The organism is Streptomyces sp. NPDC029526 (genome assembly GCF_040637405.1).
In the GTDB taxonomy this organism is placed as follows: domain Bacteria; phylum Actinomycetota; class Actinomycetes; order Streptomycetales; family Streptomycetaceae; genus Streptomyces.
Map to the genome: position 1 here is coordinate 342668 of NZ_JBEZWE010000003.1, position 57671 is coordinate 400338.

Genomic DNA, 57671 nt, shown 5'->3' on the forward strand with positions numbered 1-57671 from the left:
GAGAACTACCGGCTGCTGGTCAACCCCACCGGCCGCTTCGAGATCGGCGGCCCGATGGGCGACGCCGGCCTGACCGGCCGCAAGATCATCATCGACACCTACGGCGGCATGGCCCGCCACGGCGGCGGCGCCTTCTCCGGCAAGGACCCGTCCAAGGTGGACCGCTCCGCGGCGTACGCCATGCGCTGGGTCGCCAAGAACGTGGTCGCGGCCGGCCTGGCGGCGCGCTGCGAGGTCCAGGTGGCGTACGCCATCGGCAAGGCGGAGCCGGTCGGCCTGTTCGTGGAGACCTTCGGCACCGCCAAGGTCGACACCGACCGCATCGAGCGGGCCATCGACGAGGTCTTCGACCTGCGCCCGGCCGCGATCATCCGCGACCTGAACCTGCTCCGCCCGATCTACTCCCAGACCGCCGCCTACGGCCACTTCGGCCGTGAGCTGCCCGACTTCACCTGGGAGCGCACCGACCGCGTCGACGAGCTGCGCAAGGCCGCGGGGCTCTAGCCCTCGCCCGCCCGCCGCGTCCGCCGCGTCCGCCGGGGCCCGGCATCCCACCGCAGGGGTGCCGGGCCCCGGCGCGTCGGCCCGGGGCGCTCGGTCCGGCGCTCGGCCCGGCGCGTCGGCCCGGCGCTCGGCATGGCGGTGGCGCCCCGGCCGGGAGGGCGGGCCGGTGACGGGGCGGCCTCGGGGCCGCCGACTGTCAGTGCCGTTTGGTAAGAATGCAAGCGTGAGCAGCGAGAACGGCCGGCCGGACGGCGATGCGCGGGACGCACCGCCGGAACAGCTCGCGCTCATCCGGGAGACCGTGCGCACGGCCCGCGTGCCCCGCGCCAAGCCCCGGACCTGGCGGGGCGCCGCGCTCGCCGCGTCGCTGCCGGTCGCCCGGGTCCTCGTCGACAAGGGCGTCCTGCACCTCGACCGCTACTTCGACTACGCCGTGCCCGAGGAACTGGACGCCGACGCGCAGCCGGGCGTCCGCGTCCGCGTGCGCTTCGGCGCCGGACGGCACCGGGTCCGCGACGGGCGGCGCGAGGGCGGCGGACTGATCGACGGCTTCCTCGTCGAGCGGCGCGCCGACTCCGACTACTCCGGTCCCCTCGCGGCGCTCGCCCAGGTGGTCTCGCCCGAGCCCGTCCTCAGCGAGGAACTGCTCGGCCTCGCCCGCTCCGTCGCCGACCGCTACGCCGGCAGCGTCGCCGACGTCCTCCAGCTCGCGGTGCCCCCGCGCAACGCCCGCGCCGAGAAGCGCCCCTCGCCCGACCCGCTGCCGCCCCCCGAGGCGCCCGCGCCGGGCTCCTGGGCGCGCTACGAGCAGGGGCCCGGGTTCCTGCGGGCGCTGGCCGCCGGGGGCGCCCCACGGGCCGTGTGGAACGCGCTGCCCGGACCGGAGTGGAGCGAGGAACTCGCCCGGGCCGTCGCCGCGACCCTGTCCTCCGGACGCGGCGCCCTCGTCGTCCTGCCGGACGGCCGCGCCGTCGCCCGCCTCGACGCCGCGCTCACCGCCCTGCTCGGGGACGGCCGGCACGCGGTGCTCACCGCCGACGCCGGGCCCGAGAAGCGGTACGCGCGCTGGCTCGCCGTCCGCCGCGGCGCCGTGCGGGCGGTCATCGGGACCCGGGCCGCGATGTTCGCCCCCGTGGCCGACCTGGGGCTGGTCGCCCTGTGGGACGACGGCGACGACAGCCACAGCGAGTCGCACGCCCCGCAGCCGCACGCCCGCGAGGTCCTGCTGCTGCGCGCCGCCCAGGACGGTTGCGGCTTCCTGCTGGGCGGCTGGAGCTGCACGGTGGAGGCCGCCCAGCTGGTCGAGACGGGCTGGGCCGGACCCCTCGTCGCCGGGCGGGAGCGGGCCCGCGAGGCGGCCCCGCTGGTACGGACCGTCGGCGACGGCGACCTCGCGCGCGACGAGGCCGCCCGCGCCGCCCGGCTGCCGACGCTCGCCTGGCAGGCGGTGCGGGAGGGCCTGCGGCACGGGCCGGTGCTGGTGCAGGTGCCCCGGCGCGGCTACGTGCCGCGCATGGCCTGCGCCCGCTGCCGGGAACCGGCGCGCTGCCGCCACTGCGCGGGGCCGCTGGAGGCGCCCGGAGCAGGTGACCTGCGCTGCGGCTGGTGCGGGCGCGAGGAGGGCGGCTGGCACTGCCCGGAGTGCGGCGGCTTCCGCCTGCGGGCCCAGGTGGTCGGGGCGCGGCGCACCGCCGAGGAACTGGGCCGGGCCTTCCCGGCCGTCCCGGTGCGCACCTCGGGGCGCGAACACGTGCTGGACACGGTGCCGGGGACGCCCGCGCTGGTGGTGAGCACCCCGGGCGCCGAACCGGTCGCCGAGGGCGGCTACGCGGCGGCCCTGCTGCTCGACGGCTGGGCCATGCTGAGCCGTCCCGACCTGAGGGCCGGCGAGGACGCCCTGCGGCGCTGGATCGCCGCCGCCGCGCTGGTCCGGCCGCAGTCGGCGGGCGGCACGGTGGTCGTCGTCGCCGAGCCGACGCTGCGGCCGGTGCAGGCGCTGGTGCGCTGGGACCCGGTGGGGCACGCGCTGCGGGAGCTGGCCGAGCGCGCCGAGCTGGGCTTCCCCCCGGTCTCCCGGATGGCGGCGGTCGCCGGTCCCCCCGAGGCGGTGGCGGCCTTCCTGACCGCCGTCGAGCTCCCCGCCGAGGCCGAGGTCCTCGGCCCCGTCCCGCTCCCGGTCACCCCGCCCGGGCGCCCGCGCCGCCCCGGTGCGCCACCGCCCGGTGAGCACTGGGAACGGGCCCTTATCCGCGTCCCCCCGGGCCGCGGCGCCGCCCTGGCCCGCGCCCTGAAGACCGCCCAGGCCGCCCGCACGGCCCGCCCGGGCGGCGATCCGGTCTGGGTCCGCATCGACCCGCCGGACATCGGCTGAGGGCCACCGAGGCGGCCGCCTCGGTGGCCACCGCTCGTGGCCATCGGCCACCGGCCTACGAGCGGTGGCGGTGGAGCCGCGCGGTGGTGGTCCCCGGCGGTGGTCCGCGGTGGTGGTCCGCCCCGGGGCGGCCGGGAGCCGTCCTGGGCCGGGCTCCGTGATGACCTCCCCGGTGGCTTCCTGACCCCGGGAGCTACCGGGAGGCACCGGACAGGTCGACTTGTCGCCTTGTCGGTATCTCGTCTCGTCGTCACGACGTGTCGTCACGGGCCCGCCCTTTCCACGGACGCGCCGGGTGGGTCGGCGCCGGGGCGACCGGCCGTGACCGGCCGCTGACCACGACGTGGCGGACGGCGACGTGGCTGACGACGACGTGCAGGAGGGCGCGGACGAAGCCCCGAGGCCGACGTGCGGGAGCGGGGGCGACGGGGCGGGGGTGCAGAGGCGACGGGGCGCAGAGGCGCTCGGGTGGCCGAGCGGGTGCCGCGTGCGCCGGTGGCGCCACCCGCAGCCGGGACCGCGCCGGCTCGTCTGCCGGAGCGCGTGCTCCCCGCTCCGGCGCGCCCGCGCAACCGGACACGCCCGCGCCACGGTGCACTCCCGTGCCACGGTGCCCGCCCGGCGCCGGATGCGATGTGAGGCGTGTCCCCGTGCTCGCGGCCTCCCCGGCGGGCGGCGGCGGCCCCGGACACGCCGCCGCCCTCCCGGCGCTGGGGGCGGGGAGGGCGGTGTGTCGTCCGGAGGCGGCGTCAGCCGTTGCGGGGGCCGGGGAAGGCGGTCGGGCGGGGCTCCTCCCGCAGCGACGGGCTGCCCGCCGTGGGCTGGGTCGGCATGGAGCGGGCGGCGGGGACGGAGGGCACGGCGGTGCCCACGTTGACCGTCCGGGTGCCGGACGGCTCCGCGCCGCGCTCGGCCGGCTCGGCGGCCGGGGCCTGCGCCGGGGTCCTGCGGGCGCCGTAACGGCGGTGCACCGCCTGCTTGGTGACGCCGAGGGCGGAGCCGACCGCGTCCCACGAGAAGCCCAGGGAGCGGTCGAAGTCGACGGCCGCCGTCACCAGCGTCTCGACGCTGTCCCGCAGTTCCTGGGCGAGCCGGACGGTGGGCGCGGGCGCGCGTCCGTAGACGACGAAGCCCGTGGAGGGACCGGGGCGGCGCGGGCGGTAGACGTTGCCCAGCTGGGCGGTGAGGGTGCGCAGTGCGTCCACCTGCCGGCGGACCCGCTCGATGTCCCGCACCAGCAAGTGCAGGCTGGCCCGAGCCTGGGCGTCGTGGGTTGCGTGGTCGGCCATGAACAAGCCTCTCGAACCGGCGTTGAAAGGGAGGGGCCCGCTCCGGGCCCGGTGGGGTCAACTCTCTCTTGACCAACGCCGATCCGGTCCGCGGGTCACGGGGGCCCCGGTCTTCGGCCCAGGAAATTTTGCCCGCCCGTGTCCCGCCCGCCTCCCGCGCGCACCGCGGCCCGCGTCCCGTCCGCCCTGCCACGGGACCGCGGGGCGCGCCTTCTGCCGGGGTTTCTCCCGGTCCGGTTCACTCGTCTCGGTGAGGGACGCGGACCGGGCCCGCCATAGACTGGTGCGCTGCCCGCACCGTCCCCGCCCGAGAGGCCCGAACCACCCCATGAAGCTGGTCTTCGCCGGCACCCCCGAGGTCGCCGTTCCCGCCCTGGACGCCCTCCTCGCCTCCGGACGGCACGAGGTGGCCGCCGTCGTCACCCGGCCCGACGCCCCGGCGGGGCGGGGACGCAGGCTCGTCGCCTCGCCCGTCGCCGAACGGGCGGCCGACGCGGGGATCGAGGTGCTGAAGCCCGCCCGGCCGAAGGACCCGGAGTTCCTGGACCGGCTCGCCGCGATCGCCCCCGACTGCTGCCCCGTCGTCGCCTACGGCGCCCTGCTGCCCCGCGCCGCCCTCGACATCCCCGCCCGGGGCTGGGTCAACCTGCACTTCTCGCTGCTGCCCGCCTGGCGCGGCGCCGCGCCCGTGCAGCACGCCATCATGGCGGGCGACGAGATCACCGGCGCCTCGACCTTCCTCATCGAGGAGGGCCTCGACTCGGGGCCGGTGTACGGCACGGTCACCGAGGAGATCCGCCCCACCGACACCAGCGGGGACCTGCTCACCCGGCTGGCGTTCGCCGGGTCCGGACTGCTCGCCGCCACCATGGACGGCATCGAGGACGGCACCCTGCAGGCCGTGCCGCAGCCCGCCGACGGCGTCACCCACGCCCCCAAGGTGACCGTCGAGGACGCCCGCGTCGACTGGCGCGCTCCGGCGCTGCGCGTCGACCGGGTGGTGCGCGGCTGCACACCCGCCCCCGGCGCCTGGACCACCTTCCGCGGCGAGCGGCTCAAGCTGGTCCAGGTCGCACCCGTTCCCGGCCGCACCGGCCTGGCGCCGGGCGAGCTCTCCGCGGGCAAGAACGACGTGCACGTCGGCACGGGTTCGCACGCCGTGGAACTGCTCTGGGTGCAGGCCCAGGGCAAGAAGCCGATGCGGGCGGCGGACTGGGCGCGCGGCGTGCGCATCAGCCCGGGGGAGACCCTCGGCACCTGACCCGCCCGCACCGCCTCCGGACGGTGACGGCGAAGCCTGCCGGGGGAGGCCCCTTGCCGGATCCGCGCCGACGCCCCCGTACCGCGACGGCGAGGGCTGCCGGGGAACGCCTTGCCCGACCCGTGAGGACCGCCCCCGGACCCCGGCAGCGAAGCCTGCCGGGGGAGAGCCCTCGCCGGATCTGCTCGCACCGCCCTCGTACCGCCACGGCGTGCGCCTCCTGTGCACGCCCTCGCCGGACTCGTGCGGGACCGCCTCCTTCCCGCGACGGCGAAGGCGGCTGGGGGAGGCCCTAGCCGGATCCGCTCGCACCGCCCCGTACCGCGACGGCGCAGGCCCTCGCGAAGAAGCGGACGCAAGCGGACGCCCCTCGCCCCACCCGCGCGGACCGCCCGCCGACCGTGACGACGTACGCTGGAGCGCACGTCATCCCACACCCGGAGCACCTTTTCGTGAGCGACCAGCCCCGTCGGCCCCGCACGACCGGCAAGCCGTACCGTCGGCCCCAGAAGGATCCCGTCCGCGTCCTCGCCTTCGAGGCCCTGCGGGCCGTCGACGAGCGGGACGCCTACGCCAACCTGGTGCTGCCGCCGCTGCTGCGCGCGGCGCGCGAGAAGGGGGAACTGGACGCCCGGGACGCCGCCCTCGCCACCGAGCTGGTGTACGGCACCCTGCGCCGCCAGGGCACCTACGACGCGGTCGTCGCGGCCTGCGTCGACCGGCCGCTGCGCGAGGTCGACCCGCCGGTGCTGGACGTGCTGACGCTCGGCGCGCACCAGCTGCTCGGCACCCGGATCCCGGCGCACGCCGCCGTGTCCGCGTCCGTCGAGCTGGCCCGTGTGGTGCTCGGCGACGGACGGGCCAAGTTCGTCAACGCCGTGCTGCGCAAGGTCGCCCGGCAGGACCTCGACGCCTGGCTGGAGCAGGTCGCCCCGCCCTACGACGAGGACCCCGAGGACCACCTCGCCGTCGTCCACTCGCACCCGCGCTGGATCGTCTCGGCGCTGTGGGACTCCCTCGGCGGCGGACGCGACGGCATCGAGGACCTGCTGCGCGCCGACAACGAGCGTCCCGAGGTGACCCTGGTGGCCCGGCCCGGCCGTGCCACCCCCGCCGAGCTGCTCGACGAGCAGGCCGCCGTGCCGGGACGCTGGTCCCCGTACGCGGTGCGCCTGTCCGAGGGCGGCGAACCCGGTGCCGTGCCGGCCGTCGCGGAGGGCCGGGCCGGCGTGCAGGACGAGGGCAGCCAGCTGGTCGCCCTCGCGCTCGCCGCCGCCCCCCTGGACGGCCCCGACCGGCTCTGGCTGGACGGCTGCGCGGGCCCCGGCGGCAAGGCCGCGCTGCTGGGCGCGCTCGCCGCGCAACGCGGAGCCGTGCTGCTCGCCTCCGAGAAGCAGCCGCACCGGGCCGGGCTGGTCGCCCGGGCGCTGGCCGGGAACCCCGGGCCGTACCAGGTGATCGCCGCCGACGGCACCCGTCCGCCGTGGCGGCCGGGCAGCTTCGACCGGGTCCTGGTCGACGTGCCGTGCACCGGGCTCGGGGCCCTGCGCCGCCGCCCCGAGGCGCGCTGGCGGCGCCGCCCGGACGACCTGGACGGCTTCGCGCCCCTCCAGCGCGGGCTGCTGCGCAGCGCCCTGGAATCCGTGCGGGTCGGGGGAGTGGTCGGCTACGCGACCTGCTCGCCGCACCTGGCCGAGACCCGGGCCGTGGTCGCCGACCTGCTCAAGCAGTTCCCGGACACCGAGCTGATCGACGCCCGGCCACTGCTCCCGGACGTGCCGGACCTGGGCGAGGGCCCCGACATCCAGCTCTGGCCGCACCTGCACGGGACGGACGCCATGTACCTGGCGCTGATCCGCCGGACCGGCTGACACCGCCCGCGCTCCGCCCGTGGCGGCCCGCCGCGGGCGGCCGGAGGTCACGAAGCGGCGGCAGTGGTCTGGACCGGCGCGGGGCGGCGGCACCGGGCATGGCAGTCTTGGTGCATGGCCGCGCAGATCAACCCCAGCATCCTGTCCGCCGATTTCGCCCGTCTCGCGGACGAGGCGAGGGCGGTCGAGGGAGCCGACTGGCTCCACGTCGACGTCATGGACAACCACTTCGTCCCGAACCTCACGCTCGGCGTGCCGGTCGTGGAGTCGCTCGCCCGCGCGACGGACACCCCGCTGGACTGCCACCTGATGATCGAGGCCCCCGACCGGTGGGCGCCCCAGTACGTGGAGGCGGGTGCCGGGTCGGTCACCTTCCACGTCGAGGCCGCCGCCGCCCCGGTCCGCCTCGCCCGGGAGATCCGGGCCAAGGGCGCCCGCGCCTCGATGGCGCTCAAGCCGGCCACGCCGATCGAGCCGTACGAGGACCTGCTCCCCGAGCTCGACATGCTCCTGATCATGACGGTCGAGCCGGGCTTCGGCGGGCAGGCGTTCCTCGACATCATGCTGCCGAAGATCCGCCGGACGCGGGAGCTGATCCGCAAGCACGGTCTGGAGCTGTGGCTGCAGGTCGACGGCGGGGTCTCGGCGTCCACCGTCGAGCGGTGCGCGGACGCGGGCGCCGACGTCTTCGTGGCCGGCTCCGCCGTGTACGGGGCCGAGGACCCGGCCGAGGCGGTCCGTGCCCTGCGCGGCCAGGCGGAGGCCGCCACGGCCAAGGCGTCCTGGGCGTGCGACCACTGAGCGTCCGGGACGTGAACGGCGCCCGACAGGGCTGATCGACAGCGCCGCATCTGCAAGGATGAACGGCGAACCCAGAGTGTGAACAAGCAGTGAGGAGATCGCCGTGTCGGGTATGTCGGCGGGCCGGTCAGCCATGCGGATGGGACCCGCTGAGCTGGTGCAGGCGGCGGCCATGGCCCGCCGCTTCTACCTCGAGGGGAAGTCCAAGATCCAGATCGCGGAGGAGTTCGGCGTCAGCCGCTTCAAGGTGGCCCGGGTCCTGGAGACCGCCCTCGAACGGGATCTGGTGCGCATCGAGATCCGGGTGCCGGCCGAACTGGACGCGGACCGCTCGGACGCGCTGCGGGCCCGCTACGGCCTCAGGCACGCCGTGGTGGTCGAGTCCCCGGCCGACGCCGAGGAGACGCCCGACCCCGAGAACCTGGGAGAGGTGGCCGCCGACCTGCTCGGCGAGCTGGTCGACGAGGGGGACGTGCTGGGCCTGGCCTGGGGCCGTTCCACCATCCACATGGCCGCGGCCCTGGACCGGCTGCCCCCGTGCACCGTCGTGCAGCTGACGGGCGTCTACGACGCCGGGACCGCGGAGCGCGGGTCGGTGGAGGCCGTGCGCCGGGCCGCCCAGGTGTCGGGCGGCGACGCCCACCCCATCTACGCGCCGATGCTGCTCCCGGACGCGGCCACCGCCCAGGCGCTGCGGCACCAGACCGGCATCGCGCGGGCCTTCGAGTACTTCGACAAGGTCACCGTGGCGTGCGTGTCCATCGGCTCCTGGGAGCCGGGGATCTCCACGGTGCACGACATGCTCAGCGACGAGGAGCGGGCGCACTACGCCTCCCTCGGCGTCGCCGCCGAGATGTCCGCCCACCTCTTCGACTCCGCGGGGCGCCGGGTCGGGCGCGACCTGGGGGAGCGGTGCATCACCGTCAAGGCCGACCAGCTCCGCCGCATCCCCGAGGTGGTCGCCATCGCGGGCGGGCAGCGCAAGGGCCCGGCGATCGACGCGGTGCTCCGCTCCGGTCTCGTCACCAGCCTGGTGACCGACACCTCGGCCGCCGATCACCTGCTGGCGGCCGGTCCGGCACCGAAGCCGGCGCTCAACCGGACGGATCCGGACGGCATCTGACATCCCGTCACCCGGGCGCGGCGGGTCCCCACCGGACCCACCGCGCCCGGGTGTTCCCGTGACCGTCGGCGGTTCCTCCAAGGCGGTGCCGGGCGGGCTGGACGATGCGACCAGGTGGGCGCGGGCGCCGGGCGTGCGAGAATGAAGTACGTGCTCTTTCCCCCTGGCAGACCTGTCCGGGGGCCACCTCTGATCGACTGGGATGTGCAGCACGTGCGTTTCCTCAACGACATCCAGCCCCCGTACGACCTGACGTACGACGACGTCTTCATGGTGCCGAGCCGCTCCGCGGTCGGCTCGCGGCAGGGCGTGGACCTCAGTTCCCCGGACGGCACGGGCACCACCATCCCGCTCGTCGTCGCCAACATGACCGCCATCGCCGGGCGCCGCATGGCCGAGACCGTGGCCCGCCGCGGCGGGCTGGTGGTCATCCCGCAGGACATCCCGATCGAGGTCGTCACCGAGGTCGTGGCCTGGGTCAAGAGCCGTCACCTGGTGCTCGACACCCCCATCGTGCTCGCCCCGCACCAGACCGTGGCCGACGCCCTGTCCCTGCTGCCCAAGCGGGCGCACGACGCCGGTGTCGTGGTGGACGACGAGGGGCGCCCGGTCGGCGTCGTCACCGACCGGGACCTGTCCGGCGTGGACCGCTTCACCCAGCTCGCCGAGGTCATGTCCCGGGACCTGCTGCTCATCGACGCCGCCATGGACCCCCGTGAGGCCTTCAACACCCTCGACGGCGCCAACCGGCGCTACGCCCCGGCCGTCGACTCCGCCGGGCGCCTCGCGGGCATCCTGACCCGCAAGGGCGCCCTGCGCGCCACCCTGTACACGCCGGCCACCGACGCCCGCGGGCGGCTGCGCATCGCCGCCGCCGTCGGCATCAACGGCGACGTGGCGGGCAGGGCCCGGCAACTGCTGGAGGCGGGCGTCGACACCCTCGTCATCGACACCGCGCACGGCCACCAGGAGTCGATGATCAACGCGCTGAAGCTGGTGCGCGACCTCGACCCGCAGGTCCCGGTCGTCGCGGGCAACGTCGTCGCCGCGGCCGGTGTGCGCGACCTGATCGAGGCCGGCGCGGACATCGTCAAGGTCGGGGTCGGTCCCGGCGCCATGTGCACCACCCGCATGATGACCGGCGTCGGCCGGCCGCAGTTCTCCGCCGTGCTGGAGTGCGCCGCGGAGGCGGCGAGGCACGGCAAGCACGTCTGGGCCGACGGCGGCATCCGCCACCCGCGCGACGTGGCGATGGCCCTCGCGGCCGGCGCGTCCAACGTGATGGTCGGCTCCTGGTTCGCCGGGACCTACGAGTCCCCCGGCGACCTCCAGCACGACGCGAACGGCCGCCCCTACAAGGAGTCCTTCGGCATGGCCTCCGCGCGGGCCGTGCGCAACCGCACCTCGGAGGAGTCGGCCTACGACCGCGCCCGCAAGGCACTGTTCGAGGAGGGCATCTCCACCTCGCGGATGTTCCTGGACCCCGACCGCCCCGGCGTCGAGGACCTCATCGACTCGATCATCGCGGGCGTCCGCTCCTCCTGCACCTACGCCGGCGCCGGCTCGCTGGAGGAGTTCGCCGAGCGGGCCGTGATCGGCGTCCAGAGCGCCGCCGGCTACGCCGAGGGCAAGCCGCTGCACGCCAGCTGGACCTGACCGGCCCCCGCCCCCCTCTTCAGGCTCCTCCGTCCCGCCCCGTCCCACGGGCCGGAGGAGCCCCTTTCGCGCGCCCGGAACCGGCCGCGGGAGCGCTGTGGCGCGTGCCCGGGACTGGCTGCGGGAGCCCCGTAGCGGGTGCCCGGAGCCAGCCGTGGGAGCGCTGTGGTGCGCGCCCGGAACCGGCCGCGGGAGCGCTGTGGTGCGCGCCCGGAGTTGGCCGTAGGAGTTCCGTGGTGCGTGCCCGGAACTGGCCGCGGGAGCCCCGTAGCGCGTGCCCGGAGCCAGCCGTGGGATCTCCGTGGCGCGCGCCCCGAACCGGCCGCAGGAGTCCCGTCGCGCGCGCCCGGAACCGGCCGGTCGGCAGCGGCGCGCAACGAACATCCGTCCCGCACCGGCGAACGCAATGATCTTGCGGAGGTGCGCAAGGTTGCTGCATTTCAAAGGCAACGCGCGAACTCGTAGGGTTACGCGCTGTACGTGGTGCGGCGGGGACCCGCTCGACGGGTCCCCGGCTGCCGCCGGAGCCGTCGGTCCCTGGCGCGGCAGACCGGCAGTGACGAAGGAGTCAGCGCGTGCTCGACCAAGGCGCACCCCCGCTCAACCCGCCTTCCCCGACCCCGCCCGGCCGGGGCGTCGGCGCGCGCCTGATGCGCCGCAAGCCGGTGGAACGCCTGGTCGCGGAGGGCGGTCAGGGGGAGGGCGGGTCGCTGCGCCGCTCCCTGGGGCTGTGGCAGCTCACCATGATCAGCATCGGTGCCACCCTGGGCACCGGCATCTTCGTGGTGCTCGGCGAGGCCGTCCCCAAGGCCGGTCCGGCCGTCACCCTGTCCTTCGTGATCGCGGGATTCACCGCCCTGTTCTCCGCCCTCTCCTACGCGGAACTGGCGGGCACCATCCCCGTCTCCGGCTCCTCCTACTCGTACGCGTACGCAACGATGGGCGAACTCGTCGCCTGGGTGTGCGGCTGGTGCCTGATGCTGGAGTACGGCGTCTCGGTCGCCGCCGTCGCCGTCGGCTGGGGCGAGTACCTCAACGAACTGCTCGACGGCACCATCGGCGTCACCCTGCCCGCCGCGCTGTCGGCGCCCCCCGGCGACGGCGGCATCTTCAACCTGCCGGCGCTGATCGTCGTCCTGCTCGCCATGGCCTTCCTGATGGGCGGCGCCCGCGAGTCCGCCCGGGCCAACACCATCATGGTCGTGGTGAAGGTCGGCGCCCTCGTCCTGTTCTGCGCCATCGGCGTCCAGGGCTTCCGGTCCGGCAACTACGACAACTTCATGCCGCTCGGCATGGCCGGCGTCAGCGCCGCCGGAGCGACCCTGTTCTTCTCCTACATCGGCTTCGACGCCGCCTCCACGGCCGGTGAGGAGGCCAGGAACGCCCAGCGCGACCTGCCCCGCGCCATCCTGCTGTCGCTCGCCATCATCACCGCGCTGTACGTGATGGTCGCCGCCGTCGCGGTGGGCGCCAAGCCCTGGCAGAAGTTCACCGACTCGGAGGCCGACCTCGCCCAGATCATGAGCGAGGTCACCGGCCAGACCTTCTGGGGCACCCTGCTGGCGTTCTGCGCCGTCATCGCCATCGCCAGCGTCGTCCTCACCGTGCTCTACGGCCAGACCCGCATCCTGTTCGCGATGTCCCGCGACGGGCTCGTGCCGAAGGTGTTCGGCAAGGTCAGCCGGAAGACCGGCACGCCCCGCCGCAACACCCTGATCGTCTCCCTGTTCTGCGGAGTGCTCGCCGCGGCCGTCCCGCTCGGCCAGCTCGCCGACGCCACCAGCATCGGTACCCTGTTCGCGTTCGCCCTGGTCAACGTGGCCGTCGTGGTGCTGCGCCGGACCCGCCCCGACATGCCGCGCACCTTCCGGGTGCCGCTGTCGCCGGTGCTGCCCGCCGTCGGCCTCGGCTTCTGCCTGTGGATGATGGGCAGCCTGTCCACCGTCACCTGGGTGGTCTTCGGCGTCTGGATGGCCGCCGGGCTCGTGTTCTACTTCGGGTACGGCTACCGCCGCTCCCGGCTCGCCGCATCGGACCCCTCGGAAGCAAAGTGAACCACCCGCAGTGCTGAACGATCTCGACGAACGCATCGTGCACGCCCTCGCCGAGGACGCCCGCCGGTCCTACGCGGACATCGGCCAGCTCGTCGGCCTGTCCGCACCCGCCGTCAAGCGGCGCGTGGACCGGCTGCGCGCCACCGGGGCCATCACCGGATTCACCGTCCGGGTCGACCCGGCCGCCCTCGGCTGGGAGACCGAGGGGTTCGTCGAGATCTACTGCCGCGGCAACACCTCCCCGGAGACCATCCAGCGCGGACTGGAGCGCTACCAGGAGGTCGTGTCCGCCTCCACCGTCACCGGGGAGGCGGACGCGGTCGCCCAGGTCTTCGCCTCCGACATGCGCCACTTCGAACGGGTGCTGGAACGCATCGCCGGGGAGCCCTTCGTCGAGCGGACCAAGTCCGTGCTGGTGCTGTCCCCGCTGCTGCGCCGCTTCTCCTCCGGCTCGCCCACCTGAACCCGAGGAGCGCCGGACGCCGGGGTGCTCCATCGCCCTCCGGGAGAACGCCCGGACGGCAGCGGGCCCGGCCGACTACCATCGGTCCCATGACCTGGCGACATTGATCCACCCGCCGCGCCTCCCGAGGGCCGCCGCGGGCGCCTGACGTCCTCCACGTCCGGTGTCCGCATCGCCCCCTCGGGAAGGCCCCATGACCTCCACGTCCACGCGTGCGCCCCGCGGCCCCGTCCGCCGGCTGACCCGCACGCTGTACGGCTACGCGTTCCTCGAGGAATGCGTCCTGCTCTACCCGGTGTACGCCCTGCTGTTCAGCGACACCGGCCTCTCCGTCGCCCAGATCTCGTCCCTGTTCGCCCTCTGGTCGATCACCGGCATCCTGCTGGAGATCCCCTCCGGCGCCTGGGCCGACACTGTCTCCCGCCGCCTGCTGCTGTGGGCCGGACCGCTGTGCACCGCCGCCGGGTTCGCCCTCTGGATCCTCCTGCCCTCCTACGGGGCGTTCGCGGCCGGCTTCGTGCTGTGGGGCGTCGGCGGGGCGCTGGTCTCCGGCGCCCTGGAGGCGCTGGTCCACGACGAGCTGGACCGCCTCGGCGCCGCCGGGAGCTACGCCCGCGTCATGGGCCGGGCCCGTGCGGCCGGGCTGGCCGCCGTGATGACGGCGATGCTGCTCGCCGGCCCGGTCCTCACCCGGGGCGGCCACGGCGCCGTCGGCGCGGCCAGCGTCCTGGCGTGCCTGCTGGCGGCGGCCACGGCCACCCGGTTCCCCGAACACCGCACCCCGGCCCACGACCGCACCGGCTGGACCGCCGCCCTGCGCACCGGGCTCGCCGAGGCGCGGGCCGACCGGTCCGTGCGGGGTGCCCTGCTGCTGGTCCCGGCGGTCGGCGCGGTCTGGGGCGCCCTGGACGAGTACACCCCCCTGCTGGTCCGCGACACCGGCGTGGCGGACGGCACCGTGCCCCTCCTGCTGACGCTGATCTGGGCCGGAGCCACCGCCGGGAGCCTGCTGGCCGGGGAGGGCGAACGCCTCGGCACCCCCGGTCTCGCCCTCCTGCTGGCGGGCGGCGGACTCGCCCTGGCCGTCGGGTCCGCCGCCGGGACCCCGGCCGCCCTGCTCCTCGTGGCCGTCGCCTTCGGCTGTTTCCAGGCGGCCACCGTCCTCGTCGACGCCCGGCTCCAGCACCGCATCGGCAGCACCGGACGGGCCACCCTGACCTCGGTGGCGGGACTGGGCACCGAACTGGCCACGGTCGCCGTCTTCGGCTGCTACGCCCTGCTCGCCGCCCACGCCCCGCACGGCACCGTCTTCGCGGTCCTCGCCGTGCCGTACCTGGCGACGGCGGTGCTCCTGGTCCTGCCGAGGCCCCGACGCCGGCGCCCCGGCCCGCCCGCACGGAGGCCGCCCGCACCGGCCGTCACGGATGCCGACGGCTGACGGCCCACACCCGGGCCGGGTCCGCGCCGCCCGCACCCCAGGGCGGTCCGGACCCGGCCGCGGGCACCTCGCCCTCCTCCGCCACGGCGTCGCAGTACCCGCCGGTACCCCCGCCCTGACCTGCGGATCCGCCCTCCGGGCGGCCCATCGGCGGCCCGTGCAACGAATCACCGCGGACCGCCCCCGACACGCAACGAACCGCTCACCGGCGCGCAACGGCTCCGCCTTGTCCGGGCGAGCGGGCCGACCGTACGGTCTAGCTGACCCCCTTGGGGGTGTTTCGAGAGTCCCGCACAGCACCCACGGCACCCGGCACGCACTCTCGCCGCACCGGCCGAAAGCCCAAGTACGTCCAGTACGAGGGCTTCCGTCCGGCGCGCCGAGAGCACGCACCGGACACCGCGGGCACCGCACAGGGCTTTCGAAACACCCCCAAAGCCCGCGTACCCGTGAGGAACACGCATGCGCACCGCCCTGCTCCAGAGCTCCGGACGGCCCGGATCCGTCGCCGGGAACCTCAAGGTCCTCGACGAGGCCGCCGGCCGTGCCGCCGCCGCGGGAGCCGGGCTGCTCGTGACCTCGGAGCTGTTCCTCACCGGCTACGCCATCGGCGACGACATCGCGCGGCTGGCCGAGCCCGCCGACGGCGACGCCGCCGACGCGGTCGCGGAGACGGCCGTCCGGCACGGCCTGGCCATCGCCTACTCCTACCCCGAGCGCGCCGGCGACGTGGTGCACAACTCCGTCCAGCTCATCCGCGCCGACGGGACCCGCCTGGCGAACTACCGCAAGACGCACCTCTACGGCAGCTTCGAGCGGGAGCACTTCACCCCGGGCGACCGCCCCGTCGTGCAGGCCGAACTCGACGGCCTCACCGTCGGCCTGGTGATCTGCTACGACGTCGAGTTCCCGGAGTACGTGCGGGCCCACGCCCTGGCCGGGACGGACCTGCTGCTGGTGCCCACCGCCGTGATGCACCCGTACCAGTTCGTCGCCGAATCGGTCGTGCCGGTGCGCGCCTTCGAGAACCAGATGTACATCGCCTACGCCAACCGGGTCGGCACGGAAGGCGAGTTCGAGTTCGCCGGCCTGTCCGTGCTCGCCGGTCCGGACGGAGTCGCCCGCGCCCGGGCGGGCCGCGGCGAGGAACTCGTCTGGGCCGACACCGACCCGGAGTTCCTGGCCGCCTCCCGCCAGGCCAACCCGTACCTGAGCGACCGCCGTCCGGAGCTCTACGGGCCGCCGCCCGCCTGAACCGCCGCAGCCCGCCCCATCCCGGCCGCACCCCGGCCGCCCCCCACCCGCCGTACCCCGGTCCCACCCGTGCAAGGAGTCCGCACCCCATGACGTCCACGGTGCCCAACGCCGTCGAGCACGCCGACGAGAACCAGCCGCCGATCACCATGTTCGGACCGGACTTCCCGTACGCCTACGACGACTTCCTCGCCCACCCGGCCGGTCTCGGGCAGGTGCCCGCGACCGAGCACGGCACCGAGGTCGCCGTCATCGGCGGCGGCCTGTCCGGCATCGTCGCCGCGTACGAACTGATGAAGATGGGCCTCAAGCCGGTCGTCTACGAGGCCGACCGGATCGGCGGACGGCTGCGCACCGTGGGCTTCGACGGGTGCGACCCCTCCCTCACCGCCGAGATGGGCGCGATGCGCTTCCCGCCCTCCTCCACGGCGCTCCAGCACTACATCGACCTCGTGGGGCTGGAGACCCGCCCCTTCCCCAACCCGCTCGCCGAGGCCACCCCGTCGACCGTCGTCGACCTCAAGGGCGAGTCCCACTACGCCGAGACGATCGACGACCTGCCGCAGGTCTACCGGGACGTGGCCGACGCCTGGGCGAGGTGCCTGGAGGAGGGCGCCGACTTCTCCGACATGAACCGCGCGCTGCGCGAGCGGGACGTCCCGCGCATCCGGGAGATCTGGTCCCGGCTGGTGGAGAAGCTGGACCACCAGACCTTCTACGGCTTCCTCTGCGAGTCCGAGGCCTTCAGGTCCTTCCGGCACCGCGAGATCTTCGGCCAGGTCGGCTTCGGCACCGGCGGCTGGGACACCGACTTCCCCAACTCCATCCTGGAGATCCTCCGCGTCGTCTACACCGAGGCCGACGACCACCACCGCGGCATCGTCGGCGGCTCCCAGCAGCTGCCGCTGCGCCTGTGGGAGCGGGAACCGCAGAAGATCGTCCACTGGCCCCACGGCACCTCGCTGAAGTCCCTGCACGGGGACGGCGAGCCGCGCCCGGCGGTGACCCGGCTGCACCGCACCGCGGGCAACCGCATCACGGTGACCGACGCCGACGGCGACATCCGCACCTACCGGGCCGCGATCTTCACCGCCCAGTCCTGGATGCTGCTGTCCAAGGTGGACTGCGACGACGCGCTGTTCCCCATCGACCACTGGACCGCGATCGAGCGCACCCACTACATGGAGAGCTCCAAGCTGTTCGTGCCCGTCGACCGGCCCTTCTGGCTGGACAAGGACGAGGAGACGGGCCGGGACGTCATGTCGATGACGCTCACCGACCGGATGACCCGCGGCACCTACCTGCTCGACGACGGCCCGGACCGGCCCGCCGTCATCTGCCTCTCCTACACCTGGTGCGACGACAGCCTGAAGTGGCTGCCGCTGTCCGCCAACGAGCGGATGGAGGTCATGCTGAAGTCGCTCGGCGAGATCTACCCGAAGGTCGACATCCGCAAGCACATCATCGGCAACCCGGTCACCGTCTCCTGGGAGAACGAGCCCTACTTCATGGGCGCGTTCAAGGCCAACCTGCCGGGCCACTACCGCTACCAGCGGCGCCTGTTCACCCACTTCATGCAGGACCGGCTGCCCGAGGACAAGCGGGGCATCTTCCTCGCCGGCGACGACATCTCCTGGACGGCCGGCTGGGCGGAGGGCGCCGTGCAGACCGCGCTCAACGCCGTCTGGGGCGTCATGCACCACCTCGGCGGGGAGACCGACCCGACCAACCCCGGCCCCGGCGACGTCTACGACGAGATCGCGCCGGTGGAACTCCCCGAGGACTGATACCCCCTGCCCGGCCGGCCGGTCTTCCCCTCCGGCCCGCCGGGCAGCGGTGTGAGCAGCATGCGGCCCGCGAAGCCCACCGCCGTGTCCAGCCGGACGGTGAGATCGGCCGCGACCTCCGGCAGCCCGCGCAGCGCCCACAGGGCACGGGCCGCGGTCCACGCCGCGTCACGGGCCCGCTCCAGGCTCCAGGCACCCAGCAGATGGGTCAGCGGGTCCGCGAGCTCCAGCAGGTCGGGGCCCGGCATCAGCTCTTCGCGGATCTGCTCCTCCAGCGAGACGAGCAGGTCGCCCACGCGGTCGAAGTCGTCCTCCAGGCGCGCCGGTTCGCAGTCGAGCGTACGGCAGGTGTCCACCACGGCGAGCGCCAGGTCGTGGCCGATGTGCGCGTTGATGCCCGCCAGCGCGAACTGCAGCGGGCGTACCCCGGGATGGCGGCGGAACTGGAACAGCGGGCGCCAGCAGGCCGGCGGACGGCGGTCCTCGGACACCGCGTCGAGGGCCGCCAGGTAGCGCTCCGCGAACCGCACGTCCAGGGTCGTCGCGGCGGGGGCGTCGGCGAAGCGGCCCGCGTCGAGGTGCCGGTCCACCGACTCGGTGACGGTGAGGTAGACGCGGTTGAAGACCCCCACCCCGTCCCCCGGGGGCAGGGCGGCGTCGACGGCGCGCATCCGGGCGATGACGGTGTCCACCGGCGTCAGGACGTGTTCGCACTGCGGCATGGGCGCAGAGTCGCACGTTTAGGGTGGCTTCAGTGGCGGCGGGCCCGACGCTTCCCCGGAACGGGGGAACGCGCCCGCCGCGGGGGAGGGGGACACCACGATGTCGGGCACCCGCGCCCAGCGCCTGGCCGGCCGGCGGACCGAGCGGCGGCGTGCCGCCCGGCGCGGTGCCATGGTCGCCGCCGCCTCCGTCGTGGTCGCGATCGGCACCGCGGCCGGCCTGCTCTCCGCGGCCGGCGACGGCGGCTCCGACGCGGCGCGACCGGAGGTGACCGGCACCCCCAGGCTGCACCCGCTGCCCGCCGTGCCGTCGGCCTCCCCCTCGCCCACGTCCGCCTCGCCCTCCGCCACCCCGGCGAAGAAGCCGAGGGCGAAGGCGTCGCCCTCGCCCTCGCCCACGGCGCGGGAGCGGCGGGCGGCGCCGGCGTCCACCCGGCTCTACCGCCACCCGGAGTCCCGGGTGCTGGACTGGGTGCGGGCCAACCCGGACGACCCGCGGCGCGCGGTCATCGAGTCCCGGATCGGCGCGCAGCCGGCGGCGGTGTGGTTCGCCGACTACTCCCCGGACACCGTCACCGCACGGGTGCGGTCGGTCACCTCGGGCGGAGCCGCCCGGGGACGGGTGCCCGTGCTGGTGCCGTACGCGATACCCGACCGGGACTGCGGCGGGCACTCGCAGGGCGGCGCGCCCGACCTCGACGCCTACGACCGCTGGATCGACCGGTTCGCGGCCGGGCTGGGCAGCGGCGAGGTCGTCGTCGTCCTGGAGCCGGACTCGGTGGCGCAGGCCGAGTGCCTGTCGGCGGGGGCACGGGCCGACCGCTTCGCCTCGCTGGCCCGGGCGGGACGCGTGGTGAAGCAGGCCAACCCCCGGGCCCGGGTCTACTTCGACGCCGGACACTCGGGCTGGCACCCGCCGGCCCGGCAGGCCACCTGGCTGCGGCAGGCCGGTGCCGCCTCGGCCGCCTCCTCCGACGGCATCTTCAGCAACGTCTCCAACTTCCACAGCACCGCCGACGAGATCGCCTACGACCGCCGGGTGCTCGACGCCCTCGGCGGCTCGGGGCTCGGGGCGGTCATCGACACCAGCCGCAACGGCGCCGGTGCCCCCGCCGACGGCGAGTGGTGCGACCCGGCCGGACGCAAGCTCGGCCGGGCCCCCACCCTCGACACCGGCGAGGCCGGGATCGACGCCTACCTCTGGGTGAAGCTGCCGGGGGAGTCCGACGGGTGCCGGGGGACGCCCGGCACGTTCACGGCGTCGTACGCCTACGACTTGGCGCGCTGAGTGTCCCCGCCCCCGGCGTCCGGGTCGTCCCCGGACCCGCCGTCGGCGGTCTCCGTGTAGGAGGACGTGCCCTCGTCGAGCAGCGGCTCCTGCGTCTTCAGGTGCGGCGGGGCGAAGGCGCGCAGCGCGTGGTAGCCGGTGATGACGACGACGGTGCCCAGGGCGATGCCGCTCAGCGAGAAGGTGTCGGTGAACTCCATCGTCACGTTGCCGACGCCGATGATGATGCCCGCGGCGGCCGGGACCAGGTTCAGCGGATTGCGCAGGTCCACCTTGGCGTTGATCCAGATCTGGGCGCCGAGCAGACCGATCATGCCGTACAGGATGACGGTGATGCCGCCCAGCACCCCGCCCGGGATCGCCGCCACGACCGCGCCGAACTTCGGGCAGAGCCCGAACAGCAGGGCGAACAGGGCGGCGGCCCAGTAGGCGGCGGTGGAGTAGACGCGGGTCGCGGCCATCACGCCGATGTTCTCGGAGTAGGTGGTGGTCGGCGGGCCGCCGGCGGCGGTGGACAGCATCGAGCCGACGCCGTCGGCGGAGATGGCGGTGCCCAGCTTGTCGTCGAGGTCGTCGCCGGTCATCTCGCCGACCGCCTTGACGTGCCCGGCGTTCTCCGCGATCAGGGCGATCACCACCGGCAGCGCGACCAGGATCGCGGACCACTCGAAGGACGGGGCGTGCAGCGTGGGCAGCCCGATCCAGTCGGCCTGGCCGACCCCGGACAGGTCCAGCCGCCAGTGGTCGGTGACCTCGCCGCTCCCGTCGGCCGAGTGGATCTTCCCGAAGACGCGGTCCAGCGCCCAGGACAGGACGTAGCCGAAGACCAGGCCCAGGAAGATCGCGATCCGGGACCAGAAGCCGCGCAGGCACACCACCGCGAGCCCGGTGAACAGCATGACGAACAGGGCGGTCCACTGGTCCTGCGGCCAGTAGGTGGACGCGGTGACCGGCGCCAGGTTGAAGCCGATCAGCATCACCACCGCGCCCGTGACGACCGGCGGCATCGTCGCGTGGATGATCCGCGCCCCGAAGCGCTGCACGGCGAGCCCGACCAGGAACAGCGCGGCACCCACGACGAACACGGCACCCGTGACGGTGGCGCTGGAGCCGCCCTGCGCCCGGATCACCGCGGCGACGCCGACGAAGGACAGCGAGCACCCCAGGTAGCTGGGCACCCGGCCGCGGGTCGCCAGCAGGAAGACCATCGTCGCGACCCCGGACATCATGATGGCCAGGTTCGGGTCCAGCCCCATGAGGACCGGGGCGACGAACGACGCACCGAACATGGCGACGACGTGCTGGGCGCCGAGTCCGGCGGTGCGGGGCCAGGAGAGCCGTTCGTCGGGGCGGACCACCGCACCGGGGGCGGGGGTGCGCCCGTCACCGTGCAGTCTCCAGCGGACGCCGAGATCCATGGGGTGTCGCTTTCGTTCGTACGTACAGCGGGTCCGGACCATTGTGAGGGCCGGAAAGGAGTGCTCAGGACGGCGCGGCGGGGTTCTCGCAGCCAGGCTGAGCGTCTGCTTAGGATGGTCCGGTGCCGCTTATCGCTGTATGCGGCATTGATCCCGCACGCCCCAGGAGCACCACTGTGACTGTCGAAGCCCCGCCCGCCCCCACCGCTGTCCCCTACGGGCTGCTGATGCCCGCCACCGTCCACTTCGACGACCTCGACGCGCTGGGCCTGATGCACAACTCCCGCTACCCGCTGCTGGTCGAGCGGGCCTGGTCGGCGTACTGGGAGCGGCACGGCATCCGCTTCGCCGGTGACTGGACGGCGGCCGGTGACGCCTGCAACGCGGTCAAGGAACTGCGGATCACCTACGAGGCGCCGGTGGCCCGGGCCGGCACCTACGCCGTCCACCTGTGGCTGGAGCGGCTGGGCCGGACCGGACTGACCTACGGCTTCCGCGTCTGCTCGGCGGACGGCACGGTCACCTACGCGCGCGGCAGCCGCGTGCTGGTCCGGCTGGACGCGGCGACGCTCCGCCCGACGCCGTGGACCGGGGACTTCAGGGCCGCGGCCCGGGAACTGCTGCCGCCGGACGCGTGACCTTCGTGCGGTCGCCCGCCCGCAGCACGCCGGCGAGCCCCGCGACACCGCACGACAGGACCGTGACCACCGCGAACGACACCATCAGGCTGGTCGCCTGGGCCACCAGGCCGATCGCGCTGGGGGCGACCAGGCCCGAGGTGTAGGTGATGGTCGCGACGCCCGCGATGGCCAGGCTCGGGTTGCTGCCGCTGCGGCCCGCGGCGGCGAAGCACAAGGGGACCACGACCGCGATGCCCAGACCGGTCAGCGCGAAGCCCGCCATGGCCGTGGCGGGGTGGTCCGCCAGGACGATCAGCAGACCGCCGAGCACCGCGAGGGTCCCGCTCGCCCGGACCGTGCGCACCGCGCCGAAGCGGTCCACCACCCGGTCCCCGGCGATCCGCGCGATCGCCATGGTGAGCGTGAACCCCGTGGTGCAGGCGGCGGCCAGGCCCGCCGAGGCGTCCATCCGGTCGCGCAGGTAGACCGCCGACCAGTCCAGGCTCGCGCCCTCCGCGAACACCGCGCAGAAGCCGATCGCGCCGATCAGCAGGGCCGAGCGGGGCGGCAGCGCGAACCGCGGGGGCGGGTCCTCGTCCGCGGCCGGCTGCAGGTCGAGCACCCAGCGGCAGGCGGCGACGCCCAGCGCCGTCAGCACGGCGGCGGCCAGCAGGTGGTGCAGCCGGGCGTCCGCGCCGAGGTGGGCGGCGAGCGCCCCGGCCGCCGAGCCGACGAGGGCTCCGGCGCTCCACATCCCGTGCAGGCCCGACATGATCGACCGGTCCAGCCGGTTCTCCACCTCCACGCCGAGCGCGTTCATCGCCACATCGGACATGCCGGCCGTGGCGCCGTAGACGAACAGCGCCAGGCAGAGCGTGACCATGTCCGGGGCGAGGGACGGCAGCACGAGGGACACCGTCCACAGGGCGAGCAGCCCGCGCAGCGCGGCACGGGCGCCGAAGCGGTGGCTGACGCGCCCGGTGACCGGCATCGCGAGCGACGCCCCGAGGGCGGGGAAGGCGAGCGCCAGGCCCAACTGCCCGGCGCTCACCCCGGCGTGGTCCTGGATCCACGGCACGCGGGTGGCGAACGAGCCCGTGACCGCGCCGTGCACCGCGAACACCGCGGCCACGGCGTACCGGGCCCTCCTCAGCTCCTGCCCCCTGTGCTCTTTCCGCTGTCCGTGCACCCCTGGACCCATGTCATGCCCCCTCCGGCCGTTCCCGCGCCGTCTGCGCCGTCCACGCCGTCTCCGTCATCTGCGGTAAATTATCAGGAACCCTGCCTGATAGATAAGTGGGTTTCCGGAACGGCCGTCATCCCGAGGTCCGGCCGCCCCCGCCGATCTGGGAGGATCCCGGCATGGCCGCTTCACCGAGCACCGCTCGCGCCATCAACGACCGGCTCGCGCTGCGCCTGCTTCAGCGCGAGGGCCCGCTGACCGCGGGCCGGCTGAAGGAACTCACCGGGCTGTCCCGCCCGACCGTCGCCGACCTCGTCGAGCGCCTCACCGCCGCCGGACTGATCACGGTCACCGGGGAGGCCGGCGAACTGCGGCGCGGGCCGAAGGCCAAGCTCTACGGCATCGTCGCCGACCGGGCGCACCTGGCCGCGCTCGACGTGCGCACCGAGGGCCTCGCCGTGGTCGTCTCCGACCTCGTCGGGCAGGTCCTGGCCCGCGCCGCCGCCCCGATCACCGGCGACACCGCGACCGGACCGGCCGTGGAGCGGGCGGTGACGCTGGTCGAGCGGACCGTGAAGGAGGCGGGCGTCGAACGGCTGCACACGGTCGGCATCGGCGCCCCCGGCCTCATCGACCCCGCGACGGGCGAACTGCGCGACAGCACCGGTCTGCCCGCATGGCACCGCCGGCTGGTCGCCGCCCTCCAGGAGCGCCATCCCGGCACCCGGGTCAGCGTCGGCAACGAGACCAACCTCGCCGCCCTGGCCGAACAGCGCGAGGGCGCCGCCCGGGACCGGGACACCTTCGTCCTGCTGTGGCTCGGACACGGCACCGGCGCCGCCGTGATCCTCGACGGCGTACTGCGCCGGGGCGCCTCCGGCGGCACGGGGGAGATCGGCTTCCTGCCGGTCCCGGGCACCGACGGCCTCCCCTCGGCGACCGACTGCGCGGGCGGCTTCCACTCCCTGGCCGGGGCGTCGGCGGTCGCGGCCCTCGCCGCGGAGCACGGCGTGGTCGCGGAGCCGGGCGCCGAACCGGCCGCGGCGCCGGCGGTACGGGCGGCCGTGCGGCAGGTGGAGGCCACCGGGGGCCCGGCCCGGGAGTCGGGCGCCCACCGCTTCCTGGACGCCCTGGCCGACCGCGTCGTGGTGGGCGTGGCGTCCACCGTGGCGGTGCTGGACCCGGGGTGCGTGGTGCTGGGCGGCGAGATCGGGCAGGCGGGCGGCGAGCCGCTGGCCGCCCGGGTGCGGGACCGCCTGGCCCGGATGTCACCGCTGCCGACCGAGGTGCGCCCCGGAACGCTGGGCGACGAGGCCGTGCTCCAGGGTGCCCTGCTGACGGCGCGCGACCACGCCCAGGACGAACTGTTCGGCGCGCAGCCGGGGCAGGCGGCGGGGGAGCGCGGACCCGTCCGCCAGGGGAGGGCCTGACCGCGGGGGGAGCGCGGACCCGTCCGCCGGGGACGGTGCGAGCCGCGCGGTGACGACGGCGCCACCCCCCCGGCGGCGGATGCCGTCGCCGGCGGACCGCGGACACTGCCGGCGGCCCCGGGCGGCTCTCCCGGTGCTCCGGTCGCCCGGTGCCGGTGGCCCCGGCGGTCACGACGTGCCCTGTTCCGGGCGGCCGGGTGGCGGCCGGTCCGGACGCCATGTTCCGTCAACTACCAGCCCTGGTACGCGAGCTGACGCCCTGTCAGTCACGCAGTGCCGCCGCGCCCTCCCGCCGGGCAGCCAGGAACTCCTCGAAGGTGCGCGTGCCCACCGCGTGGTCCGGCGCCAGGTGTCCCCCCGCGCGGAACGCCCGGTAGGCGGCGCCCCGGAGCGGCACCTTCACCACCGCGCGGCGGCGGCCCGCGACGCGGAGGTAGGAGCGCAGGAGCGAGTCCATCGTCCGGATCTCCGGGCCGCCCATGTCGGCCACCCGCCCCGCCGGCGCCTCCTGGGCCAGCTCGCACAGCCGGTCCGCGACCTCGGTGACCTCGACCGGCTGGTCCTTCACCCGGGCCGGGAGCGGCACGACCGGCAGCCGGGACACCCCCTGGAAGACCGTGAGCAGCAGGTCGTGGAACTGGGTGGCCCGCAGCACCGTCCAGCCGATGCCGGACTCCTCGACGAGCCGTTCCACCGCCAGCTTCGACCGGTAGTAGCCGAACGGCACCCGGTCCACGCCCACGATCGAGATGTAGACGAGGTGCGCCACGCCGGCCCGCCGGGCCGCCGTGATCAGGTTCCGTGCGGCCTGCTCGTCCCCGCCGCGCGGGGAGGTGGCGCAGTGGACGACCGTCTCCACACCCGCGACCGCCGCGTCCAGGGAGCTGCCGCCCCGGCGCAGGTCGACGGAGTAGGGCACGGCGTGCCGGCTGAGCACCCGTACGTCGTGCCCCCGTGCGCGCAGCCGCTCGGTCACGGGCCGGCCGAGCGCTCCGGTCCCTCCGGTCACCAGGATCGTGGTCATGCTGTTCCGTCCTTTCGGAGACCGGGCGCCCCGTGCGGGGCACCCTCACCGGGGAGGACGGGCGGGTGCCACGGAAGGTGACACCGCCCGGCGGCGTACCGGGTCCAGCTTGAGGGACCGGGACCGCAGGCGCACACGCGGCCGGCCGGAACGCGCCCGCCGCGCGGCACCATGGGGTGCGCCGCGCGGCGGGCTGCGGCGGCGCCCAGGGTGTGTTTCGCTCCGGGGCGCGCCGTGGTGAGGCCCGGCGGCGGGCAAGGGCCGTCGTCACCGCCGCCGGGCCGGTCCGGTGGGCGGTCAGCAGGCTCCCTGGTCCCGCCAGGCGCCCCACTGGCCTGTGGTGCCGGGCTCCTCGCCCTGCGTCCACCACTGGGCCTTCCAGACGTGCCCGTCGTGCGCGACCACGCTGCCGCCGCCGTACGCCGTGGAAGCGTCCCAGGCCGGGTCGGTGCAGTCGCCGGGCTCACCGGGCTCCCCGGGCTCGCCGGGCGGGGTCGTGGGCGGGTCGGTGGGGGTGCCGCCGCCCGGTTCGACGACGGTGGTGCCGCGGGCCAGGTCACCGGCCAGGGCGTAGGTCTTCCCGCCGAACGTGACCGTCCAGTTCGACGGCGTGGACACCGGCAGGTAGTAGACGAAGTCCAGCTCCACCGAGTCGCCCGGTGCCAGCGACTGCCAGGCCGGCAGCTTCAGCGACACCCGGTGGTGGTCGCCCTTCAGGCCGCCCACGTTGTCCCCGGTGTGGTCCGAGCTGATCACCGTGGTGCCCCAGCCGGACTGGTCCTTGGCGTTGCCCGGCGCGGAGGTGGCGTAGTCGAACCGGAACTCCGTGCCGCCGGGCAGGGCCGTCGAGGTGTTGTTGGTGATCTTCAGCTTGGGGCTGATCGGGTAGTTGGAGTCGCCGAGCGGGAACTGGCCGAAGTCGACGTCGATGTCCAGAGCGTCCGACGGCATCTCGGTGGTGGCCCGGGTCGCCCCGTAGGGGGCGGCGGACCGGAACTTCTCGTACATCGCGGTGGTCAGCGTCGAGCCCGGCTCGTACTGGCCCGTGGCCGCGTTCCAGTCGTAGTCGCCGGCCAACTCCCACACCATGGTGCCGCCGATGCCGCGGTCCACGACGTAGTCGGCCTTGGCCTTCACGGACTGCTCGTCCTCGGTGGACAGGAAGACCTTCTTCTCGGCGTTCCACAGCCAGGGCGCGACCAGGGTGGAGTCGTACTTGCGGGCGTAGGTGCCGGTCAGCTGCGTGTCGGCGGGGAAGCCGTAGTCGGTGAGGTAGTCCCCGACGACGCCCTTCTCCAGGTTCTTGGCGTGCCACATCGGGTTGGACCCGGCGGGCGACTCCTCGCCGTCGTCGTCCAGGTCGTGCCAGAGGTTGTCGATGCCGGTGGCGCCGTCGCCGCACTTGGTCAGCCCGGATCCGGCGGGGCAGTCCGTCGAGGGGGCCTTGCCCCACAGGCCGTCGGTGCCGCCGGTGACGTTCTTGAACCCGCGGGTGTAGTACGGCAGGCCGATGTTGATGCGGCCGGCCGGCATCGAGCCCCGGAAGTAGTGGTAGGCCCAGTCGGTGTTGAGATAGCCGATCCCGCCGTACTGGGACGTCGTGTAGACGCCCGAGGCAGCCAGCTCGGCGTCCTTGCCGTCGTCGAAGAGCGAGGCGTTCGGACCGACGTACTCGTTCCAGGCGCCGTGCAGGTCGTAGGACATGATGTTGACGTAGTCCAGGTACTTCTGGACCTGGAAGGTCTCCATGCCGCGCAGCAGGTAGCCGGAGGAGGGGGCCGCCACCGTCAGCAGGTAGTGCCTGCCGTCCTCCTCGCCCGCGCGGTCCAGCTTCTCGCGCAGGGTCTTCATCAGCGCCGCGTAGCCCTTGACCAGGCCGGCCCGGCGGGCGTTGGCGAAGGACCAGTCGAGCGGATTGCCCGCGTCCTTCATCGTGGTCGGGTACTCGTAGTCGATGTCGAGCCCGTTGAAGCCGTACGTGCGCAGGAAGTCGACCGCCGAGTCGGCGAACGTGTCGATGCCGGCGTGGTTGACCGAGCCGTCGGCGTTGGTGGCCATGGAGTAGAAGCCGCCGGAGTCCACCCGGTCGCCGTCGGCGTCGAAGTAGCCGCCCGTCTCGGCCCAACCGCCCACCGAGATCAGCGTCTTGACGTCGGGGTGCTGCTTCTTGAACTTCGTCAGCAGGTTGAAGTGGCCCTTGTAGGGCAGCGCCGGGTCCATCTCGGCGCCGGACACGCCCGGCCAGGTCATCCCGGTCGCCGGGTTGGTGGCGCCGTCCGCACCGACGGAGAGCTTGTTGCCCTTGTCGACGTGGGCGAACGCGTAGTTGATGTGGGTGATCTTCTCCCACGGGATGTCGGACGCCAGGTACGAGGGCTTCCCGTCCTTGCCGGTGCGCCAGCCGGTGAAGTAGCCGATCACCCGGCGCTGGTGGTCGTCGCCCATGCGTTCCCGCCCGGCCGAGTCGTAGACCGAGCAGTAGGGGACGTCCACCCCGGGCGTCCGGTACAGCCCGTCGGGGCGACAGGACTCCTGGTCGGCGGCGTGGGAGACGGTGGCGGGAAGGGCGGCGAGCAGTAGGCCCGCGACGGCGGCCGCGGAGGCGAGCAGGGCAGGTCTCGCCCCGGGGCGTGAGGGGGACGGCACAGTCGGTTCCTCTCCACTGAAGGTGGCGCAGAATCTAAGAGGACTAGACCAAAGCGTCAATAGGTATGGACCAATTCGACGGGGTGTCAGGCGCGTGGACGGCGTGCGGAGTTCGCTTCCCCGTGCGCCCCTCTCCCGGCCCGGACCCGCCTCGGGCGCGGCGGGTCCGTCACGTTCGGCGCGCCGGAGACCACGGGTTGTGAGCCACTCCACACCGGCCGCCTGTATGGACCGCGGAGGGTCATGGCACACTGGCCCTGTACCAGTAGCAGCGCACTCCGGGGTCGGTGAAAGTCCGAACCGGCGGTTACAGTCCGCGACCCGGTCGCCTCCAGCGGCCGGTTGACCAGGTGAAATTCCTGGACCGACGGTTAAAGTCCGGATGGGAGGCAGTGCGCGGCGGGCGGGCATCCATGCGCGCCGCCGTACCGGTCCGTCCTCGCGGCGGACTCCGTCCGGCGTCGCCCCCGGTGTCCTCGCCCGTACGATCTGTCGTCATCGGCAGCCCCGGAGTCCGTGCCCGAAGAGGCAGGAGGACCCGGGAAGTGTTCACCGGAATCGTCGAAGAGCTGGGCGAGGTCACCGCCGTCGAGACCCTCGACGACGCCTGCCGCTTCCGGCTGCGCGGCCCCGTCGTCACCCAGGACGCGAAGCACGGGGACTCCATCGCCGTCAACGGCGTCTGCCTCACCGTCGTCGAGCACGAGGGCGACGAGTTCACCGCCGACGTGATGGCCGAGACCCTCAACCGCTCCAGCCTCGGCGCCCTCGCCGTCGGCTCCCGGGTGAACCTCGAACGCCCCATGGCCCTCGGCGCGCGCCTCGGCGGACACATCGTGCAGGGCCACGTCGACGGCACCGGCGAGATCCTCGAACGCAAGCCCTCCGAGAACTGGGAACTGGTCCGGATCTCGCTGCCCGCCGACCTCGCCCGCTACGTCGTCGAGAAGGGCTCCATCACCGTCGACGGCATCAGCCTCACCGTCGTCGACGCCGGACCCGACTTCTTCACGGTCAGCCTCATCCCGACCACCCTCGACCTGACCACGCTTGGCCTCAAGCAGCCCGGCGACCCCGTCAACCTCGAGGTGGACGTCATCGCCAAGTACGTCGAGCGCATGATCGGCGACCGGGCCCTCGGCAAGGAGGACGGGCGGTGAACTGGCTCAACTCCGAGGCGTTCACCGTCCTCGGCCAGCACATCAAGTGGTCCGACATGATCGGCAACGTGATCGGCCTGCTGGCCCTCGCGCTCGGCTGGCGCCGCTCCCTGTGGACCTGGCCCGCCCAGTTCCTCTCCGGCCTGATCCTCTTCGCCGCCTTCGCCACCGCCCACCTCTCCGGCAGCGCCGGCAAGCAGATCGTCGTCATGCTCGTCGCCGCCTGGGGGTTCGCGCAGTGGAACCGCGGCCGGCAGCAGGCCCAGGACGGCTCCATCGCCGTCCGCTTCGCCACCGGCCGCGAACGCCTCCTCCTGGCGGGCGCCGCCGCCGCCGGCACCCTGGCCGTCGGCGGACTGTTCACGCTCTACCCGTCCCTGTCCTGGGACCCCTGGCCGGACGCCTACATCTTCGTCGGCACCATCGTCGCCATGTACGCGCAGGCCCGCGGCATGGTCGAGTTCTGGTTCGCCTGGCTGCTGGTCGACCTCGTCGGCGTCCCGCTGAACTTCGCCAACGGCTTCGCCTTCTCCGGTTTCGTCTACATCATCTACGGCGCGCTGGTCCTGTGGGGCCTGCGCGACTGGTGGCTGCGGTCCCGCGAGGACGTGCGGCCCGCCCTGGAAGGAGCGCCGGCATGAGCGCCGTCCCGTCACGCGTCACCGCCCTCGACGAGGCCGCCCCGCCGCAGCGGACCCCGGCGGCCGGCCGCCGGACCGCACCGCCGGTCCTGCCCGGCCTCGACGGAGCCGAGGACCTCGCCCTCGACCCGGTCGAGCAGGCCGTCGCCGACATCGCGGCCGGCCGCCCGGTCGTCGTCGTCGACGACGAGGACCGCGAGAACGAGGGCGACCTCGTCATCGCCGCCGAGATGGCCACCCCCGAGATCGTCGCGTTCATGATGAGCGAGTGCCGCGGCCTGATCTGCGCTCCCATGGAGGGCGACGAACTGGACCGCCTGCGGCTGCCGCAGATGGTCGACGACAACACCGAGTCGATGAAGACCGCCTTCACGGTCTCCGTCGACGCCTCCGCCGCCCACGGCGTCACCACCGGCATCTCCGCCGCCGACCGCGCCACCACCCTCCGCCTCCTGGCGGGCGGCACCGCCGAACCGTCCGACCTGGTCCGTCCCGGGCACATCTTCCCGCTGCGCGCCCGCCCCGGCGGCGTCCTGGTCCGCAACGGCCACACCGAGGCCGCCGTCGACCTCGCCCGCCTCGCCGGACTGCGCCCGGCCGGCGCGATCGTCGAGATCGCCGGCGAGGACGGCAGCATGCTGCGGCTGCCCGAACTGGTCCCCTTCGCCCGCAAGCACGGACTGACGATCATCTCCATCGAGGACCTCATCGCCTACCGCCGCAGCGCCGAACCCGTCGTCCGCCGCGAGGCCGAGGTCCGCCTGCCCACCGCGCACGGCACGTTCACCGCGCACGGCTACCGCTCCACCGCCGACGGGGTCGAGCACGTCGCCCTGGTCCACGGCGACCTCGGCGACGGCGAGGACGTCCTGGTGCGGATCCACTCCGAATGCCTCACCGGAGACGTCTTCGGCTCCCAGCGCTGCGACTGCGGGCCCCAGCTGGACGCCTCCCTGGCCCGCATCCAGGCCGAGGGCCGGGGCGTCGTCGTCTACCTGCGCGGCCACGAGGGACGCGGCATCGGCCTGATGTCCAAGCTGCGCGCCTACGAACTCCAGGAACGCGGCCGGGACACCCTCGACGCCAACCTCGAACTCGGCCTGCCCGCCGACGCCCGCGACTACGGCGCCGGCGCCCAGATCCTCGCCGACCTCGGCGTGCGCCGGGTCCGCCTGATGACCAACAACCCCGACAAGGCCGACGCGCTCGTGCGCCACGGCATCGCCGTCACCGCCCGTGAGCCGATGCCCGTCACCGCGAGCGAGCACAACCTCCGCTACCTGCGCACCAAGCGGGACCGGATGGGCCACGACCTGCCCTGGCTGGACGCACCGACCGTGCCGGCCTGCGGCAACCAGTAAGCGAAACACCGAGGAGAGACGTGAGCGGCAAGGGTGCACCGGAACTGTCCGTACGCGACGTGGGGGACCTGCGGGTCGCCGTCATCGCCGCGCAGTGGCACGAGAAGGTGATGGACGGACTGGTCGACGGCGCCCTGCGCGCCCTGCACGACCTCGGCATCGACGAGCCGACCCTGCTGAGGGTCCCCGGCAGCTGGGAACTCCCGGTCGTCGCCAAGGTCCTCGCCGGACGCGGCTACGACGCGGTCGTCGCCCTCGGCGTCGTCATCCGGGGCGGCACCCCCCACTTCGACTACGTGTGCCAGGGCGTCACCCAGGGCCTGACCCAGGTCTCGGTCGACACCGGCGTGCCCGTCGGCTTCGGCGTCCTCACCTGCGACACCGAGGAGCAGGCCCTGGACCGTGCCGGACTGCCCGGGTCCAGCGAGGACAAGGGGCACGAGGCCGTCACCGCCGCGGTGGCGACCGCCGCCTGCTTGCGTTCGGTATCCGAACCCTGGCGGTGAGCAGGGCCCGACAGCGCGTAGGGTAAGGACCACCATGTCCAAGAAGACGTTCGAGGAGCTCTTCACCGAGCTCCAGCACAAGGCCGCCCACGGCGACCCCGCCACCTCCCGCACGGCCGAACTGGTGGACAAGGGCGTCCATGCCATCGGCAAGAAGGTCGTCGAAGAGGCCGCCGAGGTCTGGATGGCCGCCGAGTACGAGGGCAAGGAAGCGGCAGCCGAGGAGATCTCCCAGCTGCTGTACCACGTCCAGGTGATGATGGTCGCCCGCGGCATCTCCCTCGACGACGTCTACGCCCACCTCTGATCGCCCGCACGCCCCCACCACCCCGACACCGCGAAGGAAGCCGACCTCATGCTGCGCATCGCCCTCCCCAACAAGGGTTCACTGTCCGGCCCTGCGGCGGAGATGCTGCATGAGGCCGGCTACCAGCAGCGCCGCGAGACCAAGGAACTGCGGGTCGTCGACCCGACGAACGAGGTGGAGTTCTTCTACCTCCGCCCGCGCGACATCGCCATCTACGTCTCCTCCGGCCGCCTCGACATCGGCATCACCGGACGGGACCTGCTCGTCGACTCCGGCGCCCGCGCCGAGGAGATCCTGCCCCTCGGGTTCGCCCGTTCCACGTTCCGCTTCGCCACCCGCCCCGGCACCGCGAACGGCGTCACCGACCTGACCGGCATGACCATCGCCACCTCCTACGAGGGCATCGTCGCCCGGCACCTGGAGGAGAAGGGCATCGACGCCTCCGTCGTCCACCTCGACGGCGCCGTGGAGACCGCCATCGAACTCGGTGTCGCGGAGGTCATCGCCGACGTCGTGGAGACCGGCACCTCGCTGCGCAACGCGGGCCTGCAGGTCATCGGCGAGCCCATCATGACGTCCGAGGCGGTCGTCATCCGCCGTTCCGGGGCGGCCGACGAGCCCGACGGCACCGTCGAGCCCAAGGTGCAGCAGTTCCTGCGCCGCCTCCAGGGCGTCCTGGTGGCCCGCACCTACGTGATGATGGACTACGACTGCCGGGTCGAACAGCTGGAGAAGGCCGTGGCCCTGACCCCGGGCCTGGAGTCCCCGACGGTGTCCCCGCTGCACAACGAGGGCTGGGTCGCCGTCCGCGCCATGGTCCCCTCCAAGGAGGCCCAGCGCATCATGGACGACCTCTACGACATCGGGGCGCGGGCCATCCTGACCACGGCCATCCACGCCTGCCGCCTCTGACCGGGCCGGGAGCGAGACCATGTCGGCTGCCACCCCGTCCGGGACGCCCGCCCTGCCCGTCACCTTCCGCCCCGGCCGCACCCGCGCGGTGCTGCTCACCATGGGTGTGGCGATCTTCGTCGCCGTCAGCCTGATCGGCGTCCTCCTCACCCAGCTGGGGCCGGGCGAACGCCTCAGCTTCGTGTTCACCGGCGCCCTGCTGGGCGGCGTGCTGTACCTGCTGGCCCGCCCCCGGGTGGAGTGCGACGAGACGGGCGTCACCGTCGTCAACATCGTCACCCGCCGCCGCCTGGAGTGGCCGGAGATCATCCAGGTCCACCTCCGCCCCGGCGACCCCTGGGTCTTCCTCGACCTCAGCGACGGCACCAGCCTGCCCGCCCTCGGCATCCAGCCGGGCATCGCCAAGCAGCACGCCATCGCCGACGCCCGCGCGCTGCGCGCCCTGGCCGCCGCCCACTCCACGGCCGGCCCCGACGCGCCCCGCGGCTGACCGGGGCTCCCACCGCACACCCACGGGCGAGGCCCCGTGCCCGGCACCCGTGGGCACGGGACCGCGCCCACGGTCGGCGCGCCCGCACCACGGCCCGCCCGGTACCCCTTACGGGGGCGGCCCGCCCGCAGAGGAGGGACCCGTCCGGATGCCTGAGCCGGCACCCCTCCGGGGCGGGCCGTCCGCACATCCGGGACCCGTCCGGATCCCTGAGCCGGCACCCCTCCGGGACGGCCGCCCGCACATCGGGGACCCGTCCGGGTCCCTCACCCTGCCGCTGCCGCCCCGGTCCCGATTAATCTGGTGGACGCGGGCGTGACGACCACGCCCGCGCCCCTGCCGCCCGCCCGGCGCGCCAGGGGCTTCCTGCGACCCGAGGAGTGACTCCCTCCGGCGATGGACGGATCGTCTGGCAGTACCTGCGCCGCCCCCTCCCGACATAGCGCCGGCCGGCTCCGCCCGGTCCGCGTCCCACGGGAGGCGGTGGCATCGTGACCACCCCCCTGCTGCTTCTGGCAGCCGCCCTCCTGCTGATCCTCGCCAACGGCTTCTTCGTGGCCGCCGAGTTCGGCCTCGTCACCGTCGAGCGACCCGACGCCGAACGGGCCGCCGCGAACGGTGACCGGCGCGCCCGCCGCGTCGTCGCCTCGTTGAAGGAGCTGTCCTTCCAGCTCTCCGGCACCCAGCTCGGCATCACCCTCACCTCCCTGGTCGTCGGCATGCTCGCCGAACCGGCCCTCGCCCGGCTGCTGCACGGCCCGGTCACCTCCCTCGGCGTCCCCGCCGGCGCGGTGTCCGGCATCTGCGTGATCGTCGGCGTGCTGCTGGCCTCCGCCGTGCAGATGGTGATCGGTGAACTCGTGCCGAAGAACTGGGCCGTCTCCCGCCCGCTGCAGGTCGCCCGCTTCGTCGCCGGCCCGCAGTACGTCTTCGCCCGCCTCCTCCGCCCGGTCATCGCCGGACTGAACGCCGTGGCCAACCGCCTGGTGCGCCTCTTCGGCATCGAGCCGGCCCAGGAGCTGGCCTCCGCGCGCTCCCCGGGCGAACTGGTCTCCCTGGCGCGGCACTCCGCCCGGGCCGGCGCCCTGGAAGAGGACACCGCCGACCTCTTCGTCCGCACCCTGTCCCTGGCGGACCTGACCGCACAGCACGTGATGACGCCACGTGTGAAGGTGAGCGCCCTGCAGTCCTCGGCCACCGCCCAGGACGTCGTCAACCTCACCCGGGCCACCGGTCTGTCCCGCTTCCCGGTCTACCGCGAGCGGATCGACGAGGTGACCGGCCTGGTCCACCTCAAGGACGCGCTGGCCGTGCCCGCCCGCGACCGGCTCCGCACCCCCGTCGACACCCTCGCCCGTCCCCCGCTGCTCGTCCCCGAGACCCTGCCCGTGCCGGCCCTGCTGGCCCGGCTGCGCAGCGAGCAGCCCATCGCCGTGGTCGTCGACGAGTACGGCGGCACCGCCGGGGTCGTCACCCTGGAGGACATCGTGGAGGAGATCGTCGGCGAGGTCCGTGACGAGCACGACGACCCGGACGCCCCCCAGCTCACCGCGGCCCCGCCGCAGGACGGCAACCCCGCCTGGGACGTCGACGGCGGCGTCCGTGTCGACCTGCTGCGGCGCATCGGCCTGGAGACGCCCGACGGGCCCTACGAGACCGTCGCCGGACTGGTGGCCGACCGGCTCGGCCGCATCCCCGCCGTCGGGGACCACGTCGACCTGCCCGGCTGGCGGCTGTCCGTGCGCCGGGTCGGCCACTACCGCGCCGACCGCGTCCGCCTGGTCAGAACCGCGCCCCTGCCGCTGGTGGAGGCCGTGGGATGAGCGCCCTCCACCTCCTGTTCGCCGCCCTGCTGGTGCTCGCCAACGGCTTCTTCGTCGGCGCCGAGTTCGCCCTCGTCTCCGTACGGCGCAGCCAGATCGAACCGCTCGGCACGGCCCGCGCCCGCCGGGTCCTGCACGGGCTGGAACACCTGCCGCAGATGATGGCGGCGGCCCAGTTCGGCATCACGGTCTGCTCCCTGACGCTCGGTGCGATCGCCGAACCCACGGTGGCCCGCCTGCTGGAGCCCGTCTTCACCTGGATCCACCTGCCGGACGGCCTGGTGCACCCGCTCGGCTACGTCATCGCGCTCGCCGCGGTGGTCTTCTTCCACCTGGTCGTCGGGGAGATGCTGCCGAAGAACCTCGCACTGGCGGCCCCCGAGAAGGCCGCGCTGTGGCTCGGCCCCGGACTGGTCCGGTTCGCCCGCCTGTGCCGGCCGGTCACGGCCGCGCTCGGCGCCTGCTCGGCGGCCGTGCTGCGGCTGTTCCGCGTCGAGCCGAAGGACGAGGTGGAGGCCGTCTTCACCAGCGAGCAGCTCAACCGTCTGGTGAAGCACTCCGGCCGGGCCGGCCTGCTCGACCCGGAGGCGGCCGAACGCCTGGAGGACGCCCTCCGGCTGGGCTCCCGCCCGGTGACGGACGTCCTGCTGGAGTCCGCCTCACTGGTGACCGTGCCCCCGGCCGTCACCCCCGCCCGCGTGGTCGAGCTCACCGCCCGCACGGGCTACTCACGCTTCCCCGTCGCCGCCGAGGACGGGAGCGCCTTCCTGGGCTACCTGCACGTCAAGGACGTCCTCGACCTGGAGGACGACGAGCGTCCGGTGCCGCGCCGGCTGTGGCGGCCCATGACCACCCTGCGCTGCGACGTGCCGCTGGACGACGCCCTCACGGTGATGCGCCGCGCCGCCGGCCACCTGGCCCAGGTCGCCGACGCCTCCGGCCGGGTGCTGGGCCTGGTCGCCCTGGAGGACGTCCTGGAGGTGCTGGTCGGAGAGGTCCACGACCCCGCCCACCGGGGGCTGCCCGAGGTGCGGCTGACCGAGCCGCGCGTCGGCGGCGCACCGGAACAGGCCCTGGCGACCTAGCCCTGGTGACCAAGTGCCGCAACAGCACCAGGCGACGTCTGCCCCGTCGCGACGCCCGGCCCGCACGTCCCGCACCGCCCGACAGTCCGAGTACGTCCGGTACGAGGGCTCCCGTCCGGCACACCGGTAGCACGCACCGGCCGCCGCTCCTCGACGGGCAGACGTCGCCTGCCGCGGCACCAGCTGTGTTGATCAGCAGGGCGGCCTGCGGCCGGGCCGACCGGAACCACCGGGGTCCCGGACGGCGGTACGCGTCCCGCCGTCCGGGGGTGGGGCGCGGAGGAAGTGCGCCGCCGGCGGGACGTCACCGGCCCGGCGGGTCCTGCGGGCTGCGGCCCGACAGGACCTCCCCGTACGCCTGCATCAGGTCCGGCAGCCGCAGAGTCGCCAGGTCGTCGCGGGTCAGCGTGCCCGGCACGGTGGACAGCCGCAGGTCGCGGTAGGCGCAGCTCTTCTCGTACAGGGTGCGCAGGAAACGCCCGTTGCCCAGCTCGTCGATCCACTGCTGGTCGACCACGTGACCGGCGATGGAGCGCAGCTCCTCCAGCGCCTCCTCGTCCCACACGTCCCCGTTGTCGGCGGCGAGCACCTTGCCGATCTCGGTGAGCTCCAGCGGCCGGTACGACGGGAAATCGACACGGGTGGTGAAGCGGGAGGACAGCCCCGGGTTGGCCGTCAGCAGCCGGTCCATGCCCTCCGGGTAGCCGGCCAGGATCACCACCAGGTGGTCGCGGTTGTCCTCGGCGCGCTTGAGCAGCACCTGGAGGGCCTCGTCGCCGTACGCGTCGCCCTTGCCGTACCCGGAGTTGGACAGCGAGTACGCCTCGTCGACGAACAGGACGCCGCCGAGCGCGGAGTCGATCAGCTCGTTGGCCTTCACCGCCGTCTGCCCCAGGTACTCGCCGACCAGGTCGGCGCGCTGTGCCTCCACGAGGTGGTCGCCGCCGAGCAGCCCGAGGGCGTAGAACACCCGGCCCAGGATGCGGGCCACCGTGGTCTTGCCGGTGCCGGACGGGCCGGAGAAGACGAAGTGCCGTTTGGGCGGCTGCACCGGCAGCCCCTGCCCGGCCCGCAGCCGTGCCATGTTCAGCTGCGCCGACAGCGCCTTGACCTGGCGCTTGACCGGCTCCAGGCCCACCATGCGCTCCAGTTCGGCGAGGGCCTCCTCCAGTAACGCCGGGTCGGTGGGCCCCGTGGGCAGCGGCACCGGCGGCGCGCCGGCCCGCTCCCGCACCGGGGCGCCGGACAGCGGTGGCAGCGTGGCGGGCGGCGGCTCCGGGTCCGACAGCCGCAGGTCCCGGCCCTCCGCGCCGAACAGCGGGTCGAGGGTGTCGGGCAGGTCCACCGCGTCCTGTCCCGCGCCGGCGAGGGTGACGGCGGCCAGGCCCGCGTCGTCGTAGCCGTCCCCCTCGGAGATCGCCGCGAGCCGTGCCGAGGTGTCCATGAACGCCGGGTCGACCCGGTGCACCGCCCGGTACAGGGGGAGCGCGGCGGCGCTGCGGCCGGTCCCCTCGTGCGCCCGGGCCAGCCAGTAGCGCAGCTCCTTGCGCTGCGGCTGCTCGCTGCGGCAGCGCATCAGGGCCGCGGACAGCAGGGGCTCGGCCTGCCCGTACATCTCCAGCCGGACCCGGGCCATACCGCCGAACAGGCCCGCCTCGATGCCGAGCACGGGGTCGGCGAGCAGCGGATCGGTGTGCCGGACCAACTGCTCCCAGTCCTTGACCAGATAGGCCCGGCAGGCGTGCAGGAAACGGATCTGTGGCTCGGTGTCCACCGGAGGCAGTCCGGCGAGCGCCCGGTCCAGCTCGGGGACGTGGCGGCCGTCGAGCCAGTGGGAGGCGTGCGCCAGCAGCAGGTCACGCGGGCTCTCCAGCACCGGCTGCACCCACCACCCCAGCCAGTACCAGGAGTTGAGCGTGCGCCGGTGCCGGGTGCGCTGTTCGCCGAAGCGGTCCCGGTGGCGGAACATGCGCAGCAGGGCGGTCGTCGTGTCGATCCGGAGCGCGTGCAGCCCGAGCCAGCCGTCGGCCATCGCGGGGTCGATGCGCACCGCGTTCCGGAACTCCTCCTCCGCCTGCGGATACGCGCCCATGGTGTAGGCGTCCACGCCGCGCAGCCAGGCCAGGTCGGCCGGGGCCTGCGGGCCCTGCGTGCCGAAGTCCATCGCGTCCCCCACGAACCGTGCCCCCGTCGTGTGCCGGCCGGCCCCCGTCCGTCGGCTCCCGAAGGTCGAACCGCTGTGCCGCGGACCGGAGTTGCAGGTGCTCGAGGCAGCGTCCCCGGATCGCACCGAGGTGCATCGTACCCGCGGCGGGGCCCCGTCCGTAGAGTGCCGCCGGGCCGTCGGCGTGCGGAGCAGCGGTACGGGGAGAGGCCGAGCGGTGACGCAGGGTGATCACGAGGGGTGCTCGACGGCCGAAACGAGCCGGAGCGGGCAGAACGAAGCCCCCGATCACGGGGGAACAACCGGGGGCTTCGTGTCCGCGAGCGGCTCCGAAGGGCCGCACACGGAGAACGTAAGACCTGCACGGCCCGCAGGTCAAGCCGAGTCGGGGTCCCGTTGCGACGCGTCCGACGAGGCGTTTTCACGAGTTCACCACACTGCTGGCGACCCGTCACCGAGCGTGAACGGAAAGGGCGTTCACTCCGTCACGGCAGTACCCGCGAGCACCTCGTACCCCTCCTCGCGCTGCCGCACCAGCACGTCCGCGAACGGCCGCGACGGGTCCTCGGCGAAGTGGCGTCGCTCCGCCGGCACCCACCCGTCCCAGAACTCCCGTTGCTCCGCGCCGTCCCGGGCCCGGCCCCGCTTCCACGACTCCGGTGCCGGCAGGTCCATCCACGCCAGCAGCGCCAGGTGCGGGCGCAGCGCCCGGCGTCCGGCCCCGACGCCCTCCACGAGGATCACCGGAGCCGGCGGCAGGGGACGGGGCGGCCCGAAGCGGCGGGCGTGCCAGTCGTAGGGGCGGTAGCGCGCCGTGTCGCCCCGGCCGAGCGGTTCGACGACCTGGGCGAACAGTCGCCCGGTCCAGTCGAACAGCTCCTCGTGACGGGCGATGTCGTCGAGCCGCAGCACCGGGGCACCGCCGAGGGCCCCGGCCAGCCGGTCGGCGAACGTGGACTTCCCGGAGCCCGCGTGCCCGTCGACGCCGACGAGCCGGACCGGGCCGCAGGACGGCGGGAGATCGCGGATGCGGGAGGCGAGGGCCGGGACGCCGGGCTCCCGCGGCGGGGGAGAGGGTGCGGTGGACATGACGTCAGCACTGTAGGCGGTCAGGCGGTCCACGGGGCATCCATCGGCCGCTGACCGAGACGCGGCCGTGAACGGTGCGGCCCTTCCCTCCGCCCGGCCGGCCGCCAGTGGTCCGGTCCTCTGTCACCCGGCGCGGCACGGTCCCGGGTGCTGGCCGTACCGGCGCGGCTGCGTCCATAGTGGGCGCACAGCCTCACCCGCCGGTGGATCCACACGGTCCGACCGGCCGCGCACCGGACCTGAACCGACTCGGACCCCTGGGGGCCTTCACCCATGAGCAGAGCCGAACAGCCGTCCCGCAGGACCCTGTTGACGGCCGCCGTCGCCGTCGCCGTCGTCAGTGGCGCGAGCCCGGCGTCCGCCGCCCCCGGCCTACCCGGCGCCGTTCCCGCCGACGGCCGCCGCGCCCCGGGGCGTCACGTCGACAACCGCGCTTGGACCTCTGCCGCCGACTGGCGCGCCGGCACCGAGCGCGGCACCCGGGCGGTCGCGGGCCCCCGCCCCGGACTGGTGATCGCCCGCCCCGCCGGGACCACCGAGTACACCGACCCCCACACCGGCCGCACCGACGCCTGGGAGTACGCGACCTGGACCTCGCCCGTCCACCGGCTCGCCGTCCCCGCGACCGAGGCGATCGCCTCCTGGAACGCGCACACCCCGGAGGGCACCTGGCTGGGCATCGAACTGCGCGGCACCTACGACGACGGGACGCACACCCCCTGGTACGTGATGGGCCGCTGGGCGTCCGGCGACCAGGACATCCGGCGGACCTCGGTGGACGACCAGGGCGACGGCCGGAGCACCGTCTGGACCGACACCCTGGCCGTCGACGACCCGGCCTCCGGCCTGCGCCTGACCGCCCTCCGGCTGCGGCTCACCCTGTACCGCCGCCCCGGCACCCGGCTCAGCCCCACCGTGTGGCGGCTCGGCGCGATGGGCTCCGACGTCCCCGACCGCTTCACCGTCCCCGCCTCCACGCCCCGGGTGGCCCGGGAACTCGCCGTCCCGCGCTACTCCCAGGAGATCCACCGGGGCCGGTACCCGGAGTACGACAACGGGGGCGAGGCGTGGTGCAGCCCCACCTCCTCGCAGATGATCGTCGAGTACTGGGGCGGGCGGCTGACCGAGGAGGAACTCGCCTGGGTCGACCCGTCGTACGACGACCCGCAGGTGTGCCACGCGGCCCGCCACACCTACGACCACGCCTACGCCGGCTGCGGCAACTGGCCCTTCAACGCGGCCTACGCGGCCTCCTTCGAGGGCATCCGGGGCGTGGTCACCCGGCTCTCCTCCCTGACCGACCTGGAGACCCTGATCGCGGCGGGCATCCCGGCGATCACCTCCCAGTCCTTCCTGGAGGAGGAGCTGACCGGCGCCGGGTACGGCACCGCCGGCCACCTGATGACCGTCATCGGCTTCACCGCCGACGGCGACGTGATCGCCAACGACCCGGCCTCGCCGGACAACGAGGCGGTGCGGCGCGTCTACCGGCGGCGCGAGTGGGAGAACATCTGGCTGCGGACCAAGCGGTACAACGCCTCCGGCAAGGTCGTCTCCGGCACCGGCGGGATCTGCTACCTGTACTTCCCGGAACGCCCCGGAGCACGGCAGCGCAGGGCGCTGGCGGCGGTGGGCGTGCGCTGAGCCGGGGGTGCCGAGCTGAGCCGGGGCCGAGCCGAGCCGGGGGAGTGCCGAGCGGCGGGCCGTGCGCGTGACGGACCGCGCGCGGCCCCCGAGTACGGGCAGGGGCCCGAGGAGTGGCGGACCGGACGCGGCCCCCGGGCCGCAGGCCCGGAGCCGTGACGGACCGCACGGCCCGCGAGCCCGGGTCCGGGTCCGACCGGACCGGACCGGACCGGACCGGACCGGGCGCCCGATACCCCGTGACGCCGGTGCCAGTCACCGGTGTGACCAACGTCTCGGCCGCACCTGCCGTTTCCGGTGGCAAAGTGGACAACTCCGCACGGGGGATCCACCGCACCACCGAGACCAGCGAGATGCCATGACCGCCAGCGCAGCCACCGTCACCGCCACCCGCGTCCGTACCGGAGGTCCCCAGGAGGACGGCCCGAAGATCCTCGAGCACGTCATGGGATGGACCCTCGTCGTCGTCCTGGCGATGCTCGTCACCCGGCTCGGACTCCTCTGACCCGGTCACGGACCGACCTGCCATACTGCGGGGGTCCCGCCCCCCGCAGAAGACCAGGGTCACCTTGAGTGTCAGCAGGCAACCGGCCCCGCCGCCCCGAGTGCGCGGTACCGAGCGCTCCCTGACGCGCCGGGCCGAGCTCATCGCCATCGGGCGGCGCCTGTTCGCCGACACGTCCTACGACGCGCTGTCCATGGACGACATCGCGCGCCAGGCGAACGTCGCCAAGGGGCTGATCTACTACTACTTCCACTCCAAGCGGGGCTACTACCTGGCGATCATCGAGGACTCGGTCGCCGAGCTGGTGACCTTCGCGGCGAGCGGGACGGACCGGCCGCCGGTGGACCGGGTGCACCGCACCATCGACGGCTACCTGCGCTACGCCGAGCACAACCAGGCCGCCTACCGCACGATCGTCAGCGGCGGCGTCGGGTTCGACACCGAGGTGCAGGCCGTCCGCGACGGGGTGCGCGAGGCGATCGTGTCGACCATCGCCGAGGGCGCCTACGGGCCCGGCGACGTGATCGGCCCGGTGGCCCGGATGGGTCTGCTGTCCTGGGTGTGCAGCGTCGAGGGCGCCACCCTCGCCTGGATCGAACGGCCGGAACTTCCCCGCGACGTCATGACCGAGCTGCTGGTCAAGACGCTCGGCGGCGCCCTGCGGGCCATCGCGGAACTGGACCCCGCCCACCCCGCCCCGGAGCCCGCCCGCCGGGACCCGTGACCGCCCGCCGGGCCCCCTCATCCGCGCCTGGCGCGACGCCCCGGCGCCCCGGCCGCGACGCGGGGCCGGAGGCGGCGGCGCGGACGAGGGCGGCCCGGGGACGCGGACGGGGCGGAGGTCCCCCCGTGGAAACCCCCGCCCCGGTGTCCCGCGCGGACCGGCGCCGTGCGGTCAGCGAACGGCCCGGATGAGTTCGCCGTCGGCGGTGTCGCCGCTCAGCTCCCAGAAGAACGTGCCCGCCAGGCCCTCGCGGTCCTTGTAGGCCATCTTCTCCGCGACGGTCGCCGGGGTGTCGTAACTCCACCACTCGTCGCCGCACTTGGCGTAGGCGGTGCCGCCGACGGTGCCGGTGGCCGGGCACTTCTCCTTCAGGACCTTGTAGTCGTCGATACCGGGCTCGTAGGTGCCGGGGGCCGGTCCGGTGGCCGAACCGCCGGGCGCCGACTGCGTGACGCCGGTCCAACCGCGGCCGTAGAAGCCGATCCCGAGCAGCAGCTTGGACGGCGGGATGCCGAGGCCCTTGAGCTTGTCGATGGTGGCGGTGCTGTGGAAGCCGGCCTTCGGGATGCCGTCGTACGACGTCAGCGCCGAGTGCGGGGCGGTGGGACCGGTGGCGTCCCAGGCGCCGAAGAAGTCGTACGTCATCGGGTTGTACCAGTCGACGTACTGGGCGGCGCCCGCGTAGTCGGCCGCGTCGATCTTGCCGCCCGGCGTGGCGTCGGCCGGGATGGCCGCGGTGACCAGGCTGTCGGAGCCGAACCTGTCGCGCAGCGCCGCCATCAGGTCGCCGAACGCCTCCCGGCCGCTGGTGTCACAGGTGGCGCCGCAGGCGTTCGGGTACTCCCAGTCGATGTCGATGCCGTCGAACACGTCGGCCCAGCGGGGGTCCTCGACCAGGTCGTGGCAGGACCGGGCGAACGCCTCCGGATCCTTCGCCGCCTCGCCGAACCCGCCGGACCAGGTCCAGCCGCCGAAGGACCACAGGACCTTGAGTCCGGGGTGCTTCGCCTTGAGTTCGCGCAGCTGGTTGAAGGTGCCGCGCAGCGGCTGGTCCCAGGTGTCGGCGACCCCGTCGACGGACTCCTGGGCGGTGTACGCGCGTTCGGTGGCCGCGTAGGAGTCGCCCGGGGCGCACGCGCCGCCGGTCACGTTGCCGAAGGCGTAGTTGATGTGGGTGAGCTTCTCCGCGGAGCCCGAGGTGTCGATGTTCTTGACGAGATAGCCGCGGTCGTAGGTGCCCCATTCGGTGAAGTAGCCGATGACCTTCGAGCCGGCGGCGGCCTCCTGAGCCGAGGTCGCCGCGGTCGCGGCCGGGGTGCTCGCGCCGGCCAGCAGTCCGGCGCCGAGGACGGCGGCACAGGCGGCGGACAGGAGCGCCCGCAGGGTGCGGGGGCGGTGGGGGGATGGCATCCGGTGTCTCCTCGTGGGGGAGGGGAGCCCGGGTCTTTTGGCATGAACGCGGTGACCCGGTGGGATGCGAAACACTAGGAGGACTAGACCACCGTGGTCAATGGTGCGGACCAATCGGGGGTGTCGCGGGTTTCCCCGAGTAAGCGGTCGTTAACTGGTGACGCGCCGCCGCCGATCGGGCATACTCACAGCGCAAGCCGCTGATCAGCAGCTTCCGAGACCCGGAGTGCGAGCATCGGCAACGCACCGCAATGACCCGGCGGAGCCGCCCCCACCCAAGGCGCACGTCCGCCGATGTGCCCGACAGGGAGGAGAGCGTCGCCATGCCCGACCACGCCCCGCAGCCGGTGGACCGGCAACTGCCCACGGACGAGGCCCGGGACCTGCTCTCGCTCGTCCGGGACATCGCGCAGCGCGAGATCGCGCCCCGGGCGGCCGAGGAGGAGGACGCCGGTCACTTCCCGCGCGAGCTGTTCACCCTCCTGTCCGAGTCCGGCCTCCTCGGCCTCCCCTACGACTCCGAGTACGGGGGCGGCGACCAGCCGTACGAGGTCTACCTCCAGGTCCTGGAGGAGCTCGCCGCCGCCCGCCTCACCGTCGGCCTCGGCGTCAGCGTGCACACCCTGGCGTCCTACGCGCTCGCCGCCTACGGAACCAAGGAGCAGCGGGCCGAACACCTGCCCGCCATGCTCGGCGGCGGCCTGCTGGGCGGCTACTGCCTCTCCGAGCCCGCCTCCGGCTCCGACGCCGCCTCGCTGCGCACGAAGGCGGTGCGCGACGGCGACGACTGGGTGATCACCGGCACCAAGGCGTGGATCACCCACGGCGGCATCGCCGACTTCTACACGGTCATGGCCCGCACCGGCGAGGACGGCCCGCGCGGCATCTCCGCCTTCCTGGTGCCCGGCGACGACGAGGGGCTGAGCGGCGCGGCACCCGAGAAGAAGATGGGCATGAACGGTTCGCCCACCGCCCAGGTGCACCTCGACGGCGTCCGGGTCGGCGACGACCGGCGCATCGGCGAGGAGGGCCAGGGCTTCGCCATCGCCCTGTCCGCGCTGGACGGCGGGCGGCTCGGCATCGCGGCCTGCGCCGTCGGTCTGGCCCAGGCGGCGCTCGACGAGGCTCTGCGGTACGCGGCGGAGCGCCGGCAGTTCGGCCGGCCGATCGCGGACTTCCAGGGGCTGCGGTTCATGCTCGCCGACATGGCCACCCAGATCGAGGCCGGCCGCGCCCTCTACCTCGCGGCGGCCCGGCTGCGGGACGCGGGGCGTCCGTTCGCGAAGCAGGCGGCCATGGCGAAGCTGCACTGCACCGACACGGCGATGCGGGTCACCACCGACGCCGTGCAGATCCTCGGCGGCTACGGCTACACCGCGGACTTCCCGGCCGAGCGCTATCTGCGCGAGGCCAAGGTGTTGCAGATCGTCGAGGGCACCAACCAGATCCAGCGCATGGTCATCGCACGTCATCTCGCGGGCCCGGAGACCCGCTGAACTGCCCCAGTCCCCGGAAGGGCGCCGCCAGCCGGGCCCACTCGGGGTCGTGCTGCCCCGGCAGGGTACGGCCGCGGTCGGCCCAGGCGCGCAGCAGATCGCGGTAGATCGGCGGATCGGGCAGCCGCGGGGGTGCCGGGGCGGGCGGCGGGACGTAGAGGCGGCGTTGACGCCCGGTCGTCGAGTACGTGGGGGTCGTCATACCCGGGCAACGCGGGAGCGACCGGGCACGTCACCCCGGGACGGAATAGGCCGTTCGTTCGCCCCTGCCCGCCGCGTGGTGCGGCACCGGGCCTCGGCCGGGCGGCCGGGGGTCAAGTGCCGTCCCCGGCGGCGCCGTTGCGGTTGCTGTGAAGCGTCGGACGCCTCGCGGAGCACCCCGGTGCGGTGCTCCGGCGTGCGTCACCTTCACGCGTACGGGTGAGGGCGGGGACGCGGGTCGTCGCCCGCCGCCGGAACCGCCGTCAGGCGGCGCTGCGGCGCATGGCGGGGACCCGGATCGGGCGCGAGCCCGGCCCGCCGACGTGCGAGAACGGCTGCGTGCGCCAGTCGAGCCCCTGCGGCAGCGTCAGCAACAGGGCGGTGTCCTGCTCCTGCGGCGTCACCGACGCGTCCGCGGGGTGCGCGTCGGAGGCCCGGCGCCCGGTCCCGGCGCAGACCGTGAGCCCGAACGGGTTCCACGGCGAGGCGCACAGCGCGTGCTCCGGCAGCACCTCCTCGTCCGCCAGCAGCGCGATGGGCTGCGCGCAGTCCGGGCAGACCACCCGGTACATCTCGAAGGTGTCGTAGGTGTCCGACTCGTCGTCCAGGGCGTCGGGTTCGACGCCCTCCGGGTGCAGCTCCACGACCGGCTGCTGCCGCTTGGACGCGGTACGGCGCTTCACACTCTGCATGCGTTCTCCCCCTCGGGCTGGGCCGTGACGGCACTGCGGCCTCGACCACAGCAAGCACTTCCCGTCCCCCTTGGGGAGTAATCACGAGAACATCACGGAGAGCGTTCGAACAGTGTGGTGTTCGTCACATGCCGGTCGCAGGTGCCCCCTGCGCGGGTCTTTGTCCCCCGCTGCCCACCGCACCGCCCGCCCGGCGCGGGCCGCACCGGACATGACCTGGCCGCTCAGGTACCCGGAGAGATCACGCGCCCTGTAGGTTCTCCGCCATGGAGGAGCTGGACCGACAGATCGTGCAGCTGCTCGTCAAGGACGGGCGGATGAGCTACACCGACCTGGGCAGGGCCACGGGCCTGTCCACCTCGGCCGTGCACCAGCGGGTGCGGCGGCTGGAACAGCGTGGCGTGCTCCGCGGATACGCGGCGGTCGTCGACCCGGAGGCCGTCGGTCTGCCCATCACCGCCTTCATCTCGGTCAAACCCTTCGACCCCAGCGCCCCCGACGACATCGCGGACCGGCTCTCCGAGGTCCCCGAGATCGAGGCGTGCCACAGCGTCGCGGGCGACGAGAACTACATCCTCAAGGTGCGCGTGGCCACACCGCACGAACTGGAGGAGCTGCTCGCCCGGGTGCGCACCCTGGCCGGCGTCTCGACCCGCACGACGGTCGTCCTCTCCACCCCCTACGAGGCCCGTCCGCCCCGCATCTGACGCCGCCGCCGGGCCCGCCGCCGTCCGGCCGCGGGCCGGATGGGCCCTGGCTGCGGGGCCGTCCGTCCGAGGGGCGAGACTGGGGGCATGAGCGAACGCACCGTCCCGAGCCGTACCGTCCTGCTCCGCCGCGGAGAGGTCCACAGCCCCGCCGACCCGTTCGCCACCGCGATGGTCGTCGAGCGCGGCCAGGTGGCGTGGGTCGGCTCCGAGGGCGCCGCCGACGCCTTCGCCGACGGGGTGGACGAGGTGGTCGACCTCGACGGGGCGCTGGTCACCCCCGCCTTCACCGACGCGCACGTCCACACCACCGCCACCGGCCTCGCGCTCACCGGCCTCGACCTCTCCGACGCCCCCTCCCTGGAGGCCGCGCTGACGCGCGTGCGGGACTTCGCCGCGGCCCGCCCCCACGACCGGGTGCTGCTCGGCCACGGCTGGGACGCCGCCCGCTGGCCCGGCGGCCGGCCGCCGACCCGGGCCGAACTCGACGCCGCCACCGGCGGACGCCCCCTCTACCTGAGCCGGATCGACGTGCACTCGGCGGTCGTCACCACCGCGCTGCTCGACCTCGTCCCCGGCCCGGTCGGCCGCCGGGACGCCCCGCTCACCGGCGACGACCACCACGCGGTGCGCGCCACCGCGCTCGGTGCCGTCACCCCCGCGCAGCGCACCGAGGCCCAGCGCGCCGCGCTCGCCCACGCCGCCTCGCTCGGCATCGGCACGGTCCACGAGTGCGGCGGCCCGGAGATCTCCTCCGAGGACGACTTCACCGGCCTGCTGCGGCTCGCCGCCGAGGAGGACGTGCCGCGCGTCGTCGGGTACTGGGCCGAGCGGGACGTCGCCAAGGCACGGGAGCTGGGCGCCCTGGGAGCTGCCGGGGACCTGTTCGCCGACGGCGCCCTCGGCTCGCACACCGCCTGCCTGCACGAGCCCTACGCCGACGCCGCCCACACCGGCACCGCCCACCTGGACGCCGCGGCGGTCGCCGCCCACGTCGTCGACTGCACCGAGGCGGGGCTCCAAGCCGGCTTCCACGCCATCGGCGACGCCGCGATCGGCGCCGTCACCGAGGGGATGCGGGCCGCCGCCGACAAGCTGGGCCTCGCCCGGATCCGGGCCGCCCGGCACCGCGTCGAGCACGCCGAGATGCTCACCCCCGACACCGTCGCCGCGTTCGCCGAGCTGGGGCTCACCGCGTCCGTCCAGCCCGCCTTCGACGCCCTGTGGGGCGGCGAGGACGGCATGTACGCCCGGCGTCTGGGCGCGGAGCGGGCCCGCACCCTCAACCCCTACGCGGCCCTGCTGCGCGCCGGGGTGCCCCTCGCCTTCGGCTCCGACAGCCCGGTCACGCCGCTCGACCCGTGGGGGACGGTCCGGGCCGCCGCCTTCCACCGCACCCCGGAGCACCGGGTCTCGGTGCGGGCCGCGTTCACCGCCCACACCCGGGGCGGCTGGCGGGCCGTCGGGCGGGACGACGCGGGCGTCCTGGTGCCCGGCGCGCCCGCGGACTACGCGGTGTGGCGCACCGGCGAGCTGATCGTCCAGGCCCCGGACGACCGGGTGGCGCGCTGGTCCACCGATCCCCGCTCCGGCACCCCGGGCCTGCCCGACCTCACGCCGGGCCGTGACCTGCCGGTGTGTCTGCGCACGGTGGTCGGCGGGCGCACCGTGCACGTACGGCCGGGCGAGTGATCCGCGCGGCCGGAGCGGTGACGATCATGCCCCCCGGCACGGTCGCCCGACCTGCGCGTCCTCCCCGCTGACCAGGGGCTTCGTGGAAGAGGCCCAGGTCGGACGGCTGTTGACAGGCAGCCGTCGGTGACCGGTAGGTTCGGCCGGGTCCACCACCGGACGCCCGACCGGGGAACTTCCGGCCACTCGTGGCGGCGCCGCTGGGTCAGGGACGGTGTGCTGCACCGGAACACCGTCGCTGGGAGCCAGGCACAGCGCCCGCGCAGCCCGAGGGAACGTTCCGGCTGTCGGGGAGGTGCGACCCGGGTGGGGCCGGGCGCTCAGTAGACAACGGCTCAGGTCGACCCGCAGCCGGCGGGTCCCGGGCCGGCCCGAAGAGCGCCGGGCCCCCATCCGCCGCACCCCGCCACCTGCCCCCGGGGCCGTCTCCGGCCCGCCCCGCCTCCACCGCGCACCGGTCGGCCGCACCGCCCCGCCCGCGAGCGGAGCGTTGACGAAGGCCGGCCGACTCTCCTGCCCGATCATCCGAAAGTGACACCGCATTGCGCACGACCTGTCACGTCGGCGCAGGCCGCGGCCATTATGGTGGGACCCTGCGCACAGGAGATGAAGGGGCAGCAGTGAACGACGGCGACGGGATCCTCGCGGCAGGAGCCCAGGCGAGGACCTTCGGCCCGCTCGGCACGGCCTTGGTGATCATCCCGACCTACAACGAGGCGGAGAACATCAAGGCGATCGTGCGCCGGGTGCGCGCGGCCGTTCCCGAGGCGCACGTCCTGGTGGCCGACGACAACAGCCCCGACGGAACCGGCAAGCTGGCCGACGAACTGGCGGCCGAGGACGACCTGGTCCAGGTCCTGCACCGGACCGGCAAGGAAGGTCTGGGCGCGGCCTACCTCGCGGGCTTCCGCTGGGGCATGGAGCACGGCTACGGCGTCCTGATCGAGATGGACGCCGACGGCTCCCACCAGCCCGAGGAGCTGCCCCGCCTGCTCACCGCCCTCAAGGGGGCCGACCTCGTACTCGGCTCGCGCTGGGTGCCCGGCGGCCGGGTGGTCAACTGGCCCAGGTCCCGCGAGATCATCTCCCGCGGGGGGAGCCTGTACTCCCGCGTCGCGCTCGACCTCCCCCTGCGGGACATCACCGGAGGTTTCCGGGCCTTCCGCACCGAGACCCTCAAGGGCCTCGGCCTCGACGAGGTCGCCTCCCAGGGCTACTGCTTCCAGGTCGACCTGGCGCGCCGCGCGGTGAAGGCGGGTTACCACGTGGTCGAGGTGCCCATCACCTTCGTGGAGCGGGAACTGGGCGACTCCAAGATGAGCCGCGACATCCTCGTCGAGGCGCTGTGGCGGGTGACCGCCTGGGGCGTCGGCGAGCGGGTCGGCAAGGTCCTCGGGCGCACGGACGGCAGGGCCGGGGATCCCCGGCCCGGGGGCGGACCGGCCGGGGACGGCAGGGCCACGGCCGACGCAGTGGCGGGCAGCCCACGGGCGGACGACGGACCGGCGACCAGCGCTTCGGCGGCCGATGGAGAAGCGGGCGACGGACCGGCCGCCGACGGGACCGTGGCCGGCGGAGGCGAGGGCGACGGGGCCGTCGCGAGCGGTCGGGACTCCGGGGCCTAGGCGGCGAACCGGTCCCTGCGACCACGGATGTCCGGCCCGACGCGGACGTTCGGCCAGAGGGGGCGTCCGGCGGGACGCGGCGCCGCAGGACACCTGATCAGCCCCTTATCCCGCACTGAGCCGGGCCCAGGCACACTGGAAGCATGACGACAGGCGCTCCGACCCCGCATCCCGCCCGGCCCCGGCGCTCCCGGCTCCGCACCGTGCTGCCGCTGGCCGTCGCCGCATGGCTCGTGCTGGAGATCTGGCTGCTGACCCTGCTCGCCGACGCGACGAACGGCCTGGTGGTGCTGCTGGTGCTGGTGGCCGGTCTGCTTCTCGGCTCGATGGTCGTCAAGCGAGCGGGCCGACGGGCCCTGAAGAACCTCACCGAGACCCTGCAACAGCAGCAGAGCGGCGCCGTCTCCGAGCCCCGGCCGAACAGCGAGGGCAACGGCCTGATGATGCTGGGCGGCCTGCTGCTGATCCTGCCCGGCCTGGCCTCGGACGTGCTGGGCCTGCTCCTGCTCGTTCCCCCGGTCCAGAAGGCCGTCGGCCGGGCCGCCGAGCGCACCGTCGAACGCAAGCTGCGCGAGGCCGCGCAGGGCTCCCTGGGCGGCGCCTTCCGGCAGGCGCGCATCCACCGGCCCGACGGCAAGGTGGTGCAGGGCGAGGTGATCCGGGACGAGCCCGGGTCCGACACCGGAGGGTTCCCGCAGGAACCGCGGCCTCCGCTCACCCGCTGACGGGCTGTGGCCGTCGGCGGTCGACCGGCGGGGGACCGGCGCGGGACCGGCCACCCGGCCGGGCTCGGCCGGAACGACCTCCGGCATGGGTGCCCGGAGAGACGGTCCACCCTACAGAGACGGACGGTCCACGCCGCGCCGACGGACCCGGCGCGATCACCCACACCACCGACCCGGCGCGATCACACACACCGACCGGCCGGCTCCCCGAGTCCGGGCCCCGAGGGGCGGGGTACGCCGGGCCCGCCGTGCGGCTGTCCCGCACACCCGATCGCATCTGCCCGAACGCACACAGGACCGCGGGCGCGCCACCCGGAGGTGGTTCGCCCGCGGTCCTGTACTCACGTACTCACATGCGGGGTGCTGCGGATCGTCCGAACCGCGCTGGGATCAGGCCGACTTCCGGCTGTCCCGCGGATGAACCGCGATGTTCATCGCACCGGAACGCAGAACGGCCAGACGCTCCTCGAGGACCTCTTCGAGTTCCTCTCGGGTCCGCCGCTCCATCAGCATGTCCCAGTGCGTACGCGCGGGCTTGGCCTTCTTCTCCTCGGGGCCGTCGCCGTCCACCAGGAGTGCCTGCGCACCGCAGACCTTGCACTCCCACTCCGGCGGGATCTCCGCCTCGACCGAGAAGGGCATCTCGAAGCGGTGCCCCTTCTCGCATGCGTACTCCACGGCCTGGCGCGGGGCCAGGTCGATGCCGCGGTCCGTCTCGTAGCTGGTCACCACGAGGCGCGTGCCGCGAAGAGCTCGCTCACTCATGAATCGTGCCTCCCGGGCTGGTCGCCCACAGGACAGGTGTCGCTGTCGTCGTCATCCGGTCAACGTCCGGGCGGCGGTAAAGATTCCCCGTTCCGAGATCCGATCCGGGTCATGCGTCGCCGTCGTAGCCGCAGCCTTTGTCACCCAGTGCAGTACCCCCCGACGTCCGCTTTGTCACCTCTATTGCTAGATGTGACCCAGCGTTTCGGTATCTTTGACGCGCAGTAACGGTACGCCTGGCAGGCCAAACGCGTACACTACCGCCCTTTCGTGCCCGGCGCTAAATCCGCTCGGGAACCGGGTTCCCCGCGTCGGCGATGGCCCGCCGCACCGGGACCCGTGCGAGCAGCACGAACCCCAGGACGAAGAAGCCCACCAGCGAGATGATCGCGTCACGGTAACTGCCGGTCAGCTGGTAGGTGAGGCCGAACAGCAGCGGGCCGAGCCAGCTCATCCCGCGGTCGCTCAGCTCGTACGCGGCGAAGTACTCCGCCTCCTTGCCGGGCGGGACCATGTGGGAGAACAGCGACCGGGACAGGGCCTGACTGCCGCCCAGCACCAGCCCGATGCCCGCGGCCAGCACGAAGAACCACACCGGCGCGTTCGCGGGCAGGAAGTACCCGGCCGCCAGGGTGAGCGTCCAGGCGACCAGGGAGCCGAGGACGGTGCGCTTGGCGCCGTAGACGCGGGCCAGCCGGCCCAGCGCGAGGGCGCCCGCCACCGCCAGCACCTGGACCAATAGAACCGCCGTGATCAGCGTCGACTGCCCGAGCCCCAGCTCCCTGGAGCCGTAGAGGGACGCCTGGGTGATCACCGTCTGGATGCCGTCGTTGTAGACCAGGTAGGCCAGCAGGAAGGCGAGCGTCAGCGGATGACGGCGCATGTCGCGCAGCGTCGCCGCGAGCTGCCGGAACCCCGACCGGGCGCCGCCCGCCGCCGGTGCCGGGGCCCGCCGGTCACGCAACCGGCGCAACGGCACCAGCGTGAACGCGCCCCACCACAGCCCGGCCGACGCCAGGCAGATGCGGACCGCCATGCCCTCCGACAGCCCGAAGGTGTCGTGCGCGGAGTAGAGCACCAGGTTGGCGACCAGTACCAGGGCCCCCGCCGCGTACCCGAAGGCCCAGCCCCGCGAGGACACGGCGTCGCGCTCCTCGGGCGTGGCGATCTGCGGCAGGTAGGAGTTGTAGAGCATCATCGCCACGGACTGCGCCGCGTTCGCGACGACGAGCAGCAGCCCGCCCAGCAGGTACCGCTCGCCGCCGAGGAAGAACATCCCGGCGGTGGCCGCCGCGCCCGTGTACGCGGCGGCGGCCAACAGCGGCTTCTTCCGGCCCGTCCGGTCGGCCGCGGCACCCGTCAGCGGCATCAGCACGACCGCCAGGATCACCGACAGGGACACCGCGTAGGCGAAGAAGGAGCCGGCGCGCACCGGGATCCCCAGCGGGTGCACGAACCCGTCGGCGTCCGCCGCGGCCTCGGCGACCGACGTCAGGTACGGACCCAGGAACACCGTGACCACGCTGGTGGAGTAGACCGAGCAGGCCCAGTCGTAGACGTACCAGCCGTGCTGCTCACGCCGCCGGCCGGCCGCGTCGTCCGGTGCCGGTGATCGCACGGTGTCGGTGCCCACCCGCGCCCCTCGCTTCCCCGTGATCGCGCCAGGGCCGGGGGAGGGGACTCAGACCCAGAGGCCGCGGTCCTCCAGAACCTCGCGCAGTGTGTCGATGTGATCGGTCATGATGCCATCCACTCCCAGGTCCAGGAGCCGGTGCATCCGTTCCGGTTCGTTGACCGTCCAGACGTGCACCTGGAGCCCGAGGGCGTGGGCGGTCCGCACGAAGCGGCGGTCCACCACCGGGACGCCCGACTGGGCCTCGGGCACCTGGGCCGCCACCGCCGACCGGCGGACCGCCGCGGGCAGCCCCCAGGAGCGCAGCCGCAGGCCCAGCACCCCCCGGGTGCCGTACGACGTGGCCAGGCGCGGCCCGGCCAGCCGCTGCGCCCGCACCACCCGGGCCTCGGAAAAGGAGCCGAGACAGACCCGGTCCCAGGCGTTCGCGCGCTCGACCAGTTCCAGGAAGGGCAGCAGCGCGGGCTCGGCCTTGACGTCGACGTTCCACCGCGCCTCGGGGAACGTCTGGAGCAGTTCCTCGAACAGCGGCACCGGCTCGGCGCCCCCGACCCGGGCCTGCGCCACGTCCCGCCAGGGCAGGTCGGCGATCCGCCCGGCCCCGTCCGTCACCCGGTCCAGCGTGGCGTCGTGGAAGGCGACCAGCCGCCCGTCACGGGTGGCGTGGACGTCGGTCTCCAGGTACCGGTAGCCCGCCCCGACGGCGGCCCGGAACTGCCGGACGGTGTTCTCCAGCCCGTCGGCCGCTCCGCCCCGATGGGCGAAGGCGAGCGGGCCGGGATGGTCGAGGTAGGGGTGGCGTATCGGCGCGGTCACCGTCGCAGTATCGCGCGCCCCGGCCGGCCGCCGGCAACGGCCCGGCTCCCGGCCGGCGACACGGGGACGTCGAACAGCCGAAGGAACAGCTGCGCGAGCGGGCCGATGGCCAGCGCGTACAGCAAGGTGCCGACGCCCACGGTGCCGCCGAGGACGAAGCCGGTGGCGACCACGGTGATCTCCAGCGCCGTGCGCACCACCCGGATCGACACCCCGGTGCGCTGGTGCAGCCCGGTCATCAGGCCGTCCCGCGGGCCGGGCCCGAAACGGGCGGCGATGTACAGCCCCGTCGCCGCCCCGTTCAGCACGATCCCCGCCACCATCAGCGGCACCCGCACGGCCAGGGCGTGCGCGTCCGGCACCAGCGCCAGCGTGGCGTCCATCGCGATGCCGATCACCAGCACGTTGGAGACGGTGCCCAGCCCCGGTCGCTGGCGCAGCGGGATCCACAGCAGCAGCACGATCGCGCCGACGATGATCAGCACCACCCCGATCGACAGCCCGGTCCGCCCGGCGAGGCCCTGGTGCAGCACGTTCCACGGTTCCATGCCCAGCCCGGAGCGGACGAGCAGCGCGGAGCTGGCGCCGTACAGGGCGAGGCCCGCGTACAGCTGGAACAGCCGCCGCGCGAGCTGTCCGGTGTGGGACGGGTGGCTGGACAAGGATGCCCCCTGTGGTGGAAGTGGACCGACGCATGCCACCCTGTGGCGTGGATGGATACATCATCCATGGCCAATCGGCGGAAGGTGGACTGATTTCCATGGCTCAGTGGACGTCGGCGGTGGGAGCCGCACAACTGTCCCGGCTGCTCCAGTCCCAGCAGGACCGCCCGGCGGGCCCCGGCACCCGGCGTCCGCCGGCCTACCGCGCCCTGGCCGACGGCATCCGGCTGCTCGTCCTGGAGGGCCGCGTCCCGGTGGCCGCCCGGCTTCCCGCCGAGCGGGAGCTGGCCCTGTCCCTGTCCGTCAGCCGCACGACCGTGGCCGCCGCCTACGAGGCGCTGCGCGGCGAGGGCTTCCTCGAGTCCCGGCGCGGCGCCGGCAGCTGGACCTCGGTCCCGGCCGGCAACCCGGTGCCGGCCCGCGGGCTCGAACCACTGCCGCCCGAGGCCCTCGGCGCCATGATCGACCTCGGCTGCGCCGCGCTGCCCGCGCCCGAACCCTGGCTGACCCGCGCCGTCCAGGGTGCCCTGGAGGAACTCCCGCCGTACGCGCACACCCACGGCGACTACCCCGCCGGGCTGCCCGCGCTCCGCTCGATGATCGCCGACCGCTACACCGCCCGGGGCATCCCCACCATGCCCGAGCAGATCATGGTCACCACCGGTGCCATGGGAGCCATCGACGCCATCTGCCACCTCTTCGGCGGCCGCGGCGAGCGCATCGCCGTCGAGTCCCCCTCCTACGCCAACATCCTCCAGCTGATGCGGGAGGCCGGCGCCCGGCTCGTGCCCGTGGCCATGGCGCAGGGCCTGGACGGCTGGGACATGGACCGCTGGCGCCAGGTGCTGCGGGAGGCGGCACCCCGGATCGCCTACGTCGTCGCCGACTTCCACAACCCGACCGGGGCGCTCGCCGACGAGGACCAGCGGCGCCGCCTGGTGGACGCGGCCCGGTCGGCGGGCACGGTGGTGGTCGCCGACGAGACCATGAGCGAGCTGTGGCTGGACGCCGACGTCGACATGCCGCGCCCGGTCTGCGCCTTCGACCCGGCCGGGTCCACGGTGGTCACGGTCGGTTCCGCCAGCAAGGCCTTCTGGGCGGGCATGCGGATCGGCTGGGTGCGGGCGGCCCCCGACGTGATCCGCAGCCTGGTCGCGGCCCGGGCCTACGCCGACATGGGGACGCCCGTGCTGGAGCAGCTGGCGGTGAACTGGCTGTTCGGCACCGGCGGCTGGGAACAGGCCGTGGAGCTGCGCCGGGCCCAGGCCCGCGACAACCGCGACGCCCTGGTGGCGGCGGTGCGGCGGGAGCTGCCCGACTGGGAATTCGAGGTGCCGGACGGCGGTCTCACGCTGTGGGTGCGCACCGCCGGCCTCTCCGGCTCGCGGATCGCCGAGGCGGGGGAGCGGGTGGGTGTCCGGGTGCCGTCCGGGCCGCGCTTCGGGGTCGACGGCGCCTTCGAGGGATACGTGCGCCTGCCGTTCACGGTGGGCGGCGCGGTGGCCGAGGAGGCCGCGGCCCGGCTCGCCGCGGCGGCCCGGCTCGTGGAGAGCGGCGGTACCACCGGCGCGGAGGCGCCCCGCTCGTTCGTCGCGTAGCGAACGGGCCCGGCGCCCCCGGCACCCGCCGTTCAGGACGGCTCGGCGATGCCCGCCTCGGCGGCGACGGCCTCCGCGGGCACCTTCCCGGCGGAGGTGTCGTCCTCTCCGGCCGCCTCCGGCGCCTGCGCGGCCGTGACGACCGGGGGTCGCGACTCGTGCGGGGACGGCTTCTCCATGGAGATCTTCAGCTCCTCGCCCACGACGGTCGGGGCCGAGCCGGGCGGTTCGTGGTCCGCCGCACCCGCCCCCCGCGGCTCCGGCTCCGCGTCGGCGGGCACCGATCGCGGCGGCAGCAGCTCCAGCACCGCCTGCCGGTGGGACTCGGCGGTCGCGTCGTCGTACGGGTTCGGCGTGGCCGGCACCTGGAGACGCAGCACCGGGCCCGTGCCCAGCCGGGCGTAGCCGCGGCCGGGCGGAACCTCGTCGACGGTGCTGGTGGGCGGGGGCGCGCCGAGCGCGGCGGCGAGCTGCTCCGCCGTCGCGGGGCCGAGGACCACGCGCGCCCGGGTGTGCTGCCGCACCGCGTCGCCGAGGTGGTGCAGGCAGTCGAGCTGTTCGGCGACCACCACGGTGACGTTGGCCGGCCGGCCGTGCCGCAGCGGGACCTGGAGCAGGGACTGCGGGTCCGGCTCGCCGTCGGCCGCGGCCAGGTGCGTGAAGGTGCTGGGGCGGTCGAGAAGCAGCCACAGGGGCCGGCGGGTGTCCTCGGGCGGCGGGTCGCCCGCCTCGTGCGCCCGGTTCGCGGCGATCAGCCGCCGCTCGGTCTCCCGCGCCGCCCACTCCAGCGAGGTGCGCGCGCCGGCGGGGCCGCACTCGACGGCCAGCACGCCGTCCCGTCCGGTCAGGCAGGCGTACTCGCCGGTTCCGCCGCCGTCGATGATCATCACGTCGCCGTGCCGGAGGGCCTGCAGGGCGATGGAGCGCAGCAGCGTGGAGGTGCCGCTGCCCGGCTGGCCGGCCGCCAGCAGGTGCGGCTCGGTGGAGCGGATGCCGGTGCGCCACACGACGGGGGGCACGTCGCGCTGCTCGGCA

49 protein-coding genes and 1 riboswitch (2 of these 50 running past the window's edge) are annotated in these 57671 nt (G+C 74.2%); of the genes, 33 read left to right on the forward strand and 16 right to left on the reverse strand.

Going from position 1 to position 57671, the window contains the following annotated elements; all coding sequences use genetic code 11:
- Both metK and AB0F01_RS12465 read left to right on the forward strand, forming a co-directional pair.
- Positions 1-504 carry the 3' end of a methionine adenosyltransferase gene (metK, locus tag AB0F01_RS12460; protein ID WP_362093363.1) on the forward strand. 705 nt of this gene lie to the left of the window's left edge, so 504 of the gene's 1209 nt are visible here — the last part of the coding sequence; the start codon falls outside the window, past its left edge; the stop codon is at positions 502-504.
- 223 nt (positions 505-727) lie between these two features.
- On the forward strand, positions 728-2875 hold the full coding sequence (locus AB0F01_RS12465; RefSeq protein ID WP_362093366.1) for a primosomal protein N': 2148 nt from the start codon (positions 728-730) through the stop codon (positions 2873-2875).
- Between the two features lie 749 nt (positions 2876-3624).
- Here AB0F01_RS12465 and AB0F01_RS12470 read toward each other — a convergent pair.
- Positions 3625-4164 carry a hypothetical protein gene (locus tag AB0F01_RS12470; RefSeq protein ID WP_362093369.1) on the reverse strand — a complete coding sequence of 180 codons (540 nt, stop codon included), beginning with the start codon at positions 4162-4164 and terminating at the stop codon, positions 3625-3627.
- Positions 4165-4492: 328 nt separating this feature from the next.
- On the opposite strand from AB0F01_RS12470, the gene fmt reads away from it, so the two are divergent.
- The 10 genes from fmt (at position 4493) to AB0F01_RS12520 (ending at position 17872) form a co-directional block, all read left to right on the forward strand.
- Positions 4493-5425, forward strand: coding sequence for a methionyl-tRNA formyltransferase (gene fmt / locus AB0F01_RS12475; RefSeq protein WP_362093372.1), 933 nt, complete (start codon positions 4493-4495; stop codon positions 5423-5425).
- 452 nt (positions 5426-5877) lie between these two features.
- Positions 5878-7296, forward strand: coding sequence for a transcription antitermination factor NusB (locus AB0F01_RS12480; protein WP_362093375.1), 1419 nt, complete (start codon positions 5878-5880; stop codon positions 7294-7296).
- Positions 7297-7410: 114 nt separating this feature from the next.
- On the forward strand, positions 7411-8097 hold the full coding sequence (rpe, locus tag AB0F01_RS12485; RefSeq protein WP_362093378.1) for a ribulose-phosphate 3-epimerase: 687 nt from the start codon (positions 7411-7413) through the stop codon (positions 8095-8097).
- A 112-nt stretch (positions 8098-8209) separates the two neighbouring features.
- Entirely contained in the window at positions 8210-9220 is a 1011-nt protein-coding gene (locus AB0F01_RS12490) for a sugar-binding domain-containing protein (RefSeq protein ID WP_362093580.1), read from the forward strand.
- Between the two features lie 213 nt (positions 9221-9433).
- Positions 9434-10876: a GuaB1 family IMP dehydrogenase-related protein gene (locus AB0F01_RS12495; protein ID WP_362093582.1), complete on the forward strand. Its 1443-nt coding sequence runs from the start codon at positions 9434-9436 to the stop codon at positions 10874-10876.
- 575 nt (positions 10877-11451) lie between these two features.
- Entirely contained in the window at positions 11452-12930 is a 1479-nt protein-coding gene (locus AB0F01_RS12500; protein WP_362093381.1) for an amino acid permease, read from the forward strand.
- A gap of 10 nt (positions 12931-12940) precedes the next feature.
- Positions 12941-13393, forward strand: coding sequence for an Lrp/AsnC family transcriptional regulator (locus AB0F01_RS12505; protein WP_362093384.1), 453 nt, complete (start codon positions 12941-12943; stop codon positions 13391-13393).
- A 193-nt stretch (positions 13394-13586) separates the two neighbouring features.
- Complete coding sequence (locus tag AB0F01_RS12510; protein ID WP_362093387.1) at positions 13587-14831, forward strand: MFS transporter; 1245 nt, start codon at positions 13587-13589, stop codon at positions 14829-14831.
- Between the two features lie 462 nt (positions 14832-15293).
- Positions 15294-16085 (forward strand): carbon-nitrogen hydrolase family protein, encoded by a 792-nt coding sequence (locus AB0F01_RS12515; RefSeq protein ID WP_362093389.1) that lies wholly within the window; start codon positions 15294-15296, stop codon positions 16083-16085.
- An 89-nt stretch (positions 16086-16174) separates the two neighbouring features.
- Complete coding sequence (locus AB0F01_RS12520; protein WP_362093392.1) at positions 16175-17872, forward strand: NAD(P)/FAD-dependent oxidoreductase; 1698 nt, start codon at positions 16175-16177, stop codon at positions 17870-17872.
- Here the strand turns inward: AB0F01_RS12520 and AB0F01_RS12525 are convergent.
- Positions 17833-18594, reverse strand: coding sequence for a DUF5995 family protein (locus tag AB0F01_RS12525; protein WP_362093395.1), 762 nt, complete (start codon positions 18592-18594; stop codon positions 17833-17835). The genes AB0F01_RS12520 and AB0F01_RS12525 overlap by 40 nt on opposite strands.
- Before the next feature lie 172 nt (positions 18595-18766).
- On the opposite strand from AB0F01_RS12525, the gene AB0F01_RS12530 reads away from it, so the two are divergent.
- On the forward strand, positions 18767-19882 hold the full coding sequence (locus AB0F01_RS12530; protein WP_362093584.1) for a glycoside hydrolase family 6 protein: 1116 nt from the start codon (positions 18767-18769) through the stop codon (positions 19880-19882).
- On the opposite strand, the gene AB0F01_RS12535 is transcribed toward AB0F01_RS12530, so the two are convergent.
- Positions 19864-21300, reverse strand: coding sequence for a solute carrier family 23 protein (locus AB0F01_RS12535; RefSeq protein WP_362093398.1), 1437 nt, complete (start codon positions 21298-21300; stop codon positions 19864-19866). The genes AB0F01_RS12530 and AB0F01_RS12535 overlap by 19 nt on opposite strands.
- Before the next feature lie 176 nt (positions 21301-21476).
- Here AB0F01_RS12535 and AB0F01_RS12540 point away from each other — a divergent pair, with 176 nt between their 5' ends.
- Positions 21477-21938, forward strand: a complete 462-nt coding sequence (locus AB0F01_RS12540) for a hotdog domain-containing protein (RefSeq protein WP_362093400.1) — start codon at positions 21477-21479, stop codon at positions 21936-21938.
- On the opposite strand, the gene AB0F01_RS12545 is transcribed toward AB0F01_RS12540, so the two are convergent.
- Positions 21898-23121: an MFS transporter gene (locus tag AB0F01_RS12545; RefSeq protein ID WP_362093402.1), complete on the reverse strand. Its 1224-nt coding sequence runs from the start codon at positions 23119-23121 to the stop codon at positions 21898-21900. The genes AB0F01_RS12540 and AB0F01_RS12545 overlap by 41 nt on opposite strands.
- 161 nt (positions 23122-23282) lie before the next feature.
- Here AB0F01_RS12545 and AB0F01_RS12550 point away from each other — a divergent pair, with 161 nt between their 5' ends.
- Positions 23283-24533 carry an ROK family transcriptional regulator gene (locus AB0F01_RS12550; RefSeq protein WP_362093404.1) on the forward strand — a complete coding sequence of 417 codons (1251 nt, stop codon included), beginning with the start codon at positions 23283-23285 and terminating at the stop codon, positions 24531-24533.
- Positions 24534-24795: 262 nt separating this feature from the next.
- Here the strand turns inward: AB0F01_RS12550 and AB0F01_RS12555 are convergent, their stop codons facing one another.
- Together AB0F01_RS12555 and AB0F01_RS12560 are read right to left on the reverse strand one after the other, a co-directional pair.
- On the reverse strand, positions 24796-25557 hold the full coding sequence (locus AB0F01_RS12555; protein ID WP_362093407.1) for an NAD(P)H-binding protein: 762 nt from the start codon (positions 25555-25557) through the stop codon (positions 24796-24798).
- A 297-nt stretch (positions 25558-25854) separates the two neighbouring features.
- On the reverse strand, positions 25855-28203 hold the full coding sequence (locus AB0F01_RS12560) for a chitinase C-terminal domain-containing protein (protein WP_362093410.1): 2349 nt from the start codon (positions 28201-28203) through the stop codon (positions 25855-25857).
- A gap of 269 nt (positions 28204-28472) precedes the next feature.
- A riboswitch (FMN riboswitch) is annotated at positions 28473-28603 on the forward strand.
- A 145-nt stretch (positions 28604-28748) separates the two neighbouring features.
- Between AB0F01_RS12560 and AB0F01_RS12565 the strand changes: the two genes are divergently transcribed.
- The 9 genes from AB0F01_RS12565 to AB0F01_RS12605 all read left to right on the forward strand — a co-directional run bounded on the left by AB0F01_RS12565 (position 28749) and on the right by AB0F01_RS12605 (position 36488).
- On the forward strand, positions 28749-29363 hold the full coding sequence (locus tag AB0F01_RS12565) for a riboflavin synthase (RefSeq protein ID WP_362093413.1): 615 nt from the start codon (positions 28749-28751) through the stop codon (positions 29361-29363).
- Complete coding sequence (locus tag AB0F01_RS12570) at positions 29360-30004, forward strand: nicotinamide mononucleotide transporter family protein (RefSeq protein ID WP_362093415.1); 645 nt, start codon at positions 29360-29362, stop codon at positions 30002-30004. Before AB0F01_RS12565 ends, AB0F01_RS12570 begins: the two co-directional genes overlap by 4 nt.
- On the forward strand, positions 30001-31365 hold the full coding sequence (locus tag AB0F01_RS12575) for a bifunctional 3,4-dihydroxy-2-butanone-4-phosphate synthase/GTP cyclohydrolase II (protein WP_362093418.1): 1365 nt from the start codon (positions 30001-30003) through the stop codon (positions 31363-31365). The genes AB0F01_RS12570 and AB0F01_RS12575 overlap by 4 nt, the downstream gene beginning before the upstream one ends.
- A gap of 20 nt (positions 31366-31385) precedes the next feature.
- Positions 31386-31871 (forward strand): 6,7-dimethyl-8-ribityllumazine synthase, encoded by a 486-nt coding sequence (ribH, locus tag AB0F01_RS12580; RefSeq protein WP_164346024.1) that lies wholly within the window; start codon positions 31386-31388, stop codon positions 31869-31871.
- 34 nt (positions 31872-31905) lie between these two features.
- Positions 31906-32178, forward strand: coding sequence for a phosphoribosyl-ATP diphosphatase (locus AB0F01_RS12585; RefSeq protein WP_004990764.1), 273 nt, complete (start codon positions 31906-31908; stop codon positions 32176-32178).
- Between the two features lie 48 nt (positions 32179-32226).
- Positions 32227-33090 carry an ATP phosphoribosyltransferase gene (hisG, locus tag AB0F01_RS12590; protein WP_362093421.1) on the forward strand — a complete coding sequence of 288 codons (864 nt, stop codon included), beginning with the start codon at positions 32227-32229 and terminating at the stop codon, positions 33088-33090.
- A 19-nt stretch (positions 33091-33109) separates the two neighbouring features.
- Entirely contained in the window at positions 33110-33580 is a 471-nt protein-coding gene (locus AB0F01_RS12595; RefSeq protein WP_362093424.1) for a PH domain-containing protein, read from the forward strand.
- Between the two features lie 491 nt (positions 33581-34071).
- The gene (locus AB0F01_RS12600; protein WP_362093427.1) at positions 34072-35403 is read left to right on the forward strand and encodes a hemolysin family protein; all 1332 of its coding nucleotides are present in this window, start codon (positions 34072-34074) and stop codon (positions 35401-35403) included.
- Positions 35400-36488, forward strand: a complete 1089-nt coding sequence (locus AB0F01_RS12605) for a hemolysin family protein (protein WP_362093429.1) — start codon at positions 35400-35402, stop codon at positions 36486-36488. Before AB0F01_RS12600 ends, AB0F01_RS12605 begins: the two co-directional genes overlap by 4 nt.
- Positions 36489-36792: 304 nt before the next feature.
- On the opposite strand, the gene AB0F01_RS12610 is transcribed toward AB0F01_RS12605, so the two are convergent.
- Complete coding sequence (locus tag AB0F01_RS12610) at positions 36793-38652, reverse strand: AAA family ATPase (RefSeq protein WP_362093587.1); 1860 nt, start codon at positions 38650-38652, stop codon at positions 36793-36795.
- Between the two features lie 477 nt (positions 38653-39129).
- Positions 39130-39741 carry a hypothetical protein gene (locus AB0F01_RS12615; RefSeq protein WP_362093432.1) on the reverse strand — a complete coding sequence of 204 codons (612 nt, stop codon included), beginning with the start codon at positions 39739-39741 and terminating at the stop codon, positions 39130-39132.
- 273 nt (positions 39742-40014) lie between these two features.
- Between AB0F01_RS12615 and AB0F01_RS12620 the strand changes: the two genes are divergently transcribed.
- The 3 genes from AB0F01_RS12620 to AB0F01_RS12630 all read left to right on the forward strand — a co-directional run bounded on the left by AB0F01_RS12620 (position 40015) and on the right by AB0F01_RS12630 (position 42614).
- On the forward strand, positions 40015-41385 hold the full coding sequence (locus tag AB0F01_RS12620; protein ID WP_362093435.1) for a peptidase C39 family protein: 1371 nt from the start codon (positions 40015-40017) through the stop codon (positions 41383-41385).
- Between the two features lie 358 nt (positions 41386-41743).
- Positions 41744-41890, forward strand: coding sequence for an SCO1431 family membrane protein (locus tag AB0F01_RS12625; protein WP_362093438.1), 147 nt, complete (start codon positions 41744-41746; stop codon positions 41888-41890).
- Positions 41891-41954: 64 nt separating this feature from the next.
- A complete protein-coding gene (locus AB0F01_RS12630; protein ID WP_362093443.1) occupies positions 41955-42614 on the forward strand; it encodes a TetR/AcrR family transcriptional regulator in 660 nt (219 codons plus the stop codon).
- Positions 42615-42785: 171 nt separating this feature from the next.
- Here the strand turns inward: AB0F01_RS12630 and AB0F01_RS12635 are convergent, their stop codons facing one another.
- Entirely contained in the window at positions 42786-44024 is a 1239-nt protein-coding gene (locus AB0F01_RS12635) for a glycoside hydrolase family 18 protein (RefSeq protein WP_362093446.1), read from the reverse strand.
- A 323-nt stretch (positions 44025-44347) separates the two neighbouring features.
- Between AB0F01_RS12635 and AB0F01_RS12640 the strand changes: the two genes are divergently transcribed.
- On the forward strand, positions 44348-45520 hold the full coding sequence (locus AB0F01_RS12640) for an acyl-CoA dehydrogenase family protein (protein WP_362093447.1): 1173 nt from the start codon (positions 44348-44350) through the stop codon (positions 45518-45520).
- Here AB0F01_RS12640 and AB0F01_RS12645 read toward each other — a convergent pair.
- Complete coding sequence (locus tag AB0F01_RS12645) at positions 45483-45722, reverse strand: hypothetical protein (protein ID WP_362093448.1); 240 nt, start codon at positions 45720-45722, stop codon at positions 45483-45485. The genes AB0F01_RS12640 and AB0F01_RS12645 overlap by 38 nt on opposite strands.
- Before the next feature lie 262 nt (positions 45723-45984).
- A complete protein-coding gene (locus tag AB0F01_RS12650; RefSeq protein ID WP_362093451.1) occupies positions 45985-46413 on the reverse strand; it encodes a hypothetical protein in 429 nt (142 codons plus the stop codon).
- Positions 46414-46679: 266 nt separating this feature from the next.
- On the opposite strand from AB0F01_RS12650, the gene AB0F01_RS12655 reads away from it, so the two are divergent.
- The 4 genes from AB0F01_RS12655 to fxsA all read left to right on the forward strand — a co-directional run bounded on the left by AB0F01_RS12655 (position 46680) and on the right by fxsA (position 51162).
- Positions 46680-47120, forward strand: coding sequence for an Lrp/AsnC family transcriptional regulator (locus AB0F01_RS12655; RefSeq protein ID WP_362093453.1), 441 nt, complete (start codon positions 46680-46682; stop codon positions 47118-47120).
- Positions 47121-47207: 87 nt separating this feature from the next.
- Positions 47208-48812 carry an amidohydrolase gene (locus tag AB0F01_RS12660; protein ID WP_362093455.1) on the forward strand — a complete coding sequence of 535 codons (1605 nt, stop codon included), beginning with the start codon at positions 47208-47210 and terminating at the stop codon, positions 48810-48812.
- Between the two features lie 620 nt (positions 48813-49432).
- Positions 49433-50437 carry a polyprenol monophosphomannose synthase gene (locus AB0F01_RS12665; RefSeq protein WP_362093458.1) on the forward strand — a complete coding sequence of 335 codons (1005 nt, stop codon included), beginning with the start codon at positions 49433-49435 and terminating at the stop codon, positions 50435-50437.
- Between the two features lie 143 nt (positions 50438-50580).
- Complete coding sequence (gene fxsA / locus AB0F01_RS12670; RefSeq protein ID WP_362093460.1) at positions 50581-51162, forward strand: FxsA family membrane protein; 582 nt, start codon at positions 50581-50583, stop codon at positions 51160-51162.
- A 390-nt stretch (positions 51163-51552) separates the two neighbouring features.
- Here fxsA and AB0F01_RS12675 read toward each other — a convergent pair whose 3' ends face one another.
- From AB0F01_RS12675 to AB0F01_RS12690, 4 genes are all read right to left on the reverse strand, one after another.
- Positions 51553-51927, reverse strand: coding sequence for an RNA polymerase-binding protein RbpA (locus tag AB0F01_RS12675; RefSeq protein WP_003977404.1), 375 nt, complete (start codon positions 51925-51927; stop codon positions 51553-51555).
- Positions 51928-52207: 280 nt separating this feature from the next.
- Positions 52208-53560, reverse strand: a complete 1353-nt coding sequence (locus tag AB0F01_RS12680) for an MFS transporter (RefSeq protein ID WP_362093462.1) — start codon at positions 53558-53560, stop codon at positions 52208-52210.
- Positions 53561-53608: 48 nt separating this feature from the next.
- A complete protein-coding gene (locus AB0F01_RS12685) occupies positions 53609-54376 on the reverse strand; it encodes a glycerophosphodiester phosphodiesterase (RefSeq protein ID WP_362093464.1) in 768 nt (255 codons plus the stop codon).
- Positions 54373-55038, reverse strand: coding sequence for a hypothetical protein (locus AB0F01_RS12690; protein WP_362093467.1), 666 nt, complete (start codon positions 55036-55038; stop codon positions 54373-54375). Before AB0F01_RS12690 ends, AB0F01_RS12685 begins: the two co-directional genes overlap by 4 nt.
- 98 nt (positions 55039-55136) lie before the next feature.
- Between AB0F01_RS12690 and AB0F01_RS12695 the strand changes: the two genes are divergently transcribed.
- On the forward strand, positions 55137-56636 hold the full coding sequence (locus AB0F01_RS12695) for a PLP-dependent aminotransferase family protein (RefSeq protein ID WP_362093470.1): 1500 nt from the start codon (positions 55137-55139) through the stop codon (positions 56634-56636).
- Between the two features lie 32 nt (positions 56637-56668).
- Here the strand turns inward: AB0F01_RS12695 and AB0F01_RS12700 are convergent, their stop codons facing one another.
- A protein-coding gene (locus AB0F01_RS12700) for a hypothetical protein (protein ID WP_362093472.1) crosses the window boundary here: on the reverse strand, positions 56669-57671 show its 3' portion. The gene runs 752 nt beyond the window's last position; the window shows 1003 of its 1755 coding nt (coding positions 753-1755); its start codon lies beyond the right edge, outside the window; it ends in the stop codon at positions 56669-56671.

What these genes read in the sequence shown, in the direction of transcription:
- AB0F01_RS12470 (WP_362093369.1), bottom strand. Translation starts at nt 4,164, where the DNA reads ATGGCCGACCACGCAACCCACGACGCCCAGGCTCGGGCCAGCCTGCAC.
- fmt (WP_362093372.1), top strand. Translation starts at nt 4,493, where the DNA reads ATGAAGCTGGTCTTCGCCGGCACCCCCGAGGTCGCCGTTCCCGCCCTG.
- rpe (WP_362093378.1), top strand. Translation starts at nt 7,411, where the DNA reads ATGGCCGCGCAGATCAACCCCAGCATCCTGTCCGCCGATTTCGCCCGT.
- AB0F01_RS12490 (WP_362093580.1), top strand. Translation starts at nt 8,210, where the DNA reads ATGTCGGCGGGCCGGTCAGCCATGCGGATGGGACCCGCTGAGCTGGTG.
- AB0F01_RS12510 (WP_362093387.1), top strand. Translation starts at nt 13,587, where the DNA reads ATGACCTCCACGTCCACGCGTGCGCCCCGCGGCCCCGTCCGCCGGCTG.
- AB0F01_RS12515 (WP_362093389.1), top strand. Translation starts at nt 15,294, where the DNA reads ATGCGCACCGCCCTGCTCCAGAGCTCCGGACGGCCCGGATCCGTCGCC.
- AB0F01_RS12520 (WP_362093392.1), top strand. Translation starts at nt 16,175, where the DNA reads ATGACGTCCACGGTGCCCAACGCCGTCGAGCACGCCGACGAGAACCAG.
- AB0F01_RS12525 (WP_362093395.1), bottom strand. Translation starts at nt 18,594, where the DNA reads ATGCCGCAGTGCGAACACGTCCTGACGCCGGTGGACACCGTCATCGCC.
- AB0F01_RS12530 (WP_362093584.1), top strand. Translation starts at nt 18,767, where the DNA reads ATGGTCGCCGCCGCCTCCGTCGTGGTCGCGATCGGCACCGCGGCCGGC.
- AB0F01_RS12535 (WP_362093398.1), bottom strand. Translation starts at nt 21,300, where the DNA reads ATGGATCTCGGCGTCCGCTGGAGACTGCACGGTGACGGGCGCACCCCC.
- AB0F01_RS12545 (WP_362093402.1), bottom strand. Translation starts at nt 23,121, where the DNA reads ATGGGTCCAGGGGTGCACGGACAGCGGAAAGAGCACAGGGGGCAGGAG.
- AB0F01_RS12550 (WP_362093404.1), top strand. Translation starts at nt 23,283, where the DNA reads ATGGCCGCTTCACCGAGCACCGCTCGCGCCATCAACGACCGGCTCGCG.
- AB0F01_RS12555 (WP_362093407.1), bottom strand. Translation starts at nt 25,557, where the DNA reads ATGACCACGATCCTGGTGACCGGAGGGACCGGAGCGCTCGGCCGGCCC.
- AB0F01_RS12575 (WP_362093418.1), top strand. Translation starts at nt 30,001, where the DNA reads ATGAGCGCCGTCCCGTCACGCGTCACCGCCCTCGACGAGGCCGCCCCG.
- AB0F01_RS12585 (WP_004990764.1), top strand. Translation starts at nt 31,906, where the DNA reads ATGTCCAAGAAGACGTTCGAGGAGCTCTTCACCGAGCTCCAGCACAAG.
- hisG (WP_362093421.1), top strand. Translation starts at nt 32,227, where the DNA reads ATGCTGCGCATCGCCCTCCCCAACAAGGGTTCACTGTCCGGCCCTGCG.
- AB0F01_RS12595 (WP_362093424.1), top strand. Translation starts at nt 33,110, where the DNA reads ATGTCGGCTGCCACCCCGTCCGGGACGCCCGCCCTGCCCGTCACCTTC.
- AB0F01_RS12605 (WP_362093429.1), top strand. Translation starts at nt 35,400, where the DNA reads ATGAGCGCCCTCCACCTCCTGTTCGCCGCCCTGCTGGTGCTCGCCAAC.
- AB0F01_RS12610 (WP_362093587.1), bottom strand. Translation starts at nt 38,652, where the DNA reads ATGGACTTCGGCACGCAGGGCCCGCAGGCCCCGGCCGACCTGGCCTGG.
- AB0F01_RS12615 (WP_362093432.1), bottom strand. Translation starts at nt 39,741, where the DNA reads ATGTCCACCGCACCCTCTCCCCCGCCGCGGGAGCCCGGCGTCCCGGCC.
- AB0F01_RS12620 (WP_362093435.1), top strand. Translation starts at nt 40,015, where the DNA reads ATGAGCAGAGCCGAACAGCCGTCCCGCAGGACCCTGTTGACGGCCGCC.
- AB0F01_RS12625 (WP_362093438.1), top strand. Translation starts at nt 41,744, where the DNA reads ATGACCGCCAGCGCAGCCACCGTCACCGCCACCCGCGTCCGTACCGGA.
- AB0F01_RS12635 (WP_362093446.1), bottom strand. Translation starts at nt 44,024, where the DNA reads ATGCCATCCCCCCACCGCCCCCGCACCCTGCGGGCGCTCCTGTCCGCC.
- AB0F01_RS12640 (WP_362093447.1), top strand. Translation starts at nt 44,348, where the DNA reads ATGCCCGACCACGCCCCGCAGCCGGTGGACCGGCAACTGCCCACGGAC.
- AB0F01_RS12645 (WP_362093448.1), bottom strand. Translation starts at nt 45,722, where the DNA reads ATGACGACCCCCACGTACTCGACGACCGGGCGTCAACGCCGCCTCTAC.
- AB0F01_RS12650 (WP_362093451.1), bottom strand. Translation starts at nt 46,413, where the DNA reads ATGCAGAGTGTGAAGCGCCGTACCGCGTCCAAGCGGCAGCAGCCGGTC.
- AB0F01_RS12655 (WP_362093453.1), top strand. Translation starts at nt 46,680, where the DNA reads ATGGAGGAGCTGGACCGACAGATCGTGCAGCTGCTCGTCAAGGACGGG.
- AB0F01_RS12660 (WP_362093455.1), top strand. Translation starts at nt 47,208, where the DNA reads ATGAGCGAACGCACCGTCCCGAGCCGTACCGTCCTGCTCCGCCGCGGA.
- fxsA (WP_362093460.1), top strand. Translation starts at nt 50,581, where the DNA reads ATGACGACAGGCGCTCCGACCCCGCATCCCGCCCGGCCCCGGCGCTCC.
- AB0F01_RS12675 (WP_003977404.1), bottom strand. Translation starts at nt 51,927, where the DNA reads ATGAGTGAGCGAGCTCTTCGCGGCACGCGCCTCGTGGTGACCAGCTAC.
- AB0F01_RS12695 (WP_362093470.1), top strand. Translation starts at nt 55,137, where the DNA reads ATGGCTCAGTGGACGTCGGCGGTGGGAGCCGCACAACTGTCCCGGCTG.